The organism is Hallella multisaccharivorax DSM 17128 (assembly GCF_000218235.1).
Lineage (GTDB): Bacteria > Bacteroidota > Bacteroidia > Bacteroidales > Bacteroidaceae > Prevotella > Prevotella multisaccharivorax.
This window is the reverse complement of sequence record NZ_GL945017.1, coordinates 275,297-332,967: the sequence shown is the minus strand read 5'-3', so window position 1 is coordinate 332,967 and position 57,671 is coordinate 275,297. Positions and strand designations below refer to the sequence as shown.

Annotated in this window: 48 protein-coding genes, 4 tRNA genes, 3 rRNA genes and 1 other annotated feature (3 of these 56 only partly in view); of the genes, 50 read left to right on the top strand and 5 right to left on the bottom strand. The window is 50.5% G+C overall.

What is annotated here, in order from left to right:
• Window positions 1-22, top strand: the end of a protein-coding gene (locus PREMU_RS01845; protein ID WP_007572684.1) for a hypothetical protein. 845 nt of this gene lie to the left of the window's left edge; the window shows 22 of its 867 coding nt (coding positions 846-867); its start codon lies beyond the left edge, outside the window; it ends in the stop codon at window positions 20-22.
• Window positions 1-572: the 3' portion of a hypothetical protein gene (locus PREMU_RS01840; protein WP_007572681.1), read on the top strand. The gene continues 1 nt to the left of window position 1, outside the view; only the last 572 of its 573 coding nucleotides appear in the window; only part of the start codon is in view: it crosses the left edge, with 2 bases visible at window positions 1-2; it ends in the stop codon at window positions 570-572. The genes PREMU_RS01845 and PREMU_RS01840 overlap by 23 nt, the downstream gene beginning before the upstream one ends.
• Complete coding sequence (locus PREMU_RS14820) at window positions 532-765, top strand: hypothetical protein (RefSeq protein WP_169311302.1); 234 nt, start codon at window positions 532-534, stop codon at window positions 763-765. The genes PREMU_RS01840 and PREMU_RS14820 overlap by 41 nt, the downstream gene beginning before the upstream one ends.
• Window positions 766-767: 2 nt before the next feature.
• On the top strand, window positions 768-1,367 hold the full coding sequence (locus PREMU_RS01835; protein WP_007572679.1) for a hypothetical protein: 600 nt from the start codon (window positions 768-770) through the stop codon (window positions 1,365-1,367).
• Window positions 1,345-2,967, top strand: a complete 1,623-nt coding sequence (locus tag PREMU_RS01830; protein WP_007572678.1) for a hypothetical protein — start codon at window positions 1,345-1,347, stop codon at window positions 2,965-2,967. Before PREMU_RS01835 ends, PREMU_RS01830 begins: the two co-directional genes overlap by 23 nt.
• A gap of 671 nt (window positions 2,968-3,638) precedes the next feature.
• Window positions 3,639-3,878 carry a hypothetical protein gene (locus tag PREMU_RS01825; RefSeq protein WP_007572676.1) on the top strand — a complete coding sequence of 80 codons (240 nt, stop codon included), beginning with the start codon at window positions 3,639-3,641 and terminating at the stop codon, window positions 3,876-3,878.
• Between the two features lie 36 nt (window positions 3,879-3,914).
• Window positions 3,915-4,901: an ArdC family protein gene (locus tag PREMU_RS01820; protein WP_007572674.1), complete on the top strand. Its 987-nt coding sequence runs from the start codon at window positions 3,915-3,917 to the stop codon at window positions 4,899-4,901.
• A 264-nt stretch (window positions 4,902-5,165) separates the two neighbouring features.
• On the opposite strand, the gene PREMU_RS14815 is transcribed toward PREMU_RS01820, so the two are convergent.
• Window positions 5,166-5,321 (bottom strand): hypothetical protein, encoded by a 156-nt coding sequence (locus PREMU_RS14815; protein WP_156803934.1) that lies wholly within the window; start codon window positions 5,319-5,321, stop codon window positions 5,166-5,168.
• A 474-nt stretch (window positions 5,322-5,795) separates the two neighbouring features.
• Between PREMU_RS14815 and PREMU_RS01815 the strand changes: the two genes are divergently transcribed.
• From PREMU_RS01815 to PREMU_RS01675, 27 genes are all read left to right on the top strand, one after another.
• Window positions 5,796-6,842 carry a hypothetical protein gene (locus PREMU_RS01815; RefSeq protein WP_007572671.1) on the top strand — a complete coding sequence of 349 codons (1,047 nt, stop codon included), beginning with the start codon at window positions 5,796-5,798 and terminating at the stop codon, window positions 6,840-6,842.
• A 62-nt stretch (window positions 6,843-6,904) separates the two neighbouring features.
• The gene (locus PREMU_RS01810) at window positions 6,905-10,807 is read left to right on the top strand and encodes a hypothetical protein (protein ID WP_169311301.1); all 3,903 of its coding nucleotides are present in this window, start codon (window positions 6,905-6,907) and stop codon (window positions 10,805-10,807) included.
• A 3-nt stretch (window positions 10,808-10,810) separates the two neighbouring features.
• On the top strand, window positions 10,811-11,140 hold the full coding sequence (locus PREMU_RS01805) for a hypothetical protein (RefSeq protein ID WP_007572668.1): 330 nt from the start codon (window positions 10,811-10,813) through the stop codon (window positions 11,138-11,140).
• 162 nt (window positions 11,141-11,302) lie between these two features.
• Window positions 11,303-12,568 (top strand): collagen-like protein, encoded by a 1,266-nt coding sequence (locus PREMU_RS15875; protein ID WP_007572667.1) that lies wholly within the window; start codon window positions 11,303-11,305, stop codon window positions 12,566-12,568.
• Between the two features lie 15 nt (window positions 12,569-12,583).
• The gene (locus tag PREMU_RS01790) at window positions 12,584-13,342 is read left to right on the top strand and encodes a hypothetical protein (RefSeq protein ID WP_007572666.1); all 759 of its coding nucleotides are present in this window, start codon (window positions 12,584-12,586) and stop codon (window positions 13,340-13,342) included.
• 156 nt (window positions 13,343-13,498) lie between these two features.
• Window positions 13,499-13,765: a hypothetical protein gene (locus tag PREMU_RS01785; protein WP_007572665.1), complete on the top strand. Its 267-nt coding sequence runs from the start codon at window positions 13,499-13,501 to the stop codon at window positions 13,763-13,765.
• The gene (locus PREMU_RS01780) at window positions 13,752-14,204 is read left to right on the top strand and encodes an N-acetylmuramoyl-L-alanine amidase (protein ID WP_007572663.1); all 453 of its coding nucleotides are present in this window, start codon (window positions 13,752-13,754) and stop codon (window positions 14,202-14,204) included. Before PREMU_RS01785 ends, PREMU_RS01780 begins: the two co-directional genes overlap by 14 nt.
• Window positions 14,191-14,766 (top strand): DUF6549 family protein, encoded by a 576-nt coding sequence (locus PREMU_RS14020; RefSeq protein ID WP_007572662.1) that lies wholly within the window; start codon window positions 14,191-14,193, stop codon window positions 14,764-14,766. Before PREMU_RS01780 ends, PREMU_RS14020 begins: the two co-directional genes overlap by 14 nt.
• A 1-nt stretch (window position 14,767) precedes the next feature.
• The gene (locus tag PREMU_RS01770; RefSeq protein WP_007572661.1) at window positions 14,768-15,277 is read left to right on the top strand and encodes a hypothetical protein; all 510 of its coding nucleotides are present in this window, start codon (window positions 14,768-14,770) and stop codon (window positions 15,275-15,277) included.
• Window positions 15,249-15,776: a hypothetical protein gene (locus PREMU_RS01765; protein ID WP_007572660.1), complete on the top strand. Its 528-nt coding sequence runs from the start codon at window positions 15,249-15,251 to the stop codon at window positions 15,774-15,776. The genes PREMU_RS01770 and PREMU_RS01765 overlap by 29 nt, the downstream gene beginning before the upstream one ends.
• Before the next feature lie 335 nt (window positions 15,777-16,111).
• Window positions 16,112-16,309 carry a type II toxin-antitoxin system HicA family toxin gene (locus PREMU_RS01760; protein ID WP_040557934.1) on the top strand — a complete coding sequence of 66 codons (198 nt, stop codon included), beginning with the start codon at window positions 16,112-16,114 and terminating at the stop codon, window positions 16,307-16,309.
• 116 nt (window positions 16,310-16,425) lie between these two features.
• A complete protein-coding gene (locus tag PREMU_RS01755) occupies window positions 16,426-16,833 on the top strand; it encodes a hypothetical protein (RefSeq protein WP_007572658.1) in 408 nt (135 codons plus the stop codon).
• Window positions 16,834-16,994: 161 nt separating this feature from the next.
• A complete protein-coding gene (locus tag PREMU_RS01750; RefSeq protein WP_007572657.1) occupies window positions 16,995-17,510 on the top strand; it encodes a pepsin/retropepsin-like aspartic protease family protein in 516 nt (171 codons plus the stop codon).
• 13 nt (window positions 17,511-17,523) lie between these two features.
• A complete protein-coding gene (locus tag PREMU_RS01745) occupies window positions 17,524-18,054 on the top strand; it encodes a retroviral-like aspartic protease family protein (RefSeq protein ID WP_007572655.1) in 531 nt (176 codons plus the stop codon).
• Between the two features lie 580 nt (window positions 18,055-18,634).
• Window positions 18,635-19,879, top strand: coding sequence for an Ntn hydrolase family protein (locus PREMU_RS01740; RefSeq protein ID WP_007572648.1), 1,245 nt, complete (start codon window positions 18,635-18,637; stop codon window positions 19,877-19,879).
• 636 nt (window positions 19,880-20,515) lie between these two features.
• Window positions 20,516-20,758 carry a hypothetical protein gene (locus tag PREMU_RS15215; protein ID WP_169311300.1) on the top strand — a complete coding sequence of 81 codons (243 nt, stop codon included), beginning with the start codon at window positions 20,516-20,518 and terminating at the stop codon, window positions 20,756-20,758.
• Window positions 20,755-21,042, top strand: a complete 288-nt coding sequence (locus PREMU_RS01725) for a hypothetical protein (protein WP_007572641.1) — start codon at window positions 20,755-20,757, stop codon at window positions 21,040-21,042. The genes PREMU_RS15215 and PREMU_RS01725 overlap by 4 nt, the downstream gene beginning before the upstream one ends.
• A 2-nt stretch (window positions 21,043-21,044) precedes the next feature.
• Window positions 21,045-21,329 (top strand): hypothetical protein, encoded by a 285-nt coding sequence (locus PREMU_RS01720; RefSeq protein WP_156803931.1) that lies wholly within the window; start codon window positions 21,045-21,047, stop codon window positions 21,327-21,329.
• Complete coding sequence (locus PREMU_RS01715) at window positions 21,326-21,553, top strand: hypothetical protein (protein ID WP_007572638.1); 228 nt, start codon at window positions 21,326-21,328, stop codon at window positions 21,551-21,553. Before PREMU_RS01720 ends, PREMU_RS01715 begins: the two co-directional genes overlap by 4 nt.
• Entirely contained in the window at window positions 21,550-21,864 is a 315-nt protein-coding gene (locus tag PREMU_RS01710; protein WP_007572636.1) for a hypothetical protein, read from the top strand. The genes PREMU_RS01715 and PREMU_RS01710 overlap by 4 nt, the downstream gene beginning before the upstream one ends.
• Window positions 21,865-21,963: 99 nt before the next feature.
• Window positions 21,964-22,218 (top strand): hypothetical protein, encoded by a 255-nt coding sequence (locus PREMU_RS01705; RefSeq protein ID WP_007572634.1) that lies wholly within the window; start codon window positions 21,964-21,966, stop codon window positions 22,216-22,218.
• Window positions 22,215-23,675, top strand: a complete 1,461-nt coding sequence (locus tag PREMU_RS01700; RefSeq protein ID WP_007572632.1) for a hypothetical protein — start codon at window positions 22,215-22,217, stop codon at window positions 23,673-23,675. The genes PREMU_RS01705 and PREMU_RS01700 overlap by 4 nt, the downstream gene beginning before the upstream one ends.
• Window positions 23,650-24,489 (top strand): DUF6712 family protein, encoded by an 840-nt coding sequence (locus tag PREMU_RS01695; RefSeq protein WP_007572630.1) that lies wholly within the window; start codon window positions 23,650-23,652, stop codon window positions 24,487-24,489. The genes PREMU_RS01700 and PREMU_RS01695 overlap by 26 nt, the downstream gene beginning before the upstream one ends.
• Complete coding sequence (locus PREMU_RS01690; protein WP_007572628.1) at window positions 24,437-25,297, top strand: hypothetical protein; 861 nt, start codon at window positions 24,437-24,439, stop codon at window positions 25,295-25,297. The genes PREMU_RS01695 and PREMU_RS01690 overlap by 53 nt, the downstream gene beginning before the upstream one ends.
• Before the next feature lie 83 nt (window positions 25,298-25,380).
• Window positions 25,381-25,593: a hypothetical protein gene (locus PREMU_RS01685; RefSeq protein ID WP_007572626.1), complete on the top strand. Its 213-nt coding sequence runs from the start codon at window positions 25,381-25,383 to the stop codon at window positions 25,591-25,593.
• Window positions 25,594-25,656: 63 nt separating this feature from the next.
• Window positions 25,657-30,051 (top strand): phage tail tape measure protein, encoded by a 4,395-nt coding sequence (locus PREMU_RS01680; RefSeq protein WP_007572624.1) that lies wholly within the window; start codon window positions 25,657-25,659, stop codon window positions 30,049-30,051.
• Between the two features lie 2 nt (window positions 30,052-30,053).
• Window positions 30,054-32,033, top strand: a complete 1,980-nt coding sequence (locus PREMU_RS01675) for a hypothetical protein (RefSeq protein WP_007572622.1) — start codon at window positions 30,054-30,056, stop codon at window positions 32,031-32,033.
• A gap of 89 nt (window positions 32,034-32,122) precedes the next feature.
• Here the strand turns inward: PREMU_RS01675 and PREMU_RS01670 are convergent, their stop codons facing one another.
• Window positions 32,123-33,298: a tyrosine-type recombinase/integrase gene (locus PREMU_RS01670; RefSeq protein ID WP_007572620.1), complete on the bottom strand. Its 1,176-nt coding sequence runs from the start codon at window positions 33,296-33,298 to the stop codon at window positions 32,123-32,125.
• A gap of 126 nt (window positions 33,299-33,424) precedes the next feature.
• Window positions 33,425-33,497, bottom strand: a tRNA-Pro gene (locus PREMU_RS01665).
• Window positions 33,498-33,657: 160 nt separating this feature from the next.
• On the opposite strand from PREMU_RS01665, the gene PREMU_RS01660 reads away from it, so the two are divergent.
• The 5 genes from PREMU_RS01660 (at window position 33,658) to PREMU_RS01640 (ending at window position 38,296) form a co-directional block, all read left to right on the top strand.
• Window positions 33,658-33,730 (top strand) — tRNA-Phe (locus PREMU_RS01660).
• A gap of 172 nt (window positions 33,731-33,902) precedes the next feature.
• Entirely contained in the window at window positions 33,903-34,622 is a 720-nt protein-coding gene (locus PREMU_RS01655) for an ABC transporter ATP-binding protein (RefSeq protein ID WP_007572619.1), read from the top strand.
• Entirely contained in the window at window positions 34,619-35,884 is a 1,266-nt protein-coding gene (locus PREMU_RS01650) for an ABC transporter permease (RefSeq protein WP_007572618.1), read from the top strand. The genes PREMU_RS01655 and PREMU_RS01650 overlap by 4 nt, the downstream gene beginning before the upstream one ends.
• A gap of 17 nt (window positions 35,885-35,901) precedes the next feature.
• Entirely contained in the window at window positions 35,902-37,146 is a 1,245-nt protein-coding gene (locus tag PREMU_RS01645; RefSeq protein ID WP_007572617.1) for an ABC transporter permease, read from the top strand.
• 25 nt (window positions 37,147-37,171) lie between these two features.
• On the top strand, window positions 37,172-38,296 hold the full coding sequence (locus PREMU_RS01640) for an efflux RND transporter periplasmic adaptor subunit (protein WP_007572616.1): 1,125 nt from the start codon (window positions 37,172-37,174) through the stop codon (window positions 38,294-38,296).
• 125 nt (window positions 38,297-38,421) lie between these two features.
• Here the strand turns inward: PREMU_RS01640 and PREMU_RS01635 are convergent, their stop codons facing one another.
• Both PREMU_RS01635 and PREMU_RS01630 read right to left on the bottom strand, forming a co-directional pair.
• The gene (locus PREMU_RS01635; protein WP_007572615.1) at window positions 38,422-39,732 is read right to left on the bottom strand and encodes a glycoside hydrolase family 53 protein; all 1,311 of its coding nucleotides are present in this window, start codon (window positions 39,730-39,732) and stop codon (window positions 38,422-38,424) included.
• Between the two features lie 79 nt (window positions 39,733-39,811).
• Window positions 39,812-41,638 (bottom strand): alpha-amylase family glycosyl hydrolase, encoded by a 1,827-nt coding sequence (locus PREMU_RS01630; RefSeq protein ID WP_007572613.1) that lies wholly within the window; start codon window positions 41,636-41,638, stop codon window positions 39,812-39,814.
• A gap of 1,016 nt (window positions 41,639-42,654) precedes the next feature.
• On the opposite strand from PREMU_RS01630, the gene PREMU_RS01625 reads away from it, so the two are divergent.
• From PREMU_RS01625 to PREMU_RS01575, 11 genes are all read left to right on the top strand, one after another.
• Window positions 42,655-45,714 (top strand): SusC/RagA family TonB-linked outer membrane protein, encoded by a 3,060-nt coding sequence (locus tag PREMU_RS01625; RefSeq protein WP_040558518.1) that lies wholly within the window; start codon window positions 42,655-42,657, stop codon window positions 45,712-45,714.
• Window positions 45,715-45,733: 19 nt separating this feature from the next.
• Complete coding sequence (locus PREMU_RS01620) at window positions 45,734-47,380, top strand: RagB/SusD family nutrient uptake outer membrane protein (protein ID WP_007572609.1); 1,647 nt, start codon at window positions 45,734-45,736, stop codon at window positions 47,378-47,380.
• 64 nt (window positions 47,381-47,444) lie between these two features.
• A complete protein-coding gene (locus tag PREMU_RS01615) occupies window positions 47,445-48,626 on the top strand; it encodes a SusF/SusE family carbohydrate-binding protein (protein WP_007572606.1) in 1,182 nt (393 codons plus the stop codon).
• Between the two features lie 392 nt (window positions 48,627-49,018).
• On the top strand, window positions 49,019-49,900 hold the full coding sequence (locus PREMU_RS01610; protein WP_007572604.1) for a FimB/Mfa2 family fimbrial subunit: 882 nt from the start codon (window positions 49,019-49,021) through the stop codon (window positions 49,898-49,900).
• A 485-nt stretch (window positions 49,901-50,385) separates the two neighbouring features.
• A 16S ribosomal RNA gene (locus tag PREMU_RS01605) occupies window positions 50,386-51,916 on the top strand.
• A 108-nt stretch (window positions 51,917-52,024) separates the two neighbouring features.
• A tRNA-Ile gene (locus tag PREMU_RS01600) sits at window positions 52,025-52,098 on the top strand.
• A gap of 20 nt (window positions 52,099-52,118) precedes the next feature.
• Window positions 52,119-52,192: transfer RNA gene (locus tag PREMU_RS01595), tRNA-Ala, on the top strand.
• 227 nt (window positions 52,193-52,419) lie between these two features.
• Window positions 52,420-55,363 (top strand): 23S ribosomal RNA (locus PREMU_RS01590).
• Window positions 55,364-55,515: 152 nt separating this feature from the next.
• Window positions 55,516-55,628 (top strand): 5S ribosomal RNA (gene rrf / locus PREMU_RS01585).
• Together the 16S, 23S and 5S rRNA genes with 2 tRNA genes alongside form the textbook arrangement of a ribosomal RNA operon.
• 163 nt (window positions 55,629-55,791) lie before the next feature.
• Window positions 55,792-56,361 (top strand): RNA polymerase sigma factor, encoded by a 570-nt coding sequence (locus PREMU_RS01580; RefSeq protein WP_007572602.1) that lies wholly within the window; start codon window positions 55,792-55,794, stop codon window positions 56,359-56,361.
• 52 nt (window positions 56,362-56,413) lie between these two features.
• Complete coding sequence (locus tag PREMU_RS01575; protein WP_007572601.1) at window positions 56,414-57,376, top strand: FecR family protein; 963 nt, start codon at window positions 56,414-56,416, stop codon at window positions 57,374-57,376.
• Between the two features lie 240 nt (window positions 57,377-57,616).
• Window positions 57,617-57,671 (top strand) — a sequence feature (23S ribosomal RNA rRNA prediction is too short); it runs 723 nt beyond the window's last position.

Below are 57,671 nucleotides of genomic sequence, written 5' to 3'. Positions count from 1 at the left end.
TGAGCAGGGGCAGGAGAATTGATGACATATTGCAGCCGCTCACGCGCCAGTCGTACCAGTACTTCCTCGGTAACGGACTTCACACGCTCGGCCTGCTCGGATGGATCCTGTCGCAGACCGGACGTGCTGATGTCTGGGTCAGCACTTTCTCTACATCGGATGCTTTCTGCTCAGGCTTCCTCAATCTGAGGAAGAAAGGACTTATTGAAAAAGCATCACTTGTAGCTGACCTAAAAGCTTCGAGAAAGACAATGCAGCTGGCCAAGCTGATGAGCAGCTGCTTCGATAATGTCTATCTTGCGCAGAACCACTCGAAGATAGTACTGGTACAAAATGAACGTTGGACGGTATCTGTCATATCATCGCAGAACCAGACTTATGGCGACCGTGCTGAGTGTACCATGGTTACTACATCACAGCAGGCTTTCCTGGATCTCTATACGGGACTTGACAAAATCATTAAGAAATCAGTTGACCTCAATGGATTATTCGAAAGAGTTGCTTCAAAAGATAGAGGAAGAGGCGAGGCGCATGATGACTCCGGCGGAGATTTCCGCCCTTTTGGGTATTGATGAGACGGAACTGACCGATGATATCAATACGCTCGGCCATCCTGCGCGGAGTGCCTTTTTCCATGGTGTGGCCATAACAGCAAGGGAAATTCGCGAGGACATCCGGGACGCAGCGCGTGCCGGCTCGCCATTCTCGGTATCAGAATGCCTCAGTATGATAGAAAGACAACTCTCCTCAGTGACAATGATATAAATATGAGCTTACCTGTCAACATAGATGAATACTCGCGTCTGGTCGTCCTCGATGATGACGAACTTCAGGCGCAGAATGTGGCCGTTTCCGTCCGGGAACGGCTGCAGCGGCTTCGTGGCATCTACGCCTACTGGTTGCAGTTCCCGTCGAAGTTCGATAAGGAGATTGTGGATTACGACATGAAGAAGTTCAAGGTCGGCAGGGCTCAGGCCTACGATGACCTGCATCTTACCCAGATACTCATGGGCAACTTGCAACAGGCATCCAAGGAGTTCATGCGTTGGAAAATCAACCGCGACCTTGAAGAAGACCTTCGGCTGGCCAGGCAGCGAGGCGATCTGCGCGCCGCGGCCTCGATAGAGAAGAACCGCATCATGAACAACCGAACTGACAAGGACGATGAGCCGGAACTGGAGTTTGACAAGATTGTGCCGCAACAGTTCGAGATGACCGATGATCCGACGGTCATCGGCATACAAAAGGTTCCCTGTCTGCGCGACCGCATCCGGAAGTTGGAGAAGAAATACGGCGACACGAAGATAGAGGATGCAGACTATGAGGAGATAAAGGAAGAGCACGATGGAAACGGAACAGGTTCATAAGGAATATTTCAACGACCCGCAGCTCTACTCCCTTGCCATGAACACGCGCGACGAAGTGATTGTCGCCGGGCGTGGTATGGGTAAGGGAGCCATACAGGCGGGCCGTCTGATGACGAATTTCCAGGGCATGCCGGGGTCGATGGGCGGCTTCGTCTCGCCGTCAGTCAAGCGGTGCCTGACCAACATCCTGCCCTCGATGCTCATACACTTGGAGCGATGGGGATTCAAGCGCGACCTCCACTATGTCGTCGGCAAACGCCCTTGGAAGGCCTTGCACTGGAAATCGCCCATCTTCACACCGGCCAACTGGGAGAATACCATCTCGTTCTATAACGGCTCGGTGTGTAACATCATCAGTCAGGACCGTGCCGGCACCAGCAACTCGATGTCGCTCGACTACATCATCATCGACGAGGCGAAGTTCATCAACTTTGAGCAGCTCAAGGATGAGACCTTTCAGGCCAACAGAGGCAACGAGCAGTACTTCCACAACTTCCCGCTGCACCACGGCATGACCATCACCTCTGATATGCCGGTGACGAAGAAAGGCAGCTGGTTCCTCTCCTACAAGGATGACATGGATAAGGAACTTGTGGAAGCCATCGAGGGACTGGTCTATGCCAAGTGGCGGGCCAAGCGCCAGCAGAAGGCGATGCCCTCGCAGGCGGATGCCATTCAGCAAAAGATAGACCGCATCGACGCGAAGCTGAGCTTCCTGCGGTCAAAGTGCCTTCTCTATAAGGAGTACACCAGTATCCAGAACCTCGCCCTCTTGGGTGAGGAGTTTATCCGCCGTGCCAAGCGCGACCTGCCGCCGCTGACCTTCGCCACGTCCATCATGTGCAAGCGCATCGAGATAAGTACGGACGGCTTCTACGGCGGCATGAGAGAGGATGTCAACCTCTACACCGCGCCAAATGAGACTGTGCTTAATCTCGAGGCGCTCAATGACGGTGCCATCCCCAACGACTGCCGCCAGGACAGCGACCTCGATGCTCAGTTGCCGCTCATCATCGCCTTTGATGCCAACGCGAACATCAACTGGCTGGTCTGTGGCCAGGTGGGCAAGGATGGCAAGCTCCGTGTCCTGAAGTCCTTCTTCGTGAAGTACGAGCGGAAGATTCCGGAACTGCTTGATGATTTCAACGACTATTACCGCTATCACCGTCGCCGGAAGGTTGTCTTCTATTATGATGCCACCTTCGTGGGCAACAGCTATGGTACGCACTCCGAGGCCTTCTATCGCATGATCATCACGGGGCTGCGTCGCAAGGGGTGGAACGTGAAGTCCAAGTATATCGGTAAGCCGATGAACCACATCTTGAAGAATGACCTTATCAACCGCATGTTCCGCGGCCGTGCCCGCCACTTGGTGCTCATCAACAGGGACAACAATCCTGATTTGCTCATCTCCATCACCTCGGCCGGTGTCAAGAACGGCCAGAAGGATAAGAGCGGTGAGAAACTTGCGGAGACCGAAGAGGACAAGCTGGAGAGCCGTACCGACGGCTCCGACGCGTTTGACACGCTGTGCATCGGGGTAGAGCGGTTCCCAGTCATGCAGTATCGCAGTGTGTCCACCAATGGATATTCGAAATAGCAACCACTTTCTTTTGCCATTATATAATGTAAGGGGCGTTCCTGATTATAGGAGCGTCCTTTTTCTTGTTTTTGTCGCTGCGGCATCTTCACGAGGCTTGATAGTCTTAGGTAGGATGCGACCGCATACTGACTCGTATGTATTCTGTGAACCTCATAGTTGTCATTTATCGGTAGTCTTGTTGTCCATAGCTGTTACCGTGATATACTTGAATGGCATCATAGTTTGTGCCATCGCATAGCTGCTGCCGTGGCCTCTGCTCTATTATTCGATTGCCGTTTCTCGATGAGTAGTCTCTTAACCGTCCTGCCGTAAACTTCTGCCTTGATGTTCTGATTATTTTGTAAGCTCATACGGATGCGCTTCAACCATTTGTCTGGTGGGTGCTACCGAAAGTTGTGGCATGTTGTCATGATGAAATTTTCCGGGCATTGTCGGACTTTGAATTTTTCCTTTGCAAAGTTAGCGCAACCCCGGCCTCTGCAAGTTCAAGCCTACGGTTGTCTCGTAAAGTTTTTCAGAAAGTTGGGGCAGGTTTGCCTTATCCAACTTTCCAAGTCTGAAGATGAAAAATTTTACGGCCAAAACTGGCATCTAAGGCCTTTCCGATTGCTGCTCCTTTTATGCACGTAAAAATTAATAAAAGTCCAACAATTAAAAATTTCAACATCATGACAACATCAACTTTCACACAGCAGCACCTCACCGCCAATGGTTTCACGAAGCGCAACCGCAAGAGCCATCTCTTCTCTCAGAACCTCTATCAGGTAGAAGTCAACGGCGAGGACGGAGACTACATCACATTCGAGGTAACGGCTGACTCTTGCGCAGAGGCCACGGAAGCAGCTGAGCGCATGGCAATGGATGTGATGGTTGACATTCAGTATATCACGGTAACAGCTTTGGATTAATCAACAAGAACGTTTCACAATTTAAATTATACAACTATGAAGTTCACAGAACACAACGAGATCGTAATGGAGAAGTTCGCATCAATGATTATCGAGCGCATCGAAAAGATGCAGGCAAGCGACTGGAAACAGGGCTGGATCGGCCGCACTATCGGGGGAAGCCCCGTAAACATCGAGGGCAACAGATATCAGGGTTGCAACGTTTTCTGGTTGATGATGGACTGCGCACTGAACAACTGGGAGCATCCTATCTACTGTACCCTCAAGCAGGCCAACCGCCTCGGTGCCCATGTCAACAAAGGCTCTAAGTCCATGCCTGTCATCTTCTGGGATTATTCCATCACCACTCCTGCCGGCAAGCGTATCTCTCTTGACACCTACCATAAGATGAGTAAGGATGAGCAGGAGAAGTGTACGAAGTTCCCTTTCCTGAAGAGCTACAGTGTCTTCAATGTGGCACAGACCAACTTAGAGGAGAAACAGCCTGATAAGGTCAATGCCCTGAAGGAGGGCTTCGGCTGTGAGATTGCTAAGGACTCACAGGGTATGTATGCCAACGCAGCCCTTGACAGAATGATAGAGAAACAGTCCTGGGTGTGCCCGATACAGGCCACGAAGGATGCCGACGGTGCGTTCTACTCTCCGACGCGTGATATGATAATCGTCCCTCGTAAGGAGCAGTTCAAGCGCGGGGCTTCCGCCGAAGAGATATACAAGGACGGACAGGAGTTCTACTCATCCATGCTCCACGAGATGATACACTCCACTGGCACAGCCAGCCGTCTCAATCGCGAGAAAGGAAAGAGGTTCGGCGATACGCTCTACGCCAAAGAGGAATTGGTCGCTGAGCTTGGTGCGGCACGTGTTGGGCAGGTGCTTGGGTTCGATAAGCGTATCATCAACAACAACGCGGCTTATTGTAAAGGTTGGGTCAATGCCTTGCGTGAGCAGCCTAAGTATGTGCTCTCGCTCATGACCGACGTGGAGAAGGCCAGCAGGATGATACTGGACAAGCTCGCCTGATGCTTGGTACAACGGGTAACTCATCCCTGAGGCTTCCGGGCTTCGGGGATTTTGTTTGTGTACTTCGAGAAGGCACGTACCCCCAGTGCTACAGTCTGCCTTCAGCTTACGCTACGTGGACCGCATGGCTGGTTCACTGCGCGACGCACCAGGCATACAGTAGCACTGGCGTGAGAGGATGGGACAGTGGCAGCACATGCCATGCGCTGGGCATCGTCACACCCATGTGCCGCTGTCGCTTATGGCAAGTGCTGCTCTTTGCGTTCAGTTGCCACGCAGGCTAACCCACCACCATACAGTGTGCCGGTGGCAGGCCAATGGCACACCGTATGGCAGTGGAGATAGGTTAGGACATTCATTGGTAGCGCTGAACCGATGATGCTCATCCGTCCGGCGCATACCGCGGATGGCAATTGCCATACCTCTTGCAGCGACAAAAGAGTTAATTGCCGACGTTGCAGAGTTGAAAGGTCTTACATATTCCGCTATATCAAAGGGAGGCAATTGCCAAGGCGGCTTAGGGCGGTGGGGGTTGCTAAGGCAGGCTTCGGCGGCTTTCGCCGCTCGCAAACCGCCAAATCGTTGATATTTGGCGGTTTGCGTTTTGAGATAGTGGAATATTCGCGCAAAATCACCAAAATTGCTGTCTGAAAACGGTAACTTGGGACCCCTTTTGCGCGAATAACGCCCACTTGTCAAGGTGTTGACATCATTTTAGTGGGCAGAGCGGTCAAAGAAGCGTTCTCCCTTTGCCAGGGAAACGTGCGTTTTTTTTGATTCTCTGAATTCTTAACACGTAACTAAACCTTTTCATATTGCCGGCAGGTGTCTGACATGGTATTTTCCAAAGCTGGTGATACTTCTTATCTTTGTGACAAAATTAAGATTTGCAACATGAGTATAACGGTATCACAAGGACTTTCTGGTAAGTATTTCTCCGCCACCGTACCTGACCTGATTTTCGAAATCGGCGGAACGGATGCCGTCGTCGTGTTAAGGCTCGACGGGGATGAAGTATACTCTGAGAGACTGTTCCCCGTGGGCGGCAGTATCTCCATACGCGACGTTGGAGATATGGTGCGTCCGTACGCTAAGGCGCGTCTTGTGACAGAGATGACAGTTAATATCACCGAGCGGGACACGGACGAAAACAATCTCAGCTCTACCTCATTGTCATGTACCATCGTCTATTGCGAAGCAGACATCGACATGGCTGCTGAGAAGTGGTGCGAGACCCATTTTTTGACCATTTTGATGGGAGCACGCGTCACTTCTCTCGGCCGTCTCGAATACCTGCATTATATCGGCACGGATTCCGCTACCGTCACCGCATATTATTCGGATGGCAGCACCGGGTCGTTCGCAGCCACCGTTATCGGAGGCAATACAAAGTACACAACCATCGACTGCTCCCCAGCACGCTACACAGCCCAGGGTAAGACGCTCACGTCGTATGTTGTCAAGGCTGGCAGTCGCTCGCAGCAGTTTGACATTGACTTCTCCAACCCAGACTGTGCGCCTATCCTCGTATTTAACAACTCGTTCGGATGTGAGGAACTGCTATACTGTATCGGTAAAGAGACGATCTCTGCGGCATATAAGTACGACACCGCATACATAGAGGGTAAGAACACTAACTACAAGGTGACGGAGACGACGAGTTTCAAGGCTGACACAGGCCCGCTTTCGTTTCCCATGGCAGACTGGTGCAGAGAACTGTTCCGTTCCGACTATGTGCGAATAGTGAATGTCTATGGCGGTACGGTGACACCCGGAAAGGAGATGGTTGTCTCCGACCCGAAGGTGGAATATGATAACAATATCGACGAACTGCCACGCATCACCTTCACCGTGCAGTATGCCCAGAAAAATCACAACGTCATACAGACGGCACGTGCGGGCAGGATATTCGACAATACGTTTGACTATACTTTCAATTAGTCGGAGATAACAGATAGGAGCTAATACGGATGGCTGACGACACTACAAATAAATTCAAGAAGATGCTTTCATTCTTCGAAGGCATCCGCGATGAGCGCAACACCGCCGCCAATACTGCCTCACGTATCGGCAGGGCATTCATCATGCTGCTTGACTACTGCGCCAACGGCGTGGCGGGGTTGTATCTCTCAAAAACGAAAGATGATGAGACGGAGCATAAGCTCACCATGGGCGCGGCGGAGGTGAAAGGAGCGCTGACGGTGGGCGGCGAGGCTACGGTGGGCGGCGACGCTACCATTAGCGGGAAGGTCGTGACGGATGACATTCACTCGTCGGACTCGGACGGCAGCACGTCGATGACGGGAAAAGGCTGGACGCTGAGGAACGTGAGGGACGAGACGGGCAGCTACTCGGTGCTTGCCGTGGACAACATCGTGGTGAGGAAGAAGTTGGAGGCGGCTGAGCTTGAGATCCATCGGAAGACATACGTGGGGGCACAACAGATCGCCTCTGACTGGGGGCATAAGATTCTGAGGGTGGACCCGGTGAACATGGACTATGAGACGGGCGAGGTGTCTTCCCTGTCGGGACTGACACTCTTCACGCTTCCTGTGACGGTTGACGGCGTGGAGCGTCCTGTGGCGTTCGTGGGCCGGGCTCTGAGCGATACGGAGACACGCGTGGAGCTTCTCGGTGACGACAAGGGTGTGCTGAACCGTGAGCTTGAGACTACGGCGAACGCGTTCAAGGTGTATTTCTGCGAGAGCGATGGTACGGCAAGTATCGAGGATGACCTTGTGGTGGGTGCTATGGGACAATGCCAGGAGTTCAACGTGAAGGAGCGCGTGACGCATAACTTCAAGAATACGTACTACTGGGGCGTGTGCGTGAAGCACGGCGTGGAGGACAACGTGATGATCGGGGGCAAGACGACGAAGTGCGTGTATGGGGTCTTTGCGCATACGACGAAGCTGATCACTCTGACGAGTGAGGTGAGCAAGAAGACGTTCACGTGCTACGGGATGGAGATGGATAAGTGCACGTTTCCGGTGGCCGGTGACGACATGGTGGCGTTCGGGTGCGCTGATCCGTGGCAGGACGCGGACCGGTGCAACGCTATCATCACAGCAAGCAAGGACGGCGAGAAGAGTGCTCCGAGCGTCATAGCCTACAGTGGGATAGGACGGAAGAGAGGCGGAGCCATTATCGGTGAGCTTGCCGCTGACGCAGCTTGCCCCGCCTATGCGATTGGGGAACAATACTCGATACCGAGCGCGAAGGATGACAGCCGGCTGGACTTCCGGGTGAGCAGGAGAGCGGGGAACGTGTTCAAGGGAGATCTGTATTTCAAGGGCAGCGACGGGGGGACGCTCCAGCCGGTGAAGGAGAGCGAGACGACAAGCGTGTGGCAGATAGTGCCCGTGACGGAGAAGGCGGAGATAAGCTACAGCATAGACAAAGACGCTTATAAGAGCTATCAGAACGCTGCCCTGAAGGTCAGCGCACAGGACGGGAGCGCTGCTGCACAGCAGCAGCCTACCGAACCCAGCGACGCAGCGGCCAAGGTGTTCGTGAAGAAGGGAACGGTAAACCTTCAGTATCAGATCGTGCACCAGCAAGGCGATGGCGGACCTAAGGTGTTCTCAAACATGAAGAGCATGCCAAAAGATTACAAGATCGCGGTGACGGAATTTTATTCAAACGACGGCATTAAATATAACTGCCGCAGTAACGGCTCCGATGTCGGTGCCACTAACTTGCACGACCAACTTTTGTTCCAAGACAACTCTGCATCAGACGTGGCTTATGTCCGGGTTATCCTTTATAACGACCAGGACGACATGGTTGATTGTCGTGAGGTGCGTATGAAGCTTAACACGAACGGTGTGTTTGAGGCGAACCGGGACTTCCTGGCTTATATCTACTACGGTACTGACGGTACCGGCGGGGCGCAGTACACCAATCAGCGGTTCTCGTCGATGCGTGAGACTGTCGACACGTTATCCTCCCGCATGGCAACCGCAGAGAATGGGATAACAGACAACAAGACGAGGATAGAAAAGACGGCCGAAAGTCTCGAGGCAGAGATCGGCCAGCGTAAGACATCCGAAGGGGCTATTCAGGAAAAGGTAACGAGACTGAGCGCAACGGCTGCGGGTCTTCAGACCTCTGTGAAGAGCCTGTATACGGAGGGTAACCTGCTCACTGGCGGCGATGTGAAGGGAAGCAGGGCAAAACGTTACCAAGCGTATGAGAGCCCGGTAACAACACATCTCAGGAAAGGAATCACATACACGGTAACGGCCCGGATGTGGATGGAGGCAAAAGAAGGCTATCCTACACAGCCGAAGATGGACGGACACCATATAATGATGTTTGTATACACGAAAGATTGGAACACTGACTCTGTATGGAGTGATTCCTACACCTATACGAAATCGGGAACGGTAGTGGACAGCTTTAGCTTTACTCCAAAGAGCGACATAGATGTGCTTGTGGGTATCTATGAGCAGATTTCAACGGGGGGGCCGGATCCGTTGGAATACGGCGGAGTGTCTGTTGACTGGGTTAGGCTTGATATGGGCGACATGACAGGCAAAAACCAGATTACGAAGTGGACACCATCTGCGGGTGATGTGGAGACCCTGAATCTGATTCCGGATCCTAACTTCGAGGTGGCTTCATGGGAGACGACGGATGGCGCGAGCTCGCGCGGAACACAGGGCGACGTAAACGATGTGAGCTTTATGTCGCGATATATGGACGATTATGACGATTATGGCTTCCGTGGTGTAAGGATGACCCGTTCGGGATATACAGGAAAGGACGCTAATACCTACGGGCTTATATACTGGATTCCTTTCAGAGGCGAGGGTGACTACACGGCACAGGCATTCATCAAGAATCTGGACGGAGTTACTCTCGAAGATGCGGTCTATATAGAGGTCCATCCTGCGGATGTAAACAAAAGCCGAATATGCTACGGCTTTAGCATAGGTATGTTCAAGCAGACGTACGAGACGGGGTATTTCCGTACAAGCGGAACGTATCACTTCGGAAAGACTGCAACGAATGCATCGACTGGTGAGGAACAGGAGATCCAGTGGCTGGAAGTGAGAGTGTTTTTGACGAGGAACGGAGACGTAGTGGTGTCGAGGCTCTGTTTGGCAAAATGCGGGCACGCTGTTCATTGGAACGCTGACGCATTAGGATCTGAAAACGGCAAGATGCTGAGCATGGAGAGCTACGCCTACCAGCGTGCGGACTCCATCGGCGCGGGGATCCGGCAGGGACTAAAGAGTGTGGGATTCAGGATGGACAGCGCCACGTGGAGCGTGAAGACGTGGGGCAACCAATTCGCGTGGTACGCGACTGAGGCGGATGCCAATGCGGGCACCAATGCTAAGATGTGGCTTGACACGAACACGGACACGCTGCACGTGAAAGGGTACGTGGAGGCGACGGGAGGGACGTTTAATGGAACAGTCAAGGCGGGTCTTTTGTATGGCAGGACGAAAAAAGTGCCTTTTTCTCCGTCTATGAGAGAGTATACTATTAACCCTGAGAATGATCCGGCTACCACGTTCTTTGCGGATGAGCCAATGAGTTATAGCGGATATTACTTCAAACTACCGAAAGCTTCTGATTATGACGGATTGGAAGTTAGTATATTTTGTAAGCATGAGTCTCAAGACACGAGAATGTCAGTAGATGCGTATAATGTATACGTAAAATGTTCAGATTCTTCCGATAAACTCTTTGTTAAAGAGAATATAGCCAATGTACTGAGAATTGGCGCTTCAAGTCTGAAAGACACAGCAATGGTTGCAACTGTTGAAGACCGAATGACTGGTTATAAAAACTTCCAAGGTAGTTCAGTTAAGATACAGATTAATAGCTTAGTGAAGTTCAAAAGTATCAATGGAGCTTGGTATGCAATTGAAGGACTTTTTACTGGAGAATAAGATATGAAAGTTATAACAAATACTATCATTCCTCCGAAGGGTTATAAGGCTATCACCATTCTGAATATTATATTTGTTCGGAAAGGCTGCACGATGTCAGCAGTGGACATCAACCACGAAAGCATTCATTGGGCGCAGGAGAAGGAACTCCTGATCGTGGGCTTCTATCTGCTTTATGTGTTAGAATTCTTCTTCCGGCTTTTGCTTCTGCGTGATTGGCACAAGGCTTACCGATCCATATCATTTGAAAGGGAATGCTATGAGAACGAGATGGATATAAACTATACGAGGAACAGGGAACGCTTCAAATGGATAAGCTACCTCAAGGGGTAGGACCTCCAAGGCTGGCTTTTGCCGCTGCAAAGCAGCGGCCTACACAACCGCAAAACGAAAGACGGAAGGAGCAGGAAGACGGAAAGGAGCGGAAAGACGGAAGGAGCGGGAAGACGGAAGGAAACGGAAAAGACAAAAACAGAACAGATAAAAACAAGGATTATGGCAATAGAGAAACTGGATTCGAGCCAGCTGTACGGGTACCCGATCACGGACCTGAGCACGGCGACGGCGGCAGAGGTGGCCGGGGGTATCACGCTTCCGGTGATCGTGAACAACAACGGGGCGCTGGTGTATAAGGTCGTTGCGACAAAGACGTGGAGCGACTATGTGGCCACGACGACGGCTGACGCTATCAGTGCGGCTAACGCTAAGGTGGACGCTGCCACGGCTAAGGTGGACGCTGCGGTGCAGTCGGCGAACACGGCGGCAAGCAACGCTCAGTCGGCGGCTGACAACGCGAACAGTAAGGCGGCCTCGCTTGACGGCGCGGTGACGAAGGCGAACAAACTCAGCGGCGACGTGAGCGCCATGGAGACGCGGGTGAGCGGCGTGGGAACGGTGATCGACAACGCTAACAACGCGGCGACGGCAGCAAACAACGCGGCGACAGCGGCGAACAACGCGGTCAAGAGTGCCGAGGAGGTGGCCGACAACCCGACGTATGTGGGTACGGACAACTATGTGTACCGATACGACCGGACAACGAAGGCTTATGTGAAGACGGAGGTCTATGTCAAGGGCGAGAAAGGTGACACGGGAGCGCAGGGACCCAAGGGCGAGACGGGCGCACAAGGGCCCAAAGGCGAGACGGGTGCGCAAGGACCGAAGGGCGAGACGGGCGGCATTCCGTCGATCAAGGCCGCTGCGGGTGCGCACATAAACACGCCGGGGACGCCTACGGTGACGATCAACGGGGCCACCTTTACCTTTGACTATCTGAAAGGGGAAAAGGGCGAGAAAGGTGACACGGGTGCACAAGGCATCCAAGGGCCCAAGGGTGAGACCGGAGCGCAAGGACCACAAGGTGCTAAAGGAGAAAAAGGAGATACGGGAGCTACCGGAGCGAAGGGTGACAAGGGAGATCCGTGTGAGGTTACCAAGGCAGCAGTGGAAGCCGTGCTGACGGGAAACATCACCTCGCATACGCACGACCAGTATGTGACACTAACGGACTTGAACACGGATTTAAGTGGTTATGTAGACAGAAGCAGCTATAACAACGGCTATAATACCATGCAAGGACTAATTTCAAGTAATAGCTCAAAAATCTCAGCCAATACTTCGAGCATCTCAGACAATACTTCGAGAATAGACAGCTTAGAGAACGCGGTTGGCAGCCTTCCGAAGGTGGTTCAGACGACGGAGAGTGGCTATGCGGCGCTGACAACTAAGGACAGTGACACGCTGTATTGTATTCCGGAATAGAGAAAGGAGGGAGACATGATATACTTAGGCGAGAAGAAAGCGGGGACGGTGTACCTCGGCGATAAGAAACTCAGCAAGATATACCTCGGGGAGAAGCTCGTGTGGGAGGGTTACCCCGAGGGGCATATTATTGGGACTTATTTGGGGATGGGGGCTGCTGGTTCGTTTCCGGTAAATGATAGATCCGGAACAAGGCGTTATGTTTTTTTTGATAGTAAAGGCTCTATAAAGGCAGATCTTGATCTAACACAAAACGGGTTAGGAGGCCAAGTATCTACAGATAGTAATTTGTTCAATGAGAATACAAATTTTGCAACGGTGATTAGCATGAAAATCACCCTCGTGCAGCCTAACGATTATACGAAATTATACAAATTGTTTTACAACTGTAAAGCTACTTATGTGGATGTCAACTCTGTTAAAATCATACTATCAGCTAAAGCCGTAAATGGTAGAATTAGCGCCAATTATTTTTTCTATGGATGTGATGATTTGAAGACTATTAAGGCAGGGCATTTTCCCTGGGGAAAAATAAATTCTCTGTCTAATTGTTTTAGCCATCTTAGTGAACTGGAATTGTTGGATTTGTCGGGCGCGGATTTTAGTAATGTCAATTTTTATTCTTCATTCAGATATTTAGGCATGGTTGGTACCATAGTCAAGGTTATCGGGTGCTCGGAGACGACGCAGAACAAGATCCTTAAAGCCCTGAACACTAACAACAGCGGACAGACGTGGGTGCTGAAGGACGGGGTGATAACAAAGACGGCGTAGGGGTAATCTTAAAGGGAAGGGTGGTCTTTCGCCGCTGCACAGCAGCAGCCTACGGACCCCAGCCGCTGATCCTCGCCCTGAAGGGCGGGACACATGTATTTTCCTGTCGAGTAATATTGATTTATCTTTGCCGTGTAAACATAATAAACAGCAGTTATGACACCGGACACGAAAGAAAAGATACAGTACACCACGGCAGTGATAATGATTGTCTCCGCCGTCGTCCTCGCCTTTATATGTTTCTTTTTGAACCATTACAAGATTGAGGACTCCGTCCTGTGGTACATCGCCCAGGCACTCGTCTATGCCGCCAGCATCTTCGGCATCTCGCTCGCCATCAACACCAAGATGGGGCAGGTGAAGAACGACGTGAAGCAGTATGTGGATAACGAACTAAACAAGCATAGCAATGAGAAAAATTGATCTGATTGTAGTACATTGCACCGCAACGCCCGAGGGACGTGACGTGACCGTGGCCGACATCGACAGGATGCACCGGGCCCGCGGCTGGAAGAAGATAGGCTACCACTACGTGGTGTATCGTGACGGCAGCGTCCATGAGGGGCGTCCCGTGGCCGAGGTGGGCGCTCATGTGTATGGCCATAACACCAACTCCATCGGTGTGGTGTATGTCGGCGGCGTGGCCAAGGACGGCAAGACCGCTAAGGACACGCGCACGCCGGCCCAGCGCAGAGCCCTCGCCGACCTGCTACGGAAGCTCAAGAAGCAGTACCCCGGAGCCCGCATCTGCGGCCATCGCGACCTCTCGCCCGACTTGAACCACGACGGAAAGATAGAACCTGCAGAGTGGGTGAAGGCCTGCCCATGCTTCAACGCGGAGGAAGAGTATGCCAAACTATAGAAGACTACTGCCATGGCTGCTCACAGTGGCCATCGCCATCGTGAGCCTGGTTCTTACCAAGTTGGATGACCATCACCGCAAGCAGGAGGTGGAGGAGCTGAAGGCACAGCTTGCCCACGCCCAGATAGAGCCGCTCATCCAGCGAGACACCATCCGCGACACCGTCACCGTGGCCACCTCTGCGGCTATCCCCGTGGAGCGGAGCACGTACAAGACCGAGATGGCCGACAAGCAGCTCATCAAGGAACTGCGGCTGAAGCTCGGACAGATAGAGGCGCAGCAGCTGAGCGGCACCGACATTCACGATACCGTCAGGTTGGAGGCAAAGGCCAACAGCCGCTATGAGTATGCCGACCGCTGGGCCCGCTTCACGCTGCGCATGAAGCCCCCCGATACGACACTCGTCTATACCGTCAGCGACTCGGTGACGACCCTCGTATATAGAGAATACAAACACAAGTTCCTCTGGTGGCGATGGGGCACGAAAGGCTACAAGGTGAAAGTTGTGAACTTCAACCCCCACGCCACCATTAGGTACAACCAGTATATCAAGGTAGAGTGATATGGCCCAGGAAACGATATTCAATGCCTTCGACTATTTCGAGACGATGGCAAGGCAGAACAGGCTGGCCACGGAGCAGGGCTTCAAGGTAGGCCGCTGCTCCGGCCTCGGCGGTATGCAGGACATGATGAGCGACTTCCGCAAGACAGCCAAGTATATCCTCGTTGACGACACCACCTCGCAGAACACCTACTCCAACGGAGTGGGCTATTTCCGCAAGAGCGTCTATACCGTCTTCATCGTCGCCCCCTATCGCATCGACGATATGGCCGAGCGCGAGCAGCAGCTGAACCTCTGCCGCACTATCTTCCGGCAGATGCACTCCCGGCTCATCCATGACCGCGAGGAGATGACCTACGACGACGCGCTGGAATACATGCAGGTGGAGCGCATCTACAGCAACGAGTTCCCGGAATACCTCATGTCGGGCGTTACGGGACTCTACTTCATGGTAGAGAACGACGAACCAATCGACCTGACTTATGACAGCAGACAATGGACTGAGGGGTAGCCTCACGGATCAGGACCGCGAGCAGTACGAACAGCGGTGGACCGACTTCATGGTGAAGTTCTGGCAGGAGAAGATGATGAAGTTCTCGCCGCCCGTCTATGACACGGGTACGCTCTACCATTCCCTTGTGGGTGTGCTCCATCCGGGCTCCCCTACCACCATTGAGCATCATTTTGCGGAATATGGCATTTATGTGGCCGCCGGTACCGGAAATGGCTACCGCAGGGGCAACAGCGGTAAGGATGATGAGAACGGACTACAGTTCCTGCGTGGCAAGAAATGGAACAAAGGCCGTGGCCACCGCCAGCGGCGCGACTGGTTCATGAGAAAATACCTCTATAGCATCCACCGCCTGAATGACTTCGAAGCTCAGTTCTACGGTGATGCCTACCAAGGCCTCCTCTCCGATGCCCTCGCTGCCATGTTCGGCGACACCACAGCACTGGCCAGACACAACGGTGGCAACAACAATGCTGCCATGTCGTTGGGAAACCTGTAATTAATTTCCTGCTAACGTTGGAAATATCCTATAATTTGCTTACCTTTGCAGCATAAGTCCAAGGACTTACAATACATGCTTCAGAGGTACTTGGCTTTAGGGGCGGCGCGCAGCGCACTTATTATACCGCCGCCCCTATTTCTTTTGCAGCAAAGTGAAGTTCATACAATAAGATTAATTAAACATTCTCAGAAGGCTGGTATCCGTGAGGCTGCCGGCCTTTGCCATTGGTGAAATGTTAAATCTTAACAATAGTAGTAAAATAGTTACTAATTTATTTGTATAATCGTAGTAATATTACTACCTTTGCAGTGTTGAAATTAAACAAGCGTTCTATGAAAGTAGTTAAAGTAAGCAAGATTATTCATGATCTTGAAAAAGCCGGTTGGCGTATGGACCGAATGAGGGGATCGCATCGTGAGTATGTTCATCCCACGAAGAAAGGCACCGTAACGGTCAACGGAAAGAAAAGCGACGATGTTTGCGGATTTCTTCTTAAAAGCATCGAGCGACAATCGGGGATGAAGTTCTGAAGGACGGGGCTACGGCCCCTCCCTTTCCTTCACACTGCGGAAAGACGCTTGTTAAGTTCAACAAGGGTGGCGATGAAACGCCATCCCTTTTCAAACGAAAATATATAATTAGAAATATGGAAAAAGTAATTATGAAAGCAGCCCGCACAGACAATGGCTATTGCTGCTCGTGCGACATCATCCCCGGGTGGGTGGTTGCCTACACGGGCGACATTGACGGGTTTAAGGACTACGTGCAGGAGAGTGTTGACTTCTGGCTGGAGGGACGCAGGGAAAAGGGTGAGGATTATCCCAAGGTGTTTGACGGAGATTACGAACTGGTATATGACTTCGACATCGCAACGCTACTCGACTACTACCGTGGAGTATTCTCTTTCTCGGCCTTGCAGACCATCACGGGCATCAACCAGAAGCAGCTGGCTCACTACGCCAGTGGGGTGTCTTCGCCTCGTCCCAAGCAGGCCGAGAAAATAAAGACGGGCCTTCGGAAGCTCGCCAAAGACATAGAGATGGTTACGGTTTGAATTCAACAGCCGCCGGCTTGAAGTCGGCTACTACAAAAATAGAATACTTGGAGCCTCCTGCGCGTGATGCGTGGGAGGCTTTTTCGATTTATTTCTTCCCAACGTTGGAAAATTAGAAAGGAATGGTTATATTTGCAGCATCAATAATAGCAATTTGAGGTATGACAGACTTAACGAGTGAGAAAGACAGGCTGAAGTTCTTCTTCCCTGATGGCTGCGGGCTGCTGAAGACCCCTACACGAATAGAGAACCAGTATCATGAGAAAGGCATAGTACTCGATGCCGTGTGGGACACCGGCGCCCAGTTCTCGGTGATGTCAGAACGGCTTGCCGACAGCCTTGGCGTGTCGCGCCGTCCTGCCGGACTGATGGACGGCGTTGTCCAGACGATGCCGAGCGAGATGGGCTGTGCCATCGCCTTTCCAGGCAACAATGAGTGGTACACCTATATCCATCCCCGGATAGTGCCGAAGATCTCTGTTGGTGTGGAATTCATCATCGGCCTTGACATCATTAACATGGGCGACTTCTCACTCACGCGCACAAAGGAGGGCACACTGATGGAATTCGTGTTCAACCGCGACTACTTCATCCATACGGGTGATGACACCAACAGCAAGTGGAGGTCCTACCAGACCATCTACAACCTGATAAGGAAATTTGAAGGGAACAAATAAAGTGTCAAAGCATATGGTAAATAAGTATATCCCCGACAATGTGTTCATCTATAATATAGGCAAGGAGCCGTTGAGCATAGTGACACCTTTGAGAGTGTATAACAACCTCACAAAGAGTTCAATGGTGGTCAATGCGCTATGGGACACTGGGGCTTCGCAATCGCTCGTGTCAGAAAGAATTGTCAACGAGCTGGGATTGGAAGAGGCAAGTGAAATGCATTCTGCGACAGCAAATGGAAACATGAGGCGGATGACAACACTCTGCTTCGCTCTGCCCGGAGACAGGGATTATATGGCATACGTGGAAGCCGCAATACTGCCGGATGCCATAGGAGCAGCTGAATTTGTTATCGGCCTTGACATTATCACCATGGGCAATCTATTATTTGAACAGGTGAGTGGAGATACAATTTTGAAGTTTATCTTTGACAGGAATATATTCATCTCCCGGGATGATGACAGCGTGACGATATTGCAAAAGATGGCCATGTTTAAGAAAAAGATTCTCGACCGAAAGAAAAAGAGCTTGGGACTGAGGGATTAAATGAGTTTTACGAACTTCACCACCCCTCCAAATGTTAAAAATGGTGGTGAAAACTCATTTTCTCCACCATTTTCCTTTGCCGTTCCGCTTTTCCAACTTTACCCTTTGTAATCTCAGAAAGAATGGTTAACTTTGCCGACGTAATAGTAGATAATTTCCTTGTCATTGTAGACCTTGTTTATCATATTTGAAACAAAAAATAAGATAAAAATGACAGTTAGGTCTTGCACCTTTAAAACAAACATGCTATATTTGCATTGTAATTATAAGTAAGATTAAAATATTTCGATATGGACATTTCTAAAGAAATAAAACAATTGTGTGCGATGACCAACACTTCATCGTGCAAACAAGACAATACAAGCCTTGAGAAAAGCTATGAGGCTATATCGCGATATGACAAAGATAATTATGAAGTACACTCTTACAGTAGTGTAGACAACATAAAGATTTAGCCATGCCGGGTTGGACAGAGATAATGAACGAGATGCAAAGGCAGGACGATAAGCCCAAATACCTGTTGGAACTTGGCTGATTGAGATAAACAGATTATATTTGTATTATAAAAGGGAAACATTGTATGACAGCAATCGTAGCAGTATTAAACAAGCACGGTGCGGCAATTGCCGCAGACAGTGCGGTGACGATGGGCAACACCCACAAAGTGGTGAATAGTGCGAATAAGATCTTCACACTATCGAAATACCACCCCGTGGCTGTTATGACGTATAGTAATGCTGCTTTTATGGGTGTGCCCTGGGACATCATCATTAAAGAATACAGGAAAGAACTTGGAGAAAAGGCGTTTCCCTTTCTTAAAGATTACGTTGATGACTTCATACGTTTTCTTCATTTCCGCCATTTCTTTTGCGACGACAAGACCCAGCGCTCGTTTTTGAGATTGCAATTGGACTCGTTTGTAAACATTTGCAGAAATGAGATTTTTCGCGAAAAGGAAATGAAGCCTGAAGAACAAACCTCCGATGTATTGGTTGAGAAACTTCAGATTTGCATGGAAAGCAATAAACAGACCCTAAAATGTCCAGAATTCGACGGATATGAATATGACGCCTTCAAAAACATTGCGCTCGCAGAAGTAGAGGATTATGCCAAGCTTAATGGAATGGACTTCCAAGATGTATTATGTGAGTCCTTTTTTTATTATTTGTCGGCAAGTCTGAACAATTCATTAGGCACAGGTTTGGTGTTTGTCGGTTATGGGGAGTCAGATATATACCCTTCTCTGTATCCCATCAGTGTTTTATTTGGAATTGATGATCACTTGCGTTATTTCGTGGATGAAAATAATATTGCCATCATTTCAGAACATGGATCCAGCGCGGTAATATGTCCTTTTGCCCAGGTAGATGTGACGCAAACTATCATCCGTGGCATCAACCCGTCTTTTCAAGACATCATTTATAACGTCATAGAGGAATCCATCAAGTCGTTTTCTAAGGCCATTACCAACAAACTGGACGCAGATCCATCGACTGCTACTGTGTCCTCAGCCATCAAAGGTCTTGATATAAATTCCGTCATCCGTGACATAACATATCAAATCAACAGAGAGATGCGTGATACTTATACAGTTCCTTTATTGAATACGGTTGTATCATTGGACAAAGAAGATATGGCAAATATGGCAGAAAGCTTCATTTCCCTTACTTCTCTTGTAAGGAGAATGCAGCCGGGAGAAGAGACCGTTGGTGGCCCTGTGGATGTTGCCGTAATATCGAAAGGCGACGGATTCGTGTGGATCAACAGGAAGCATTATTTCAGACCAGAGCTGAACGCTCCATTTTTCAACAACTATTTTAAGTAAGGAGGTTTTCTATGGCAGGCATAATGATAAGCAGTTTAAGTCCTAAATCGCAAATTGAAGGGACTTTATTGACCCCAGAACAAGTCGAGGAAATCTCATCCCGCATTTCAAAAAATGTGTTCGAAAAGATTACAAAGCAATTAGACGAGTCACTTGCTTCTTCTTTAGAAAAGAATAAAAACAAATAGCTTCACCTATGTGCAATAAGCAACTCCTCGATAGGAATTGTGGGGCTGAAATGTTAAAAATGGTGGTGAAAACGCATTTTCTCCACCATTTTCCTTTGCCGTTCCGCTTTTTCTCCCTATCTTTGCCATCGGTTATAAGACGATGGTAGTCCATCCCGGAGAGCAGCGGTCATTGCTCGGACATCACGGTCGGGCTTTTTTTATGCCCGGCAAAGACGCGAGTAACTATTCGCAGACAACATATTGGCGGTTGCCATTCCGTAGATTTAGATAAGCCCTTCGGGTGAAGTCATCGTCTTATAACCAGCGGAATCGGCAGCCGCTTTTCTATTCTGCCAAACAAAGGCCCGGCTATCCGGGAAAGGTTATAAGACGATGCATTATGCAACAAGCAACCATCAACTTCACCGCGTCTGAGGTCCGTCGGCCGGTGAGCCTCCGAGAGAGGATGAGAACGACGGGCAGAGTGATCAACCAGTGGCTGGACACCAAGAGCGCGTTCTACAGCCGTATCACCGAGTTCGAGGTGACACGAAGAGTGGCCATCCGCATCGGCGTTGTTTTTCCGTTGGCCATGGTCGTGGGCGCGGTGTGTGTGGAGCAGGCCCCGCTGGTGAGCTTCGCCGCTATGGGCGTGAGTGGCTGGATTGTCTATCGGCTGAACAAAGGAGAGAAAGGAGGCCAGGCATGACAAAGGAAGAGTACATGCAGCGGACGCAGGAGCTTCGCGCCAAGCGCGAGGCCAACACAGTTGCGTGGGTCAGCTACCAGCAGGACCTGCTCCAGGCCTACTACGACGAGAAGAACGGCATCGAGGAGGACTACCGCCGCCGCAAGCAGCAGGCCACGATGCGCTACTACCAGAACATGTCCACTGCGAAAGCGGCATACAACAAGCGAGACCGCGAGCTCTACGACCAGGTGGTTATCCTGCAGACCGAGTACCAACAAAGCAAGGAAGGAGGCGAGCGATGAACGTGGCAACGAAAGAGTTCCTGACAAGGATGGTCAACGCGGAACCTAAGAAAGGAATGGTAGTCTGTGTGAAGATGGAAGATGCACTTGGGAAGGATATAATGGCAATCAACAGCGAAGTCGAAAGGAACACCTTTGCGCTCGTCAAGATGCTGGTCACGGCGATGTCAAGAAGCAAGGAACTTGAAACTGTCATACGGGCAGCAGCCTACTCCTTTGAATACGTCACGGTGGAAGCAATCAAGATACCTGCTGCGCCTAATAAGGAGGAAGGAGGCAAGGCATGAGTAAGTTATTATTGGACGGCAAGGCCGTGGCCCTGCTTGGCGACTTCTGCGATACCGACACCCTGCAGAACCGCATCGAGCTGATCGACGATGTGAAGGACCGCCTGCTCATGCAGCTCGGCGACAGTGAGAACGACGAAGAGCGCAAGACGCTCACCGACTGGATGATCAGCCTGTCGGACATGAAAGAGGACCTAAAAAAGATAAGGAGGGCACAACAATGAACAAGGACTTGAAGCAGTTCCTCGACTGGCTGAAGGAAAACGACCGCACCGAGGAAGAGAAGATGCAGTGCAAGCTGCTCGATGAGTACATGAAGACGCGCGACAACCTGCCCGGCAAGGGCGTGACGGGTGCGCCGCTTGTGTCGGACCCGAAGACATCGGATGAGATTGCGGGCGACCTGCGGCCGATGTACTATATGGAAATACGCGTCATTGCCAACTACATGTTCATGCACGAGTTCGGCACCACCACCGTCGAGGACGGCACGGTGAAATGGGCCATCTGGCGCGACATGGACTTCCGGGTTTAGGAGACATTTTTTAACCATAATCCTTATGGGGGGTACTGACCGTGAGGCCGGTGCCCCTTTGTATTTTTTTCCTGCCAATTTACAGGTTATCTTTGCGGTATGAAAGAGAAGCAGAGAAGCATCCATTTCAGCGAGATGCAGCGATACCTCGATCTCGCCTATCAGCGCAAGCAGACGGTGAACATCAAAGCCTTCCGCAGTGATGGCCACTTGGTGGAGTACCGCGGATGGCTCATTCATCACCAGTATTGGAGGGGCGGCTACATGCGCATCATCAATCCTGTGAGCCATCAGATAAGGCAGATACCCGAAATATTCATATTGGAAGTTAACGGAATGAAAGTATATCTATGAACAATAAAGACTTGGAACTCGTACAGACCGGGCAGAACGGCGGCGTGCAGCATTTCCGCATCATGCCCCAGGGCGTGATTACGACATCGGCCTATAACTCCGTCGCCTCGGAGTATGGCGCGGACAGCAGCGACGTCTTCGATGAGGACGACGGCCTGGTGAACGTCAAGCCCCTTTCCATCGGCGGAAAGGGCTACCAGTATGTACCCTTCGGCATTGACGACATGCTGCCCCACACCATCCGCAAGTATGTGCTCGACAACATGATCACCGCCCAGTGCCAGCAGTTCAACACCATCTGCTGCTACGGTCAGGGGCTGCGCTTCGTCGACAGGAAGGAGAAGAAAGATGTCGATGACCCCGATATCCGCGACTTCTGCCTCAGGAACTCTCTGCAGGAGTGCTTCGCCGAGCAGTGTACCGACATGCAGATGTACAACTTCTCCGTCACTTGCATCATCCTCACCCGTGACGGCTCGCAGATAGCCCAGGTACGCCACAAGGAGGCGTGCTACTGCCGCTTCGAGTACGCCCCCTCCACCGTGTCGGGCAAGATAGAGCACGTCTTCTTCGGCGACTTCCGTGTCGGCCACTTCAACGAGAAGCGTATCGAGGCCATCCCTCTGCTCGACTACTGGGATCCCCTCGGCGACCTTGAGGTGCGCATGGGAAAGCGTCCAGACCCTGCCACGGGACTTATCCATAACAAGCCCACCAAGGACCGCAAGTTCGCCATCCTCTCACGCATGGCCACGCCGGGCTATCAGTACTATCCCGTGCCCTACTATTCGAGCATCTTCCGCGACTCGTGGTACGACATCTACCGCCTGATAGGCATCGGCAAGCGGTTCATGATCAAGAACACTAGTGCGCCGCGTGTACAGATTGAGGTACACGAGGAATACTGGGACAACGTGTGCGACAACGAGAACATCGAAGACCCGGTCAAGCGCGAGGAGCGCAAGAAGCAGGAACGGCAGAACATCGTCGACTTCGTGTGTGGCGTGGAGAATGCCGGCAAGGCCCTCATCACCGGGTACTACATCGACCCTAACGGCAAGGAAAACCGCATGGTGCGCATCGTCAACCTCAACGACCCGTCGAAGAAAGAGGGCGGCAACTGGAGCGACGACATGCAGGAGGCCGCCAATGCTCTCTGCTTTGCCTACGGCGTGCATCCCAACCTCGTGGGAGCCACGCCCGGCAAGAGCCAGATGAACAACTCTGGCTCTGATAAACGAGAGCTCTTCACCCTCAAACAAGCATTGGAGAAGCCCTACCACGATGTGATGACCAAGCCCTACCACGTCATCCTGCATTACAACGGCTGGTCAGAGCGGTGTACCGTCGATGTGCCGATGCTCATGCTCACCACCCTCGATGAGAATAAGGATGCCAAGAAAGTTAGTGGAAACTCAAACTCAGACGACAATGGAGATAACAATAACCAAGAGTGATTTCGAACAGGCACTGCCCGTCGGAGCCGCTTCCAACGACAGCGTATATGAGAGCGTAAAGCCAGCTATCGCACGTCAGCTTTCCTTCAGCAATGATGCCCTGCTCGGTGTGGCCGGCATGAAGCATATGGAAGAGCTTGGCGAGGACTCAACACTCGTCAACTGGTACAAGCAGCTCGTGTGCCTGTCGGCTTTCCTCAGTGTGCTGCGCCAGCTCGACCTCGTGCTCACGCCAACCGGCTTCGGTGTGGTGAGCAACGACAACCTCGCTCCGGCAAGCAAGCAGCGCGTCGATGCTCTGGAGGGAGAGCTGCGCACACAGTACCACAAAACGCTGGCCATGACGCTCAACCTACTGCGCAGCGAGAACTGGGGAGCCACCGAGCAAGCCCGCCACTTCATTGACCATCTCTACGACGAATACACCTTCTTCTTCGAGACCCACCAGAACGCTTCGGCTACCGACTGGGATAGCTACCAGCAGACCATCGAGGAAGCCGAGGAGATGCTGCGCACAAAGATGGGCGACCGCCAGATGGACGACATCCTCGATGCCTTCCGCCGTAATGACCCCAACAGGCTGGAGCCTTACCGCGAGATGATGAGTCTCATCGTGAAGTTCACCGACACCTGGGCAGTGAAAAGCCTGGGGACGCTCAAACAGCCCGTTTATCGCCGGCTGATGCGCATCCTCGACAGCAACGACAACAAAGAAACTTTCAAGCTCTACCGCGAAAGCATCGCTTATAAAGCCAACCACTATGAGCCATACCAGAACAGAAAGGACAGCGCAGGCTACGTCTTCAACGGATGAGAAGAACCGCACGGTGACTATCAACCTCACCGCGCCCACGTCGTGGCGAGAACTGAGCCAGGAGCAGCTGCGCATCGTCTTCGACCTCATGGCTATCGAAAATGAACCGACGGCCGTCAAGACGTACATGATGATATACTTCTGTGGTCTTCACGTCATCCGGCACACCCGCTTCGGCTGGAAGTTCTGGACGATGGTGGACGGCAAGAAGCGCGCCATCTATATCAAGACATCAGAGATGCAAAGCTTCATACACCAGTTTGATTTCATCGACCAATTGGAGGACATGGACTGTAGGTTGGATGCAGTCTGTGGCCTCCATGCGGCCGATGCTCTCTTACAGGATGGAGTCAGCTTCGAAGAATATCTCTACGCCGAGAAATATTACCAGAACTTCATCGCTGATAAGAATATGGAGTGGTTAGACAACGTGGCCATGTGGCTCTACCATGATAGGAATGGCAGGGCAGCCGGTCATGGTGATGCCGTTGACGATGACGGTAGAAAGGTTGATGAGGTTGTTCTCACTCCCGGAGAGCGTATTGGCACAATGCTTTGGTATGCCCATATTAAGCGCGTCATGGCCGATGCTTTTCCACACTTCCTCAAGAAGTCAACAGTAGAAGACGGAGAACCTGAGCATGTCAACTTCATAGAGCTGTACAATGTGCAGCTCCGTGCTTTAACGGGTGGCGACCCGACCAAGGAGAAGGAAGTTCTGTCGCTTAATTGCTGGCGTGCACTCACTGAGCTCGACGCAAAGGCACGTGAGGCGGAGGAACTGGAGAAGATACGCAACAAACAATGATATTTCACTGCAAATATTGTAGTCAAAATTTGCGGGTTTCAAATATTTTGCTTATTTTTGTAGCAGAAATAAAAAAGGTAACTATGATTATCGAGATGTTCTTCATATATGTCATGATTGTTTTGGTGACGGTCGTTATCAAGGCTGTCAGCAAGATCGGGCATAGCAGCTCTTCTGACATCACTTTTGACGATGTCAAGGAGCAAATAAGAAAGAACAGAGAAGAGACGGCAGAGTTGAAGGCAAAGATTAAAGCGGCTGGCCTTGACACCCTCTTACCGAAGAAAGCTAAATAGCGTATTTTCACAATAACATTATAAATGCTACTTTTGGAGTGAAATCTAAAAGTAGCATTTTTTATGGCAGACAAGACATCAACTTTTACCACCAAGATCTTTCTTAACGACCAACAGGCAAAAAGTAAGTTGGAAAGCTTGGAGAAGGATATAAAGAGACTGCGGGATGAACAGGAAGCGGCTGCAAAGGCTGGTGACTGGACGAAGTTTGAACAGGTTAAGAAAGACTTGAAACAAGCCAATAAAGAGATGGATGCCATGAAGACATCCGCTCAAAAGGTGTCTCATGTCCTCGACAACCTGAAGACATCATCGATAAAGGAAATCCGCCAGACGATGGGAGCCATCAACAAGGAGCTCAAGAGTGGAGCCGTAGAGCGGAATTCAAGGGAGTGGAAGTTCCTTAACGAACAGCTCAAGCGGTGTAAGCAGGAACTACAGCAAGTCAACAATGAGTCAAAGACGACCAAGAGTATTTGGTCGAGAGGCATGGATTTCCTTAATAAGAACTGGGGGGCGTTCACACAGATCCTCGGTTCTTTGACCGGGTTGTCTATCGCTATAAGAAAATCTGTATCCGACTTCGCTGATATGGATCAGGCCATGGTCAACGTACAAAAGTACACTGGCCAGACTAAGCAACAGGTAGAGGAGATGAATGAGGACTTTAAGACGATGAATACTCGCACACCTCGTGAACAGCTCAATGAACTTGCTGGCGCTGCCGGTCGTCTTGGTATCACCGCTAAGAAAAATATTGAGGATTTTGTTGATGCCGCGGATAAAATCAACGTGTCACTCGGAGATGATCTTGGCGAAGGAGCCGTGGACAAAATAGGCAAACTGGCTCAGGTCTTTGGCGAGGACAGGACAAAAGGACTCCGTGGTGCCATGCTTGCAACAGGTTCAGCAGTTAACGAGCTTGCTCAATCATCATCAGCTAATGCTGGATATATCGTAGACTTTGCCGCCGACCTTGCCGGAGTGGGCAGACAGGCAGGTATGTCTCAGCAGGAAATCATGGGTTTGGCCTCGGCTCTCGACCAGAACATGCAGGAAGAGAAGACCGCTGCCACAGTATTTTCACAGCTTATCACTAAGATGTATCAGGACCCGGCTAAGTTCGCCGCTATAGCTGGAATCAAGGTGAAGGAATTTTCTAAGCTTCTGAAAGAGGATGCCAACAAGGCGCTACTGGAGTTCATGCAGAGTATGCAAAATAAAGGAGGATTTGCCGATCTCGCCCCTATGTTCGAGAGTATGAACCTCGATGGTACGCGTGCCGTCGGAGTATTGTCGGCTGTTGCTACCCATCTGGATCAAGTAAAAGAGGCGCAGAATGTCGCCAACACAGCCTATGCAAATGGCACGAGCATTCTGCAGGAGTTCAATACGCAGAATTCTTCCGTTCAGGCGAAAATGGACATGGCAAAGAAACAGTTCAAAGAGGTAAGCATCGCCTTGGGACAGGAGCTGTTGCCTGTCGTCCAATATACCATTTCTACAAGCGGACTGATAGTGAAGGGACTATATACACTTATCAGCTATACTAAGCAGCATATCGGCACGCTTATAACACTAGCCAGTACAATAGCCATCGTTACCGCAGTGTATAATGCCGCTTATATCAAGGAAAAAGCACACGCTGCGTTGATGGTTATTGTCAATGGGCTTCATAAAGCCGAGACCTTTTTATTGAAGGCAAAAGTGACGGCAATCACAGCTGCTAAATTGGCCTATTATCTTCTTACAGGACAGATTAAGAAGGCTAAGGAAGCTATGTTGGCAATGCGAGCTGCCTCTATAACTAATCCTTATGCTGCACTCACGGCGGTAGTCTTGGCTTTAGGAGTTGCCATCTATAAGATAATATCGGCCATCAAAGCGCATAACAAGGCCATGCATGACAACTTGCTGTCTGTACGCCAAGCTCATGCTGCCGCACAGGATTTAAACGAAGCCATCAAGGAGAGGAACCAGTCAACAGCTGAAGAAAGGACGCGATTGGAAAGATTGACAAACATCATTAACTCCAACGTCTACTCATACAATGAGAAGAAAAACGCCATGATAGCCTTGGAGAAGATTGTTCCGGGGTATCACCGCAACTTGCGCAATGAGGCTTCGCTGACTGCTTCCAACAATCGGGCTCTTAAAGAATATGTGGAGCGGTTGAATGACGCTGCCATGGCACAAGCCTTATATAACCGAATGGTGGCTCTACAGGGAAAACAGTTCGACCTGCAAGAAGAAATTAGACGGCATGAAAACTCGAGGAAGGCGGTACAGGCAGAAATCAATCGCCATCCGGACAAATACAATGCCACGACCAATCAAGTCTATACTACAGGTTATGGCTCAGCTATGATCGGGCCGTCCATTCCAACCGAAGAAAACTATCAAAAGCACAAAGAGCTTCAGCAATGGGTAGATTTGACAAAGAAGGCCAGTGACAACCTGAAAGTCGTACAATACCAAATCAAGTCTATCAATGATTATATGAAGGCGAACAAGGGTGTCAGCAACGCATATAACAGGTTGGTGGAGAATGGCACTGGTAGCGGCGGTTCCGCGCCCGAATGGTCACTTTCAACTACGAGCTCTAACAAACCGTATGTTGACCCTAAGAAAGCAGCTAAAGCAGCAAAAGCAGCAGAAACGGCCAGAAATAAAGCCGAAGCAGCTGCCAAGAAGCATGAAAATGAAATGAAGGCGGCAACACGCAAGGCTTACCAGGATGAGATAAAAGCCGCCAAAGGTAAGACCGATGAAGAGCAAGCTCAGAACATAATGGCCTACTCTCAGGGCAAAAAGAAATACTCCGAATATCTCAACGACCAGCACGACATTGCTATCAAGGGGTATAAAGCTTTGGAGGCCATCTATAAGAAATACGGGACAGACTATGGCCAGTGGCAAGATGAGATAGCTAAGGAGGGACAGAAAAAGCAGGAAGACCATCAAAAGGCATTGCTCTCTGACGTTGAGATAAATCATCAGCGTGCAATATATGCTGCTAATGAAGACTTCAATGATCCGAATTCGGAAATATATCATAATGAAGAGGCATTGAACGAAAGATTGTTTGAGATTGATATGGCTGCACTCGCAGACAGGACTGCGGTGCTACAGGAAGGCTCGCAAGAATGGCTGGACTCTAAGGCTGAGATGACACAGAAGGAAGAGGAACATGAACTCTACCTGCAACAGCACTATTCCGAACTTCTCTCTCAGTATCGCGAGCAATGGGGGCGGAAAGATGCGAAGGAACAGGAGCGCATTACGCTCGACGGCCTTGACACACTGCATGAAAAAGGCATCATCAAGGAGCAGGAATACCAAGAGATGCTCCGCAATATCAAACTCCACTATGCTTTGGAAGAAAGCCAGAACAATCTGAACAACTCCAAGGGTGAGCAGTTCAAACGCAATGCGGACACGGCTTATCAAACAGCATCAAACAATGCCAAGGCTGACTATCAGAATGAGCATCCTACGGGTACCGGCGTGGGCGACTATTATACCTCGGACGTAACCATATACGCCTCGACGCTGACCAACATCAAGAAGATGGAACAGCAGGGCATTGTTACTCACCAAGAGGCTATGGCCGCCATGTCCCAGGCCACATCTGATATGTGTCAAGGCATGGCCGCGAAGATGCAGGCTGCCTACGATGCCATCTCTCCCATCATGTCGGCCATGTCCTCATACTACTCAGCGCAATCGGACTACGAGGTGACAGTCACGGAGAAGAAGTATGACAAGATGATAGAGAAGGCCGGCAACAACTCGGCTAAGAGCAAGAAGCTCGAAGAGAAGAAGCAGAAGGAGGTGGCCAAGATAAAGACGAAGTATGCCAAGAAACAGATGAAGATGGAGATAGGGCAGGCTATTGCGCAGACGGCCATGAGTGCCATCGCCGCCTACGGTTCTGCCATGAGCGGCGTGCCTTATCCTGCCAACCTCGTGCTTGCTCCTATCGCTGCCGGCATTGCCCTTGCAGCTGGTGCCATACAGATTGCCACCATCAAGAAACAGCAGCAGGCACAGGAGGCCGGCTATTACGAGGGCGGCTTCACAGGTGGCAATCGCTACCACCGAGAGGCCGGAGTGGTACACGAAGGTGAGTTTGTGGCCAACCACAACACCGTGAACAACCCGCAGCTGCTTCCTGCTCTACGGCTCATCGACGTGGCACAGCGCAACAATACCGTCGGACGACTCACTGCTGCGGATGTGTCCCGTGCAATGGGCACCGGTGGAGCTACCGTGGTGTCGGCTCCCACCGTCAACGTACAGACCGACAACAGCGAGCTGGCTGCTACCTTGCAGCAGGCACAGGACACATTGGAGAAAATCGGCTCTCTCCTCGACGGTGGCATCACGGCCAACGTGTCGATGGAAGACTTCAAGAAACAGGAGAAGCACTGGGATAACATTCAAAACAACAAATAGAGATGATAGTATGCACACTCAACGGTAAGATGGCCTACCCGTCATCTTCGGACAAAATAAAGGTGACGTACGAGAACCAGTATGTCAAGGACTCTGGCTCATACACCTACGATATCACGTTCCCGATGGATATCGCGGCCAACCGCAAGATCTTCGGCAACGTGCAGCGCATCGACGTGAAAAAAGCCATTGCCGACTTCGAGACGTGCCGACTGTATGCCGGCAACCGTCTCGTTATGTCTGGCAAGGGCACCGTCACTTCCATCACCCCAGAGAAAGTGAAGGTGCAGATAGTGGGCGGCAAGAGCCGTATCAAGTACAACTCGAAATTCGAGAAGCACTTCATCGACGAGATCGAGTATCCCACGGTCATCCTCGACAGCGGCGTTGACATGGCCACCACGCAAAACTTCGGCTATTCTGTTCCGTTCTCGATGGAAGACAAGAATGTCTTTCTTCCCATCGATCTCACAAAATCCAATTTTGTCGGGCAGAAAGGCGTAGCGGTGCTTGCGCCTGTCAACGACGAGACCAACGACGTACAGGCCAACCGCGTGATGGCCATGAAAGGGACAACGTTGAAAATCAATGGCCATAAACTAAAGGGCGACTTCCGCATAATGACAAATCTTGCCCTTCAGCCATACCTTTTCTACATTCTAAGGAAGGTGATGGAATATGAGGGATATACTATCGTGAAGAATGACTTCGATAAGGATCCTTGGAACCGGCTGATCATTGTCTCTGCCTGCAAGTCGAGGAAGATAAAGGACGCTTTGCCTCATTGGACAGTGTATAAGTTCATCGATGAGCTGCGCAAATTCTTCAATGCCTCTTTCGTCTTCGATGAAGTGGCTAAAACCGTGCGCATCTCTGCTACCAACGAACTGCTGACCAACGACACGGTAACTTATGAGTGCGAGGATGACTTCTCGGTGGAGCATGATGACGACGGACTGGATAACCTCGTCACGTCGAACATAGAGTATAACTTTGACGATGCCGCCAACCGCGACTGGCGCGAGTATATCTCGCAATCAGTATTCAAACAATACAAGACAAAGGAATATGCTACAGTAGCAGAGCTAAACACGGCAGCTGAGAAGATGACCGACCGCGAGCGCCGGACCACTATCTTCAAGGTTGGCCATATCTATTATATCTGGGCCGAGCTCCCTAAAGACGGCAACCCGGAGAACAAGGAGACGGAATGGCGACGGACGGCATGCGGCTACTTCAACCCTATCATCCGGGATATCAACAGCGACAGCTCGCAACAGTTGAATATCTGTCCGGCAGCCATGTATCAGCGACGAAACTTTGACGGCGATAACAAGCAAAAGAAGTTCTTTGAATCTTTGTTCGACAGAATGGGTGACCGTTGGATCGTCGTGCCGTCCGTTACCAATGAGAAGGAGGCTTCGGTGGAAGATATGGAAGTGGATGATGACGGCAACTATTACATCACCGTACAGGATGCGATGGAAGGGACATCCAATGAAAGCACCACATCAGAGGACAGTGACGACACGCGAATGCCAGTGGCGTTTCAGGCCAACTGCGTCGTCAACAGGGTGAGCCATGCCGCCGTAGTCTGTAGTGATCGGCTGACCAACGAAGATACGGATTACCGTGCGCCTGTGCTCTACACCGACTATAGGTTTTATCCGGATTACGTCGTGTCAAAAGAAAGAGGGTCGTTGTCCCTCGAATACACGCCTGCCAATATCGGCCGGACGTTCGGTAACGGCAACCGGACGTTTGGGAACTTAGGCAGGGATGACAACAACAGCCGCTTTAAGACAACCCCTGTAGATGCACACGACCTCATCACTTTCAAGTTCGTCACCGACGAAATACCCGATCCGTCGAAAATCTTCATCTTCCATAATAAGCGGCATATCTGCCAGAAGATAGAGATGAACGTCACTGATGACGGCATCGACAAGGAGAAGACCGGCTACTTCTGCGAGATACTTTGATCTCCTTTCATAATATATATTTTTCAATTTTGTTTTTTCAAGGGGAGCGGTGAGTGATTCATAGTTCCCCTTTAAAGAGTTTGGACACTCTAAAGCTCGTCCTCGTAATCGAGAATGGCTTTATTGATCTTGTCTACATTGGTGGGTGTGTACATATCGGTGATGGATATCGACGAATGCCTTGCCTGATCTCTGACAGACAGTACGTCCATATTACTCTTCAGCATGTTCGTTATGCCTGTATCCTTCAGACTGTAGAATTTGAGCTCGGCAGGCAAACCAAGGTCTTTTCTCACATGTCTGTTCCAGTAATCTCTGAACTGTTTCTCGCTGCACCTCTCCTCACCTGGTTTGAAATCATTGGAAAAGAGATAATAGGAGGACGGTTCGGAGAGCACCCTAAGCTCAATCATAAGGGCCATCACTTTCTTTGGAACAGTCAGTACGGCACTCTTACGGTTCTTAGTACCGTTGCCATGCAATGTCAGCGCACTGCTCTTGGCACTAATATCACCAACACGCAGAAAAGACATCTCCCTGGGACGGACAAAAAGGTAATGCAGGAAATAACAGGCCAGCAGGAAGTATTTGTTGTTGCTCTCGAGATAGGAGTGAACCCGCTTCAGGTCGTAGTCATCAATGGTTGTCCTGTTCTTGTCTCGGTTCCTTTTGTTGACAAGCACCAGACCAGCGGTCGGATTCTCATTGACGAACCCTCGCTGCAACAGCCATGAGCAAAAGGTTCTGAGCCAGGCAAGGTAGTTGTTTCTGGTCTGTATGGAATTTCCTCTGTCGATGAAGACATAATCAAGAAACTTAGAAATCAGTTGTTTGTCAAGTTGAAAGACATACTTGACACTCTTCGCGGCCCACTCCTCGAAGATCTTCATGTAAGAACAGTATGAGACAAAAGACTCCTCCCTCAGACTTCCTTCCTTGGTCAGTCTTGCAATATAGGTCTTATAATCCTGGCAGACTACATCAAAATTGGTATATTCGGCAGTTTTATTCGAATCCATCCAAGGATTCCATCCTCCAAGCAGCTTTTCCGTCAGACGTTGGATAATGCCGTCGGCATATTCCCGCTGCGCTCTCCTGCCCTTAATACGCCCTACCATGATTTTCTTTCGCTTCATCTTGCCAGTAAGAGGGTCATAGGCCATGAAGTCGACATAACTCTCCTTACCGAGATGAAGCCGAGGTGGAGTCCATTTCTTTATTTCCGCGATTGCGTCGTTTTTTGAAAAATTATTTTTTTTAACCATTTCCTTTTTATGGAAACGGCCTGTCTTGATAACAACCCCATGATATCCGTGTCCGACTTTTGTCCGACCGATTGTGTCATAAACGCAAATAAGCGGTTGAAAATCAACCGCTTACCTTACTTAAAGTCGGGATGACCGGACTCGAACTGGCGACCCCTACGTCCCGAACGTAGTGCGCTACCAACTGCGCTACATCCCGATTATTGGATGCAAAGGTATAGTTTTTTTTGATAATGGCGAAACAATTCAATAAAAAAAAGAAGTTTGAAAAAAAATCACGAAATGTTTGTGAAGTTTCGGGAAAAGCATTACCTTTGCACCCACATTCAGGAAACAATGTCTTTCAAGTTGCAAATAACGGTACCTTAGCTCAGGTGGTAGAGCAATGGACTGAAAATCCATGTGTCCTTGGTTCAACTCCAAGAGGTACCACTTCCTCCTTTCATTCGAATCCGGTTTATGGCCTCGGTCATTGCCGGATTTTTTTGTTTGAAATATTTAACTGTTTTGTTGCAGGAATGGGAAAATAGCGGTAAATTTGCGACATGGACAACAGGCTGAGAGATTCTGATGAACATGAAGTAGCCAAAGATACAAAGCAGTCATGATTCATCTCCACGACATCAATAAAACCTATTTCGGCGCGCAGCCGTTGCATGTGCTCAAGGGTATTAACCTCGACATTGACGACGGTGAGTTTGTGTCGATTATGGGTGCGTCCGGCTCCGGAAAATCAACATTACTGAATATTTTAGGCATTCTCGACAACTATGACAGCGGAGAGTACACTCTTGGCGGCACACTAATCAAGGACCTTAGTGAGACACGCGCTGCCGAGTACCGCAATCATTTCATCGGTTTTATCTTCCAGAGCTTCAACCTGATAGGTTTCAAGACGGCCGTAGAGAATGTAGAGCTGCCGCTTTTCTATCAGAATGTCTCCCGGAAACGACGCCACAAGCTGGCGCTCGAATATCTTGAACGTCTGGGACTGTTGCCTTGGGCGGATCATTATCCCAACGAAATGTCGGGCGGCCAGAAACAGCGCGTTGCCATTGCCCGCGCCCTTATCACCAATCCTAAAGTCATTTTGGCGGATGAGCCAACAGGAGCACTCGACTCCAAGACGAGTCTTGAAGTCATGCGGTTGCTCAAACAGTTGCACCAGGAAGAACATAAGACCATTGTCGTAGTGACCCATGAGAGCGGTGTCGCCAACGAGACAGACAAGATCATCCATATCAAGGACGGAGTTATCGGAAAGATTGAGGACAACTATGACCACCGTGCCAGCATCTTTGGAGAAGGAACCGTAATGAAATGACAGATATACTGCAAGAGATATTCGCTACCATCAGCCACAATAAGCTGCGCACTTCCCTCACGGGCTTTGCCGTAGCGTGGGGCATTTTTATGCTTATCGTCCTCTTAGGGGCGGGCAACGGGCTCATCAACGGGCTTACTCACAATATGGACCATTTCATGGCCAACTCCATGCAGGTGTCCGGTGGTGAGACCTCAAAAGCCTACAAGGGCATGAAGGAGAACCGTCCCATTACGCTTGACGATGGCGACATTGCCACAACCCGGGAAAAATTTGCCAACAACGTGGAGACTCTCGGCGCGGAAGTGTCGCAGAGCGGAGTAATTGTCAGTACACCGGGCGGCAGCTATGTCTCTACAACCGTCACCGGTGTGTATCCCAACGAGGCGGAAATCAACAAGATAGACATTCTCGACGGTCGCTTCATCAACCAGATAGACCTTGCGCAAAGACGTAAGGTACTGGTCGTAGACGAGGAACAGGCAAAGCAGCTCTCGCCTGGAAATTATCATCTTCTGCTTGGCAGTCAGGTCAATGTAGGAAGTTTGTCTTTTGAGGTTGTGGGTATCTCAAAGAAGGACGAGAGCGGGATGAGCCAGAGTGTCTATGCTCCTTTCTCCACCGTTCGTGCCATCTATGCCAAGGGCGACAAGACGGATGACATTGTCTTTTCTTTCCAGGGGCTGAAGAGCCAGGCCGACAACAACGCTTTTGAGGACCAGTACCGTGGCAGTCTGAACAAGAACCACAATGCGGCGCCCGATGACAAGGAAGCGGTGTGGATATGGAACCGCCTCACGGAGAATATGCAAATGGATAAGGGTATGTCCATCATCAGAACAGCACTGTGGGTGGTCGGCTTGCTGACACTTGTCAGTGGCATCGTCGGCGTGGGTAACATCATGCTCATCGCCGTCAAGGAGCGCACACGCGAGTTTGGCATCCGGAAAGCCATCGGAGCCAAGCCTGTCTCGATCCTGAGGCTCATCATCGCCGAAAGCATCATCATCACGACCTTTTTCGGATATATCGGCATGTTCCTCGGCGTGCTTGCCAATCAGTATATGAATGCCACCATTGGCAGTCAGACCTTGGATATGGGTGGTGGCATGAAGGTGACAACTTTTCTCAATCCCACTGTGGGGCTTGACGTCTGCGTTGAGGCTACCTTATTGATGATTGTCGCCGGTACACTTGCCGGGCTTATGCCTGCACGTAAAGCGGCTAAGGTGAGGCCCGTCGTAGCCCTGGCGGCGGAATAACATGGAGAATCCCGACCATGATGATAGACATTGATGCATATAAGGAAATTATTGAGACGCTCATGCGCAACAAGACCCGGTCGTTGCTGACGGGCTTCGGCGTGTTCTGGGGCATCTTCATGCTGGTGGTGCTCCTCGGCGGCGGTCAGGGAATGAAGGATGCACTGAGTGAGAATTTCCAGGGTTTTGCCACCAACAGCGTCATTGTCTATCCTCAGCAGACCACGGTGCCGTGGCATGGTTACCGGAAAGGCCGGGCATGGGGACTTACCGGCCGGGACGTCACCCTGTTGCGGCAGATACCTGAGATGGAACTCATCACACCTCTCGTCATGCGATGGGGCAGCAGGGCATATCATGGTGACAGGAAGACCCTGTGCAACTTCCGTGGCGTACGCCCCGACTATGTGCGTGTGGACGAGCCCAACCTGCTCTACGGGCGGTTCATTAACCGTATGGACATGGATCAGGGACGGCGTGTGTGTGTTATCGGGAAAAAGATCTACAATGACCTCTTCCCCGATGGGGGCGACCCTACGGGACAGATGGTGCGCATTGACTCTACCTATTATCAGATAGTCGGAGTAGACCTCGCTTTAGGCAACATGAGTGTAGGCAGTCGCGCAGAGGAGCTCGTGACGGTGCCGTCGACACTTATGCAACGGACCTACAATCTTGGCGACAGCGTGACCATGGTCTGCATGGTGGCGCGTCCGGGCGTACAGACACGGCCTCTGATTCCGCGCATCAGGAACATCATAGCTCATGCACATGACTTCTCTCCTAAGGATGAGAAGGCGCTTTTGGTGTTCAACTCGGCTACCATGTTTTCTATGGTTGACAGCCTCTTCAGGGGTGTCAACTTCCTTGTTTGGCTGGTGGGTATCGGAACATTGCTTGCCGGAGCCATCGGCGTGAGCAACATTATGATGGTCACCGTGCGTGAGCGTACCGTAGAGATCGGCATTCGGCGGGCCATCGGTGCCACACCGAAGATGATTCTTACGCAAATCATTTCGGAGAGCATCCTCCTCACCCTTGTGGCAGGGATGATGGGTATTGTCTTCGCCGTACTGATTCTCCAAGCTTTGCAGTCAACTGCCGGCACTACGGCCGGTGAGGTGACAGCCCACTACCAGGTGTCGTTTTGGACAGCTCTGGGAGCTTTGTTGCTGCTCAGTGTTTTGGGTGTCCTTGCCGGACTGGCACCGGCCATGCGGGCTATGGGCATCAAGCCTGTCGATGCCATGCGTGACGAATAAACGGAAACGAAATACATACATCAACATGAAAAAAGCAATAAGAATAGCGGCAATCGTTCTTGTCCTGATTATCTTCATCGGCACTTTTGTATTCCTGTGGCTGCAGGGCAGACAGAAGCCGACGGAGTATAATGAGTATGCCGTCAGGCTGATGGACATCTGCAAGACCACAGTCATCACGGGAAAGATTGTGCCGCGCAACGAAGTCAATGTCAAGCCGCAGATCTCCGGTATCATCACCGATCTCTACAAGCAGGCGGGCCAGACCATTCAGGCGGGCGAGGTGATCGCCAAGGTCAAGGTTATACCCGATGAGAGCCAGTTGTCGGCAGCGCAGGCGCGCGTGCGACTCGCCAATATCAATGAGCGGCAGGCCGCTGTCGACTATGGTCGCGAGAAGACACTCTACGACAAAGGACTCGTCTCCGGCGATGAATACGACCAGAAACGCAAGGCTTATCTTCAGGCACGTGAGGAAACGTTAGCCGCTACTGAGAATCTCGAGGTAGTGCGAGATGGCGTGTCGGCATCCAATGCCAGCACGTCGTCCACGCTGATCCGGTCTACCATCAGCGGACTGATTCTTGATGTCCCGGTGAAGGTCGGCAACACCGTCATCCTCTCCAATACATTCAATGACGGAACTACCATTGCCACGGTCGCCAACATGAACGACCTCATCTTCGACGGTAACATCGACGAGACGGAGGTGGGGTCGCTCCGCGTGGGTATGCTGATGAAGATCACCATCGGAGCGATGCAGAATGAGCGTCTGCAGGCATCGCTTGAGTATATCTCGCCGAAAGCTACAGAGAACAACGGTGCCAACCAGTTTGAAATAAAAGCCGCGGTGAAGGTGGCCGGAGGTAACCAGATTAGGTCGGGATACAGTGCCAATGCCGAGATTGTGCTGGCTGAGGCACCGATGACTCTCTCTGTGCCTGAGAGCTGCATTCTGTTTGAGGGCACCAGGACCTTTGTTTATGTGGTCAAGGCAAAGGCAGAGAATGCCGATGACCGTTATGTCAAGCGGTATGTCACCACCGGTCTTTCCGACGGCATCAATATCCAGATCAAGAGCGGATTGAAGAAAGGCGAGACGGTGAGAGGGCAGAAGAAGGTGAAGGAGGAGGAGCAAGAGGAGCAATAGCCGCAGCCACGCGATAGAGGGTATCCGTCTTCTGATAGAAACGCAGTGATTTCCAGTTATTACCCTGCCGCGTGACTTGTGCCAAGCCCTTGCTGTCGTCTGGCATAGGGATGAGGGTTAACGGTTTATCTTATCACAGTTTTCTTTCCCTGACGGATGAAGACACCGTGGCGTGGATGGCTCGCGTACTGTCCTAAGAGGTTGTAGTAACCGTTGTCGGAAGTTGTTTTGCCGACAGCAATATCCTTGATGGCTGTGGGAGTGGTAAGGAACTCCTTCATTTCTGACAACGCAGATGTGGCTCGTCCCGTGTTGCTGTCAAAGAGCGGGGCGTTGTACCATCCGCTGAGGCTGGTGCCCTTGGCGTTGTATTCCGGCCACCACCAGAAAAGCCCGTTGACTTTGGCGTGCTTGTTAAGCATCGTTACGAGGTCGGCAGTGAACTTCCGCTGTCCTTCGTCGGTGTAGGGATACGTTTTTTGATAGTCAAAGTTTGTGCCTCCCACAGCCCAGGCATAGGGATAGCCCGTCTCTACCACCATAATGTCTTTTTGAGGATAAGTCTTTTCGAGGTAGCTGATGGCTCCCTCCAATTCACTCATTGAGCCGTGGAAGTAAGGATAATAGCTCAGTCCGATGACGTCGTAGTCGATGTTCGCTGCGGTCATCTTCTGGTAGAAGTTCTTCAGTGCCGTATAGCCCTTGTTGTCTTTTTGCTGTGAAGTCGACACACGCTCCACGTGCACGATGATCTTAGCCTCGGGGCAGGTCTCACGCGTGGCTTTCGTGGCTTGTGCAAGGAGTTTCTCAAAGCGGTTCCAGTTAGAGGTTGAAGACGACGGCCAGCACTGATAAAGCGAGCCATTAGGACGTCCCCACAGCATACCGTAACTGATCTCGTTGCCTGTCTGCACCATGTCGGGCTTCGCGCCTGCGGCTTTCAGTTGTTCCAACATATCTTTCGTGTAGTTGTAGACCTTTGCAGCGAGGGCATCGTCGCTGAGCGATGCCCAAGCGGCAGGCGTCCACTGTTTACCGGGGTCTGCCCACGTATCAGAATAGTGAATGTCGAGCATGAACTTCAAGCCCTTGTCCTTGATGCGCTTGCCCAGGGTCTTCACCCATTCGATGTCCTGGCAGACGTTGGCATCGCTCACCCATTGCCCGTTGTGGGTGGTGGTCTGTTGTTGCGGATTGACGAAGAGGCGCACACGCATGGCGTTCCAGCCTTCGTCTTTGAGAAATCCGAGCACGTCATTCATAGCCTTGCCGCTGTGCGAATAATAGTCTGCCCCTGCTTTCTCATAGGCAGGAAGCATCGAGATATCACCGCCAACGTATTTCTGGGCAGAAGCCGTTGCGCAAGAAAGAAGCATCCATAATCCACAAGCAAACGTGTGGATGAAAGTGCTTTTTTGATATCTAATAATGTCCATTGTTGTTCGGTTTTAATTTCTTTCGTTGTCCGTCGTCCGATGGTATCGGTGCAGGACCGCCCCCTGCACCAATACCGTGTTACTTCACCACTTTCTGGCCATTATGGATATACACTCCCTTTTGCACGGGTCCTTTCGATAACCGCATGCCGGAGAGGGTGAACCAGGCATTGTCGCTGCTGGCGTTGGCTTTGAGGCTCTTGATGCCGGTGGCGATGTCGATCACGTTGCCGTAGACCGTGCTGAGGCCATAGTAGTTTCCGTTTTTGAACTCCATGTCGTTCTGCTGCGGCTTTCCTGTGTTAGCCGAGAAGATGATGTGGGTAGGTGTTGAAGCTTTGGTGTCAGTATAGCTGCCGTCCCAGGTCCACTTATACACCTTGGAGCCATTGCTGTGGGTGCCCACAAGCGTGCAGGCCACACCCGGCCAATTACCGCCGGTATAGTTGCCTTTGGCGTCCCAGGCCCAGCAGTTGATCTTTGACACCGTTCCCCAGGAGACAGGCACCTCGAAGAAAGCACAGACCTCACCTTTATTGACTTTGCAGAAGGAGGGAATCTCATGACTGCTTTTCTCTTCCGGAATGTTCTTGATGGCGGTAAGGTCCAGTCCGTCGGAGACATAGTATTTGAAGTTCTCGCCCTCGCAGGCAAGCTGGTAATCCTTGGTGTTGTAGTTGGGTTTGCCTAAGAGAAGGAGTACGCTGCCCTTGCTGCCCTCCACACACAGCACATAACCGTTGGTGTTGGCTTCCGATGTGATTACTTTGCTGGTATTGGTCACTCCGGCGAGCTGGCGGGCGAGAATGCACTTCTTGATGAGGGTCTTGTAGCTTTGCCAGTGGCTCAGCCAAATACAGGGCGTGCCGGGCATGGCGAGAATGTAGGCGTTTGCGGCAGCAATGTTGGCGCGCTGTGGGTCAGGGTTGTCGTGTGGCTCACCGGTATCGTGGTTATCGACAAAGGTGACGGCGTACTGAGGCTCCACTCCCGTGAGCGTCGCCGTGGTGTAGGCAGCCAGTTTGCCCCACTCTCCGCTGAATGCGCTTTTAATGAGATACTTCATCGGAAAGTCGAAAGTGGCACTCGTCTTGCCGGTAGCGTCTACCCAGTCTTTCACGCCACCAAAGGGATGGTCACCACTTTTCGAGTCGGTCACGGACCCCTGCCAGTACTCGCCCACAGAGAACTGCGGCTTGGCTGCCTCGTTGTACATCTTGACATAAGCAGGATCATAACCTTTCACAAAGTCGTAGCGGAAGCCCGTGTAGCCCATTTCGTTGAGCAGGAAATCCTCGTAGGTCTTGACGTTCTGTTGTGTCGTGGCATTGGTGTGGTCAAGGTCGCGGCATCCGCCATCGTTCAGGCCGGTATCCTTGGCACCCTTGATCTTTCCTTTCGCCTCGGAATCTGTTCCGGTCTGTGCCTCGTCGTCACTGCATATCTGGGTGTAGTTCGTGTGGTCCCAGCTGACACTGTACTTCTTGCCGGTGTTCTGTCCCGTGACGGTCTCATCGGCGAAATCACACCATTTGCTCATGCCGTTCTTGTGGTTGATGACGACATCTGCGATGATGCCGGTGCCTTTAGCCTTATAGGTTTTTATCATTGTCCGAAGGTCCGCCTCTGTGCCGAAGGCACTTTTCTGATTGAACCAATAGATAGGGTAGTAGCCCATGTTGTTCGTGGAAGCTTTGCACCATCCACTCTGCGGTACCCAGATGAGCTTGAAATACTTCGACAGCGTGTCGGCTTGCGTCGTGAGATTGGTCCACTGCGTGTCTGAATAACTGTCCCAGCAGAAAGCCTGGAGCATCACGCCGCCGTAGTTGGCTGGCCAGCCTTGTGCAAGGGCCCCGAGCGGAAGTAGGATGAGGGAGAGTAGAAGAGAATAAACGTGTTTCATAATTTGCTGTTTAAAATATATGTGTCATTATCTTGCACGAAGTTACGAATTAAATATGAATACGGATTGCATGATATAAATCAATTTGTGAATTATTTTGTGTAAACGTTTGCGCACACAGGAGATAGCCTGTAAAGATACCCCGTGAAAGGCACGAAAGGCATGAAAACAAGGCTGTCATCCGCACGATCGGAAGTGATTCCTGCTTTTAGGATTCTTCTTGTCACTTTGTTGCAGTTATGTCGTGAACTTGTATTTTAATTGACAAATGCCTCTCTGAGAATCGATTATTTTCAGTCAGGAGTTGTTGTGGGGCTGAATAATGGCCTTATTTGCTATTTTCATACATGTCTGTTTATCAATCAGTTGTATTATTTCCGGTTTCATTGAGATACCTGGATAGCCTTATTCCTGCGCCATTAAGCCTGTATCGGACTGCCTCTGCAGTTGAATCGCGATGCGTTTTAACCGTAATCGTAACGCGTTTCAACCGTCATCACATTGCCTTTTAACCGTAAACGTGACATGATTCAATCGTTAAGGTGCCTCCATCCAATCAATATCCCACTTTCCGTCCACTTTCTCGCTCTGGAATGCATGCCTCACAGAGTGCTTTTTTCTATTATAAATGTTTACAATTCCAGGGTACTGTGAGTGCTGCCCGAGTTTTAGCTATTTGGGTAACAGACTGTCAGTTACAGTGACGACTGCCGCATTGAGCTGATGGAACAATCGGACCATTCTTCCATGTCGTCTGCATGGCCATTCGTTTATTCGTGTTCTTAGAATCTTCAGTTGACGGTCTTTCGGTCTTTTCATGGGCAATCCATCAGCTTTTTCATGGAAGATGCTGCATGTAACCATTTCGTTCTTCTTGCATGCAAACGATTGCGCGCTACCTTTTGCATTTTTCTGTTAAAAATTGATGCAGGTCAATTAAAATCGCTTAACTTTGCAGTCGAAAAGCTGAAAATGAAAAATTCTAAAATATACCAATCTTAATTAAAAAGCAAATGATGAAGCAGGTAAAATTCAAGATGCCACGCAGAGCCCTCGTCCTCACGGGCGGACTTCTGTTAGCGGCCAGTTCCTGGGCACAGTCCGGTGCCATCAAGGGACAAGTGAAAGATGCTGCCGGCGAGCCTGTCATGGGTGCCACCATCACTGCCAACGGTAAGGCAGTAGGTGTTACCGACCTCGACGGTAACTATTCCATTAATGTAGCTCCGGGTACAGAGATCACAATCAGCTACATTGGTATGACACCGCAGAAGGTAGCAGCTGCCAATGGCGCTGTCATCACATTGAAGGATGACTCCAAAGCCTTGAACGAGGTTGTGGTCATCGGTTACGGTGTAGCCAAGAAGAAAGATCTGACGGGTTCTGTATCCCAGCTTGCTCCTGATACCAAGAACAAAGGCCTGGTCGTCAACGCCCAGGACATGATCGAGGGCAAGGTGGCCGGCGTTTCTGTCACCAGTGACGGCGGTATTCCTGGTGGCGGATCTACGATCCGTATTCGTGGCGGTGCCTCTCTGAACGCAAGTAACAACCCGCTGTACGTTATCGATGGTATCGCCATGGATGATACTGGCGTTAAAGGTCTGGCCAACCCGTTGTCTATGATCAACCCGCAAGATATCGAATCCTTCACCGTGTTGAAGGACGCTTCTGCTACAGCCATCTACGGTTCCCGCGGTTCCAACGGTGTCATCATCATCACCACGAAGAAAGGGCACGGTGGCTTGAAGGTGGCTTACAATGGAAGTATGACCGTGAGCCAGAAGCGAAAGACACTGGATGTGATGGACGGTGACGAGTACCGCGGCCTCATAGAGCAGCGTTATGGTAAGAGCAGTGGCACCTATGGTCTTCTTGGCAAAGCCAATACCAACTGGCAGGATGAGATCTATCGTACGGCTTTGAGCCAGGATCACGGAGTGTCCGTCAGCGGTACGGTAGCTAAGGTTCTCCCGTTCCGTGTCAGTGCCGGTTATACGGACCAGCAAGGTATCTTGAAGACTTCTGACTTCAAGCGTTACACAGGGTCTCTGAGCTTGACACCCAATCTCTTTGAAGATCATTTGAAGATTAATGTCAATGTCAAGGGTATGTGGTCCAAGAGCCGCTTTGCCAACACCAACGCTGTCAGCGCTGCCGTTTATATGGATCCGACTCACAGTGTCGTGGATGATACGTTCACGGGACATCAGTATTTCAACAACTATTATGCATGGACCAACAACTCTGTCCTTACGAGCCCCACGACATGGTATCTCCAGAACACCAATGCTCCTAAGAATCCTGTCGCCCTGCTCGAAGGCAAGAACGACCGTGCCATCAGCCGCGACTTGGTCATGAGCGGTGATGTCGATTATATGGTTCATGGCCTTGAGGACCTGCACCTGCATGCTACGGGAGGTATTGACATTGCCTATGGTGACCAGCGGACAGACGTGGAGCCCTGGTGCCCCGACGCCTCTTTCTATGGCAGCTATGGCTTCGACCGCATTCTGAAGCGCAACTATCAGGGCAGTGTCTATGCCATGTACACCCACGACTTCAACGACCAGTTGAAGAACCACTTCGATGTAATGGCAGGTGCCGAGGAGTCTCACTTCTGGAGAAATCAGCACAAGCGCACACTCTCTTATCTTGATGCTTACAACGGCAAATTCAGTCAGGTCAACACGGATACAGGTGTTGACTACGACGGTGACGGCGTGAAGGACGACTATCACTACAAGACCGAGAACTATCTCGTCTCTTATTTCGGCCGTGCCAACTGGAGCATCCTGGACCGGTATTATCTTAACGCTACGTTCCGTGCTGATGGTTCTTCCCGCTTCAAGAAGCACTGGGGCTACTTCCCCTCTGCATCTTTCATGTGGAAAGTGAAGGATGAGAGCTTCCTCCGCTCCGCTAAATGGCTGTCTGAGTTGAACTATCGTATGAGCTACGGTCAGACCGGTCAGCAGGAGGGTATCGGTGACTATGGCTATATCGCCAATTACACGATGAACTCCGGTGACGGCTCATATTATCAGGTGATAGGCAACGGGAACCTTGCCCGTCCGAATGCTTATAATCCTGACATCACATGGGAGACGACAACCACTTATGACCTCGGTCTTGACTGGTCTGTCCTTGACCGCCGCCTCAGCGGCAGCTTCGATTGGTACTATCGTAAGACCACAGATCTGTTGAATACTGTCACGGTGCCTGCCGGTTCAAACTTCCGCAATAAGGTGACTTCCAATATCGGTGACATGACCAATACCGGTTTTGAGGCTTCCGTGAAGTGGGTTGCCCTGGATTCAAAGGACTGGAGATGGACCCTTAATTACAACCTCACCTATAACCGTAACAAGATTACGAAGCTGATGAGTGACGAGGCGGGTTATGTCGTGCTGACCGGTGGTATCTCTTCCGGTACAGGCAACAACTGCCAGGCACAGTCAGTTGGTCACACATCCAATGCGTTCTATGTCTACCAGCAGGTTTACGACAAGGACGGCAAGCCTCTGGAGGGTGTCGTTGTAGACCGTAACGGTGACGGACAGATCACATCGGCTGACCGTTACTTCTACAAGAGCCCGGTGGCTCCTGTCACGATGGGCTTAGGCTCTCGTCTGGAGTACAAGAACTGGGACCTCGGTATGAACTTCCGCGCCAGCATCGGCAACTATGTCTTCAATGACCTTGCCGCCGGTATGGCTAATGTCAGCAACACAGCTATCGCGCAGACGGTCAATGGAGCCTTCCTGCAGAACCGCCTGCTGAGCTCTGTCGGAGACAACTGGCAGAGCTACGGCGTGACCGCCGTGCTTTCCGACCGTTGGGTACAGAACGCTTCTTTCCTGAAGTGTGACAACATTACACTCGGCTACTCTTTTGACAACTTGTTTAAGACAGGCAGCTATCATGGTCTTGCCGGTCGTGTCTATGGTACTGTCAACAACGTGTTCACAATTACCAAGTATAAGGGTATTGATCCTGAGGTGTATGGAGGTATCGACAACAACGTTTATCCGCGTCCTATCTCTTTCATCGTTGGTCTTAGCCTGAATTTCTAAAATCTTAACGGAAACAACAATGAAAAAGTCTTTAAAATATATCATACCTTCAGCAGCTGCTGTATTGGCTTTGGGGCTTGCTTCTTGCGCAGGTGACCTTAATGTCACGCCTATCGATCCCAATACGAAGACCAGCGGTGAAAACCTCGCCGACAACCTGCTGAACAAGTGCTACGCCAATATGGCTGTAGCAGGACAGGGTGGTGCCAACGGTGACTGTGACATTGATGGTCTCGACGGTGGTACCACGGGTTTCATTCGCCAGCTCTTCAATTCACAGGAGCTCACTACCGACATGGCTATCTGCAGATGGGGTGATACCGGTATCTCCGAGTTTGACTATGACCGCTTTGATGCCTCTCATCCTATGTTGAAAGGTCTCTACTATCGTCTGTATGGCGGTATCGATTTCTGCAATCACTATATCAACACCTATGGCGGTCAGGATGCAGAGAAGACTGCCGAGGCTCGTTTCCTCCGTGCCTACTACTATTCTGTCCTGATGGACGGTTGGGGCAATGTACCTTTCACAACAGCCATTTCTTCGAAGGCTTCTCCTCAGATCAAGCGTGCTGATCTCTTTAAGTGGGTTGTCAGCGAGCTGCGTGACGTTGAGGGCAAGCTGAGTGCTCCTACTTCTGCCCCTAAGGAAAACGAGAGTGGTTACGGCCGTGCCAACAAGTATACGGCTGAGCTCCTCCTTTCCCGAATCTATCTGAATGCCAAGGTCTATGCCGGAGAAGAGAAGTATGACTCCGCAGCTTACTATGCCAAGCAGGTCATCACAAACTCTCCTTACAAGCTCCATACGAAAGGCACTGGCAAGTGGACTGCTTATCAGGAGCTCTTCATGGGCGACAATGGACAGAACGGTGCCACGGAGGAGTGTCTGCTTGCTTTGCCGCAGGATGGTGTGAAGACCACTTCATGGGGTACCTCCCTTTACATCATGGCAGGAAGCAATGATGGTGAGGAATACTGGCTCAAGGAGAATGGAGACACGCTGAAAGGTAATGGGACAACCCAAGGCTGGGCTGGTAACCGCCTCCGTCCGGATATGGTACGCAAGTTCTTCCCCAATGACGATGCTCCTAAGCTGGCTACCGTCAAGGAGATGTATACCGCTGCCGGTGATGACCGTGCACTGATGTGCAATATCGCAAAAAATGGTGCGGAACGCAGCTTGGAGAACACCAACTTAGGTACATTCACGGATGGATATGCTGCCTGTAAGTACAACAACTACTACACAGATGGCCGTGCCGGTAAGAATACTACTTTCCCTGATGCTGATTACTTCCTGTTCCGCATAGCTGAGGCCTATCTGAACTATGCCGAGGCGACAGCCCGTGCCAATGGCGGTTCTCCTACGGTGGAAGGCATCAAATACATCAATGAGCTTCGTGCACGCGCTCATGCCGCTCAGAAGACAAGCTTCACACTGTCTGACATCTGCGACGAGTGGGCCCGCGAGTTCTACTTCGAGTGTTATCGCCGTACGACACTGATCCGTTTCGATCGCTTCGCAGGTAACGTCAACTACAACTGGTCATGGAAAGGCGGTACCATCAAGGGAACCAATATCGACAAGCATCTGAACTTGTTCGCTATTCCTGACGATGATATGAATGCCAACAAGAACCTCAAGCAGAACGCTGATTATTAATGTATCGCACAGGGAGGAGGCGGCTGTCTCCTCCCTGGAACCAAACTAAACAACAACAATGAAAATGAAAAAGTTTCATATACTTGCCGGCATGATGGCGGGCTTGGCTCTGTTGGCCAGTTGTGATAAGGATATGGATCACAATCCGACAATCCAGTCGCCTACCACCTTCGTACTGAATACACCGGCAACAACAAACAGTACTATTGATCTGTCTAACTCGTCGAAGGTAAGTCTCACTTGCAGCCAGCCCGACTATGGATTCCCCGCCAGCACAGTTTATTCAGTGGAAGTGGCTACGAAGGCAGACATGAGTAACGCGAAGAAGATTGACGAGACGTTCAACTCTTCAACCTTGAATGTTGATGCCAGTCTGCTGGCAAAGGCTCTGACGATCATGGAGTGCGATGAGGGCAAGACGGGAGCCGACTTCCCGATGACCATCCCTGTTTATTTCCGCGCAACGGCTGCCGTGGTCTCTGCTGCTACAGGTGATACCATTCCCAATACGAAGATCGTCTCCAACACCGTGGCTCTGAATAAGGTCTATCTGAATTATTCTCTGCCTGTAGCAGCCTGTCCTTCTTCTCTGTACCTGATCGGTAACTTCTGTGGATGGAATTGGCCGAAGAGCGTGCCGATGACAGAGGTCTATGGCTCCCGTGATGCCGGCAACTCGACAGCTGTTTTCTGGCATATGGTCTACATCGACGCATCGGGTGTTAAGTTCAACACCGCTCAGGCTTGGGACGGCAAAGAGGTCGGTTTCAGCAAGATCACGGTTGATCCTGCCAGTGACAACGCTTCTTCTATCCAGGCTTCCAGCGATGGCAATATTGCCACGAGCACACCGGGCTGGTATCTGATGATTGTAACTGCCAAGGTCAAGGGCCAAGACGTCGACTACACGGTGACCTTCAATAAGCCTAATGTGTACCTCATCGGTGCTTCTGTCGGAGGCTCTTGGGATGAGCTGCAAGAGGCCGGTCTCTTCACGGTTCCTTCAAAAGCTGACGGCGAGTTCGTATCGCCTGCACTGCCTTCGCTGGCTGGCGATGGCTCTTCTAATCTCCGTATGTATGTGAAGGTTCCCGGTTACGACTGGTGGAAGTCAGAGTTTATCGTTGGTATTGACGGTAAGAACATCACTTATCGTGGTACAGGCGGCGACCAGAAACGTGTCGGTGCTGATGCCGGTTCAAAGGTTTATCTGAACTTCTCAAGTGACACGGGTTCCATCAAATAATCATCGGTAATCCTAATAAGAATCCATAATATCCCGGTATCCGTAGGCGTTATCTTCGGGTATCGGGACTTGTAGTTTAATCCTCCGGAGGATGCAACCAAGATCCAGGCTACACGGCTCTCTGCAAACATACCAAGCCCGTTGTCTATCAGGCCGGCCGCTTTTAATAATTCTGCATGTTTCCTTGCCGCATTCCCAAACTCTGCTTATTTTTGCAAAATGGAAACTAATGGCGTATGACAACTGAGAAAGAAATACGGTAGGGGTTATATTCCTACCGAGAAACTTAAAATAAGCTTAATCGCGTGCAGTTTTTCTGAATTGTTGTCAAAGGTTATTAAATTATTTCTTATCTTTGCCATTAGAATGAAAACAAAATAAAACCTTTGCATATGAGATTGTGGACCTATTTCTCTTTACTCTTTGTGGCATTGTCTTTCGCCGCCTGTCAGAAAGTTGATGTGGGGAATGAAACCGAGGTGCCCGACGGTACGAACCTCGTGACGTTTAAGGTCAGGCAGTTCGAACAGAAGAACTTTGATAAGGCAAAGTCAAGGGCAACGGAGATTTCTCGTTTATGCAAACACATTGAACTTATTGTGTATAAAGATGGCGCGAGGGTCAATAAGATATCGCAAGGCTCAGATGATAAGGATTATGGCACCCTCTCCGTTGCACTCGCTCCGGGTACTTACCGTGCCGTCATCCTTGCCCATAACCAGGAGAAGAGCCCTACGACGACAGATGCAGAGAAGATCTCTTTTGGCAGCGACATATCCGATACGTTCCTTTGGAGTGACCAGATAACAGTAAGTGCAGACAAAGGCCTGGATGTCGATGTCAGTATGCACCGTGTTGTCGCCATGGTGCGTATAGCTACGACCGATGTCATCCCGCAGAATGTCGCTTCGATGACGTTCTATTATACCGGTGGCAGTTCCACGCTCGATGCGCTGACCGGTGAGGGCTGTGTCAAGTCGCGTCAGACAGTGAAGCGAACCGTCACCGAAACGATGAGAGGCAAGACGGGGACCTTTGAGATATACACTTTCCCGAGGAGCGACAGTGAGTCGTTACACCTTGAGGTGACAGCCTTGGATGCCAACGGTAACACGGTCTGTTCGCATACCTTTGGCGAGGTGCCGGTGACGTGCAATAAGATATCTGAATATGACGGAGCGTTGTTTACCAATGGTATGAGCGGAGGCGATGTACTGTCTAAGTTTCACCTCTCGACCGATGATGAGTGGACAACGGTTGGAAAGGCATTTTAGTTTCCAAATAGCAAAATGTCGTTAAGCGTAGGCCGTTTTCTGTGTCCATCAGCTCCGTCCTTGATCTTTGCCGCCCTCATCTTTTTTCTTTCCCTGCTGTCTATGGTTAAAGGCATCTCTTTCTTTCCCTTAAAATCCTTGACATATGGCAATAATAAAAAAAAAGAAAAAAAGTTGGAGAAATATTTGGCAGGTATTGTAAAAGTCTATACCTTTGCACTCGCTTTCCGGAAATACGCCGGTTGGCAACAAAAGATAAGAGTTCTTTGAGAAGATTTACATAGACAGAGAAGTAGTACAAGAAGCGAGTTGTACACATTATTATATATAGCGATATAGAAGATGTTGTGTATGACTTGGGTAAAAGAAACGAACCGATCAATTTTGATTAGTTACTTCCGACTTCAATAAAGGATAAGCGTCCTGAACAGACTAACGGTAGTGTGTTTTGATCACATTACACATTACCCATTATAGACAATTTTACAATGGAGAGTTTGATCCTGGCTCAGGATGAACGCTAGCTACAGGCCTAACACATGCAAGTCGAGGGGAAACGAAGCGGGAGCTTGCTTCTGCTGTCGTCGACCGGCGCACGGGTGAGTAACGCGTATCCAACCTGGCCTGAGGTAAGGGATAATCCGCAGAAATGTGGTCTAATACCTTATGTGCTCCTATGAGGCCATCTGAAGAGGAGCAAAGATTTATCGCCTTAGGATGGGGATGCGTCTGATTAGATAGTTGGCGGGGCAACGGCCCACCAAGTCATCGATCAGTAGGGGTTCTGAGAGGAAAGTCCCCCACGTTGGAACTGAGACACGGTCCAGACTCCTACGGGAGGCAGCAGTGAGGAATATTGGTCAATGGGCGAGAGCCTGAACCAGCCAAGTAGCGTGCAGGATGACGGCCCTATGGGTTGTAAACTGCTTTTATGCGGGTATAAAGGAGCATACGTGTATGTTTTTGCAGTTACCGCATGAATAAGGACCGGCTAATTCCGTGCCAGCAGCCGCGGTAATACGGAAGGTTCTGGTGTTATCCGGATTTATTGGGTTTAAAGGGAGCGCAGGCTGTCAGATAAGCGTGTTGTGAAATGCGGTTGCTCAACATCCGCACTGCAGCGCGAACTGTTTGACTTGAGTACGCACGACGTTGGTGGAATTTGCCGTGTAGCGGTGAAATGCTTAGATATGGCGAAGAACTCCGATTGCGAAGGCAGCTGACGGGAGCGCTACTGACGCTCATGCTCGAAAGTGCGGGTATCGAACAGGATTAGATACCCTGGTAGTCCGCACGGTAAACGCTGGATGCCCGCTATATGCCCCTTTAGGGTATGTGGCCAAGTGAAAACGTTAAGCATCCCACCTGGGGAGTACGCCGGCAACGGTGAAACTCAAAGGAATTGACGGGGGCCCGCACAAGCGGAGGAACATGTGGTTTAATTCGATGATACGCGAGGAACCTTACCCGGGCTTGAATTGCTGAGGAAGGCTTCAGAGATGGAGCTGCCCTTCGGGGCTTCAGTGAAGGTGCTGCATGGTTGTCGTCAGCTCGTGCCGTGAGGTGTCGGCTTAAGTGCCATAACGAGCGCAACCCTTTTCTTCAGTTGCCATCAGGTAGTGCTGGGCCCTCTGGAGATACTGCCGCCGTAAGGTGTGAGGAAGGTGGGGATGACGTCAAATCAGCACGGCCCTTACGTCCGGGGCTACACACGTGTTACAATGGGTGGTACAGCGAGCAGGGTTACCGCAAGGTATCCCGAATCATTAAATCCGCCCTCAGTTCGGACTGGGGTCTGCAACCCGACCCCACGAAGCTGGATTCGCTAGTAATCGCGCATCAGCCATGGCGCGGTGAATACGTTCCCGGGCCTTGTACACACCGCCCGTCAAGCCATGAAAGCCGGGGGTGCCTGAAGTCCGTGACCGCAAGGATCGGCCTAGGGCAAAACTGGTAATTGGGGCTAAGTCGTAACAAGGTAGCCGTACCGGAAGGTGCGGCTGGAACACCTCCTTTCTGGAGAGACGCTTTTTTTGAAGCAGGAATGTTTCCTTTCCCTGGAGCTTCTTGTCTACGCTATCTGTTTTAAATGATTTAGAAGAGCGGCAATGCGAATTGCATGACAGTCCTATAGCTCAGTTGGTTAGAGCGCCACACTGATAATGTGGAGGTCGGCAGTTCAAGTCTGCCTGGGACTACTCTTTATTTCATTCCCTACGGGGGATTAGCTCAGCTGGCTAGAGCACCTGCTTTGCAAGCAGGGGGTCAACGGTTCGAATCCGTTATTCTCCACGTTGAGGGAGAGTGAGAGCAGTGAGGACGTGAGTTCTTTTGTGCCTTGCTTTTACCTTGAGACAGATCTTTGACATATTGACACAAGCAAAACTGTAGTAGTTGTGTACGCAGTTACATTGTAACTGCCTGCATGAATAAAAAGTTTCACAGAGACTTAATCTGTAGACAATACAGCTGAAAGTATGAGCGGCATCTGAAGTCTCAGCAATGGGACGGAAGATGACTCGAAAGTAAGAAAGGGCGGATGGTGGATGCCTAGGCTCATTCAGGCGAAGAAGGACGTGATAAGCTGCGATAAGCCGCGGTGAGGTGCAAATGACCCTTGACCCGCGGATATCCGAATGGGACAACCCAAGTTTTCGGACTTACCGGTCGTTATAGGACCGGGGCTAACGGAGGGAACTGAAACATCTTAGTACCTCCAGGAAGAGAAAATAAGTTAATGATTCCCCCAGTAGTGGCGAGCGAGCGGGGAAGAGCCCAAACCGGTGATGTGTCACCGCATCATTGGGGTAGTAGGACCGCGCCATTGTACTCTAAGGGTGAGGAGAAGCTGCTGGAAAGCGGCGTCATAGAAGGTGATAATCCTGTATCCGAAGCTTAAGGGAGGCATAGCGGTATCCTGAGTAACGCGGAGCACGAGGAATTCTGCGTGAATCTGCCGGGACCATCCGGCAAGGCTAAATACTCGAATGAGACCGATAGTGAACCAGTACCGTGAGGGAAAGGTGAAAAGCACTTCGATGAAGAAGGTTGAAAGAGATCCTGAACCCATCCGCCTACAAGCGGTCGGAGCTGCATTAGCAGTGACGGCGTGCCTTTTGCATAATGAACCTACGAGTTACCGTCTCCAGCGAGGATAAGTGTCATGAGACACGCATCCGTAGTGAAAGCGAGCCTGAAGAGGGCGGTTTTGGCTTATTTTTAGCCAGGGCGCACCTATCGTGCGTTAAGTTGGAGGTGGTAGACGCGAAACCAAGTGATCTACACATGTCCAGGATGAAGTCAGGGTAACACCTGATGGAGGTCCGCACCAATAAGCGTTGAAAAGCTTCTGGATGAGGTGTGTGTAGGAGTGAAAGGCCAATCAAACTTGGAGATAGCTCGTACTCCCCGAAAGGCATTTAGGTGCCGCGTGTGGAGATAAGACAAAGAGGTAGAGCGACCGATAGGACGCGAGGGCTTCACCGCCTGTCAAGTCCTTCCGAACTCCGAATGCTTTGTTTCTGCATCCATGCAGTAAGGGGGCGGGTGCTAAGGTCCGTCCCCGAGAGGAGAAGAATCCGGACCGCCGTCTAAGGCCCCGAAGTTTCCGCCGAGTCAGTCTAACGAAGTCCAGTCCCGGTGACAGCCAGGAAGTTGGCTTGGAAGCAGCCATTCCTTCAAAGAGTGCGTAACAGCTCACTGGTCGAGGGTCAGGGCATGGATAATAATCGGGTGTAAGCGGGACGCCGAAGGCGCGGGATAGCAAATAATAAAAGTATCGGTAGGGGAGCATTCCAATGTTGTCGAATGGTGTGCGTGAGCGATCCTGGAGACATTGGAAACGCAAATGTAGGTATAAGTAACGCTAAGGGGCGTGAGATTCGCCCCCGCCGCAAGTCTAAGGTTTCCCGGGCAATGCTGGTCATCCCGGGGTAAGTCGGGTCCTAAGGATAAGCCTAAGGGCGCATCCGATGGCAGAGACGGTTAATATTCCGTCACTTGTCTTACGGGCGAAGTGGAGACGGAGCAGTGGCACGGCCGCGGGGCGACGGAAGTCCCCGTTGAAGAGTGTAGGTGATGAGAGGTCCAGGCAAATCCGGACTTTGAGCCGAACTTGATAGTATGGATTCCTCTTCGGTGGAATCCAATAGCGCCGGTAATCAGACTCCCGAGAAAATCCGCTAAGCCTAACCGTAGGACAACCCGTACCGCAAACCGACACAGGTAGACGGGTAGAGCATACTGAGGCGTTGAGAGATTCATGGTTAAGGAACTAGGCAAACTGACCCTGTAACTTCGGGATAAAGGGTCCTCATAGCGATATGAGGCGCAGAGAATAGGTCCAGGCAACTGTTTACCAAAAACACAGGGCTGTGCGAACTCGTAAGATGAAGTATACAGCCTGACACCTGCCCGGTGCCGGAAGGTTAAGAGGAGAGCTCATCCTGCTTTGTCAGGTGAAGGTTTGAATTGAAGCCCCGGTAAACGGCGGCCGTAACTATAACGGTCCTAAGGTAGCGAAATTCCTTGTCGGGTAAGTTCCGACCTGCACGAATGGTGTAATGATCCGGACGCTGTCTCAACCATGATCTCAGTGAAATTGTAGTATCGGTGAAGATGCCGATTACCCGCGATGGGACGAAAAGACCCCGTGAACCTTTACTATAGCTTAGCACTGACCTTGGTCATCCGATGTGTAGGATAGGCCGGAGGCTGAGAAAGAGCCACGCGAGTGGTTTTGGAGCCATCCTTGAAATACGGCCCTTTGGCTGTCTGAGGTCTAACGCGCTTGAAGTGCGGACACTGCTTGGTGGGTAGTTTGACTGGGGTGGTCGCCTCCAAAAGCGTAACGGAGGCTTCCAAAGGTGCCCTCAGACCGATTGGTAACCGGTTTTAAGGAGTGTAATGGCATAAGGGCGCCTGACTGGGAGGCAGACACGCCGATCAGGCAGGAAACTGGGGCATAGTGATCCGGCGGACGTGTATGGAAACTCCGTCGCTCAAAGGATAAAAGGTACTCCGGGGATAACAGGCTGATCCCCCCAACGAGCTCATATCGACGGGGTGGTTTGGCACCTCGATGTCGGCTCGTCACATCCTGGGGCTGGAGAAGGTCCCAAGGGTTGGGCTGTTCGCCCATTAAAGTGGCACGCGAGCTGGGTTCAGAACGTCGTGAGACAGTTCGGTCTCTATCTATCGTGGGCGCAGGAGTTTTGAGTGGTTCCGTCACTAGTACGAGAGGACCGTGACGGACGGACCTCCGGTTTACCTGTTGTGCCGCCAGGCGCATGGCAGGGTATCTGCGTCCGGATGGGATAAGCGCTGAAAGCATCTAAGCGCGAAGCCCACCGCGAGATGAGAGCTCCATAGAGGGTCGTCGCAGACGACGACGTTGATAGGCGGCAGGTGTAAAGACAGCGATGTCAAAGCCGAGCCGTACTAATTGCCCGATATCTTTCGAATTGGGCTCATGTTTTCAACTGTATGTTTGTATGTTTCCGTGGGCGCAGAGTCCCGGGATACGGAGCGGCCCTCAGGCCGCATCCCTGTGTGACGGTACAGTTTTGCTTGCCGATTATGTCACCTTACACACGTCAGCGATGGCGTAAGACACATCAGGTGGTTATTGCGGCGGTGTCCCACCTCTTCCCATTCCGAACAGAGAAGTTAAGCCCGCTTGCGCCGATGGTACTGCAATGCAATGCGGGAGAGTAGGCAGCTGCCTCCTTTCATAAGAGCCCAGAGGACAGAAATGTTCACTGGGCTCTTTTGGTGTGAATATGAGCTATTCGGGTTGCGGGCGGTCCCTAACCATCCATAGGTCGTCCTGTAAATGACAGAAGATGTACCCGAAGATGTTCAGTATTAACCGAGATTTATTGATAATAGCAATGACCGAGGAACGATTAATAGCCAATCTACGAAAGGGACGACAATCGGCCTTGAGTGAAATCTACGACTTATATGCTCAGGAGCTACTTGTTTTCTGCTTTTCATATACTAAATCTAAGCAAGATGCAGAAGAAGTTGTGCAAGATTCTTTCCTCCGACTTTGGGAGATGCGCTCTTCCATACGGTCTGATCATTCCTTAAAGTCTTTGCTTTTTAAGATAGCTAAGAACCGAGTTATTGATTTGTTTAGGTCTAATTTAAATAGTAAGATCTTTGCCGATTACCTTCTTTTTCAACAATCGGATGCTGTCAACGAGTCTGCGGATATGGATTATGACGGTTACCGTTTGTTGGTCGATAAAGTATTGATGAAGTTACCGCCTTCGCAGAGGGAGATCGTTAGGCTGTCTGACTTTGACGGCTTAAACAATAGTCAAATAGCACAAAAACTTAATATTACGGAGAAGACGGTAAGAAATCAATTATCCGCCGGCAACCAGCTGTTTTATAAACTATTAAAGAATGCTTTGAAGTTTTTATGTTTTATTTTTTCTTTGTCTTTGGGATAAATCCTTTGTTGGATCGTCTTATAAGCACAATCCTGACATATACGTTTTTAACATGAATCCTTTATTAAAGAGATATATTGATAATACCATTACCCCCGAGGGACTTGAGGAGCTGCGAGTCTATGTCTCTACGCTTGATGACGAGCAACTGTCCACACTGCTTGAGGATGATTCCTGTAAGCGTGTCGTCTCTCCATTTACAGAGATTGAGGTTGAGCAACTGAAGAGTTCTCTGATGGAATCACTTTCAGAAGAGCCTTCTCGCTGGCCCATTGTGCGGAGGGTCATTGGCTGGGCAGCTGTCTTGTTGTTACCGATCCTGCTCTTCTCTACCTATTATTTCTATCATCATTATGTGAACGTCTCCCGGGAGCAGATTATCGTCTCAACGGGTCCTTTTGAGCGTTCAAATATTACGTTGCCAGATGGCACCCGCGTGAAGCTCAATGCCAATACTGAGTTGTCTTATTCTGCACAAGCTTTCTCCGGTTCCGACCGTAGTGTCAGTTTTACAGGTGAAGCCTACTTTGAGGTTTCAAAACTTCAGGGCCGCCATTTTACGGTGAAAGGTGATGGTTACAATGTTGAGGTGAAAGGCACAAAGTTTAATGTCTCAGCAGGCGAATCCGATCCTGAGGTCGTAGTTTCCTTGGATGAAGGTCGCGTTGGATTCACTTCTTCAAAGGGAGGAACAGTAGACATGAAGCCTGGAGATGTTTCTACGCTTGAGCGTTTGTCGGGCATGATCACCGTCAAGCACAACCAGTTGACGAACGACTTCTCTGCGTGGAAGCGGAACGAGATTGTGGTGCGTCACAGCACGCTGACTCATTTGCTCGATTTGATGAAACGGTCTTATGGTGTCTCTTTCCGAGTGGATAAGAATGTGTGTCCGTCAAGTACATTCACGGGTATGATCCCGAGCGATAACCTTAACGAAGCACTCGACATCTTAGAGACTGCTTATGGCATCAGGACATATGTAGACGGGCGGACCATTCGACTATCAAAGTAAATATTTGTTAAACATCAAGAAGCGTATGGGACACATATGCCTTTTTTGCGTCTTGTTTGTGATTCTCGTAAACTGAGAGTTCTAAAAAACAATATGTTTAAACCAAAAATTAACAACATGGTACATTCAAAAGAGAGATCTTCGTGGAAGAGCCTTCTGGTATTGTTTCTGTTCTTGTCCGGCTCTATGTTGGTCGCCAATGCGGAAACGAATGCTAAGGGTAACCGTGTGACTATTCATGTGGCGAATGCGTCACTGCTTCAAATCTTCAACCAAATTGAGAAGCAAACAACTT

What these genes read in the sequence shown, in the direction of transcription:
- PREMU_RS14820 (WP_169311302.1), top strand. Translation starts at nt 532, where the DNA reads ATGATGACTCCGGCGGAGATTTCCGCCCTTTTGGGTATTGATGAGACG.
- PREMU_RS01835 (WP_007572679.1), top strand. Translation starts at nt 768, where the DNA reads ATGAGCTTACCTGTCAACATAGATGAATACTCGCGTCTGGTCGTCCTC.
- PREMU_RS01830 (WP_007572678.1), top strand. Translation starts at nt 1,345, where the DNA reads ATGGAAACGGAACAGGTTCATAAGGAATATTTCAACGACCCGCAGCTC.
- PREMU_RS01825 (WP_007572676.1), top strand. Translation starts at nt 3,639, where the DNA reads ATGACAACATCAACTTTCACACAGCAGCACCTCACCGCCAATGGTTTC.
- PREMU_RS01820 (WP_007572674.1), top strand. Translation starts at nt 3,915, where the DNA reads ATGAAGTTCACAGAACACAACGAGATCGTAATGGAGAAGTTCGCATCA.
- PREMU_RS14815 (WP_156803934.1), bottom strand. Translation starts at nt 5,321, where the DNA reads ATGGCAATTGCCATCCGCGGTATGCGCCGGACGGATGAGCATCATCGG.
- PREMU_RS01815 (WP_007572671.1), top strand. Translation starts at nt 5,796, where the DNA reads ATGAGTATAACGGTATCACAAGGACTTTCTGGTAAGTATTTCTCCGCC.
- PREMU_RS01810 (WP_169311301.1), top strand. Translation starts at nt 6,905, where the DNA reads ATGCTTTCATTCTTCGAAGGCATCCGCGATGAGCGCAACACCGCCGCC.
- PREMU_RS01805 (WP_007572668.1), top strand. Translation starts at nt 10,811, where the DNA reads ATGAAAGTTATAACAAATACTATCATTCCTCCGAAGGGTTATAAGGCT.
- PREMU_RS15875 (WP_007572667.1), top strand. Translation starts at nt 11,303, where the DNA reads ATGGCAATAGAGAAACTGGATTCGAGCCAGCTGTACGGGTACCCGATC.
- PREMU_RS01790 (WP_007572666.1), top strand. Translation starts at nt 12,584, where the DNA reads ATGATATACTTAGGCGAGAAGAAAGCGGGGACGGTGTACCTCGGCGAT.
- PREMU_RS01785 (WP_007572665.1), top strand. Translation starts at nt 13,499, where the DNA reads ATGACACCGGACACGAAAGAAAAGATACAGTACACCACGGCAGTGATA.
- PREMU_RS01780 (WP_007572663.1), top strand. Translation starts at nt 13,752, where the DNA reads ATGAGAAAAATTGATCTGATTGTAGTACATTGCACCGCAACGCCCGAG.
- PREMU_RS14020 (WP_007572662.1), top strand. Translation starts at nt 14,191, where the DNA reads ATGCCAAACTATAGAAGACTACTGCCATGGCTGCTCACAGTGGCCATC.
- PREMU_RS01770 (WP_007572661.1), top strand. Translation starts at nt 14,768, where the DNA reads ATGGCCCAGGAAACGATATTCAATGCCTTCGACTATTTCGAGACGATG.
- PREMU_RS01765 (WP_007572660.1), top strand. Translation starts at nt 15,249, where the DNA reads ATGACAGCAGACAATGGACTGAGGGGTAGCCTCACGGATCAGGACCGC.
- PREMU_RS01760 (WP_040557934.1), top strand. Translation starts at nt 16,112, where the DNA reads ATGAAAGTAGTTAAAGTAAGCAAGATTATTCATGATCTTGAAAAAGCC.
- PREMU_RS01755 (WP_007572658.1), top strand. Translation starts at nt 16,426, where the DNA reads ATGGAAAAAGTAATTATGAAAGCAGCCCGCACAGACAATGGCTATTGC.
- PREMU_RS01750 (WP_007572657.1), top strand. Translation starts at nt 16,995, where the DNA reads ATGACAGACTTAACGAGTGAGAAAGACAGGCTGAAGTTCTTCTTCCCT.
- PREMU_RS01745 (WP_007572655.1), top strand. Translation starts at nt 17,524, where the DNA reads ATGGTAAATAAGTATATCCCCGACAATGTGTTCATCTATAATATAGGC.
- PREMU_RS01740 (WP_007572648.1), top strand. Translation starts at nt 18,635, where the DNA reads ATGACAGCAATCGTAGCAGTATTAAACAAGCACGGTGCGGCAATTGCC.
- PREMU_RS15215 (WP_169311300.1), top strand. Translation starts at nt 20,516, where the DNA reads ATGAGAACGACGGGCAGAGTGATCAACCAGTGGCTGGACACCAAGAGC.
- PREMU_RS01725 (WP_007572641.1), top strand. Translation starts at nt 20,755, where the DNA reads ATGACAAAGGAAGAGTACATGCAGCGGACGCAGGAGCTTCGCGCCAAG.
- PREMU_RS01715 (WP_007572638.1), top strand. Translation starts at nt 21,326, where the DNA reads ATGAGTAAGTTATTATTGGACGGCAAGGCCGTGGCCCTGCTTGGCGAC.
- PREMU_RS01710 (WP_007572636.1), top strand. Translation starts at nt 21,550, where the DNA reads ATGAACAAGGACTTGAAGCAGTTCCTCGACTGGCTGAAGGAAAACGAC.
- PREMU_RS01705 (WP_007572634.1), top strand. Translation starts at nt 21,964, where the DNA reads ATGAAAGAGAAGCAGAGAAGCATCCATTTCAGCGAGATGCAGCGATAC.
- PREMU_RS01700 (WP_007572632.1), top strand. Translation starts at nt 22,215, where the DNA reads ATGAACAATAAAGACTTGGAACTCGTACAGACCGGGCAGAACGGCGGC.
- PREMU_RS01695 (WP_007572630.1), top strand. Translation starts at nt 23,650, where the DNA reads ATGGAGATAACAATAACCAAGAGTGATTTCGAACAGGCACTGCCCGTC.
- PREMU_RS01690 (WP_007572628.1), top strand. Translation starts at nt 24,437, where the DNA reads ATGAGCCATACCAGAACAGAAAGGACAGCGCAGGCTACGTCTTCAACG.
- PREMU_RS01685 (WP_007572626.1), top strand. Translation starts at nt 25,381, where the DNA reads ATGATTATCGAGATGTTCTTCATATATGTCATGATTGTTTTGGTGACG.
- PREMU_RS01680 (WP_007572624.1), top strand. Translation starts at nt 25,657, where the DNA reads ATGGCAGACAAGACATCAACTTTTACCACCAAGATCTTTCTTAACGAC.
- PREMU_RS01675 (WP_007572622.1), top strand. Translation starts at nt 30,054, where the DNA reads ATGATAGTATGCACACTCAACGGTAAGATGGCCTACCCGTCATCTTCG.
- PREMU_RS01670 (WP_007572620.1), bottom strand. Translation starts at nt 33,298, where the DNA reads ATGGTTAAAAAAAATAATTTTTCAAAAAACGACGCAATCGCGGAAATA.
- PREMU_RS01655 (WP_007572619.1), top strand. Translation starts at nt 33,903, where the DNA reads ATGATTCATCTCCACGACATCAATAAAACCTATTTCGGCGCGCAGCCG.
- PREMU_RS01650 (WP_007572618.1), top strand. Translation starts at nt 34,619, where the DNA reads ATGACAGATATACTGCAAGAGATATTCGCTACCATCAGCCACAATAAG.
- PREMU_RS01645 (WP_007572617.1), top strand. Translation starts at nt 35,902, where the DNA reads ATGATGATAGACATTGATGCATATAAGGAAATTATTGAGACGCTCATG.
- PREMU_RS01640 (WP_007572616.1), top strand. Translation starts at nt 37,172, where the DNA reads ATGAAAAAAGCAATAAGAATAGCGGCAATCGTTCTTGTCCTGATTATC.
- PREMU_RS01635 (WP_007572615.1), bottom strand. Translation starts at nt 39,732, where the DNA reads ATGGACATTATTAGATATCAAAAAAGCACTTTCATCCACACGTTTGCT.
- PREMU_RS01630 (WP_007572613.1), bottom strand. Translation starts at nt 41,638, where the DNA reads ATGAAACACGTTTATTCTCTTCTACTCTCCCTCATCCTACTTCCGCTC.
- PREMU_RS01625 (WP_040558518.1), top strand. Translation starts at nt 42,655, where the DNA reads ATGAAGCAGGTAAAATTCAAGATGCCACGCAGAGCCCTCGTCCTCACG.
- PREMU_RS01620 (WP_007572609.1), top strand. Translation starts at nt 45,734, where the DNA reads ATGAAAAAGTCTTTAAAATATATCATACCTTCAGCAGCTGCTGTATTG.
- PREMU_RS01615 (WP_007572606.1), top strand. Translation starts at nt 47,445, where the DNA reads ATGAAAAAGTTTCATATACTTGCCGGCATGATGGCGGGCTTGGCTCTG.
- PREMU_RS01610 (WP_007572604.1), top strand. Translation starts at nt 49,019, where the DNA reads ATGAGATTGTGGACCTATTTCTCTTTACTCTTTGTGGCATTGTCTTTC.
- PREMU_RS01580 (WP_007572602.1), top strand. Translation starts at nt 55,792, where the DNA reads ATGACCGAGGAACGATTAATAGCCAATCTACGAAAGGGACGACAATCG.
- PREMU_RS01575 (WP_007572601.1), top strand. Translation starts at nt 56,414, where the DNA reads ATGAATCCTTTATTAAAGAGATATATTGATAATACCATTACCCCCGAG.